Source organism: Mycobacterium sp. E740, assembly GCF_001672895.1.
GTDB lineage: Bacteria > Actinomycetota > Actinomycetes > Mycobacteriales > Mycobacteriaceae > Mycobacterium.
The window spans coordinates 1-47,937 of sequence record NZ_LZKP01000102.1 but is presented as its reverse complement, the minus strand read 5'-3'; the positions used below and the strand labels follow the sequence as shown (position 1 = coordinate 47,937).

Annotated in this window: 43 protein-coding genes and 4 pseudogenes; 40 read left to right on the top strand and 7 right to left on the bottom strand. The window is 67.3% G+C overall.

Annotation, left to right across the window (positions count from 1 at the left end; genetic code table 11):
- Positions 1-39: 39 nt before the first annotated feature.
- Positions 40-189: pseudogene (locus A5663_RS22560) on the bottom strand (hemerythrin domain-containing protein); the annotation flags it as partial.
- A 224-nt stretch (positions 190-413) separates the two neighbouring features.
- Here A5663_RS22560 and sepIVA point away from each other — a divergent pair.
- The 13 genes from sepIVA to A5663_RS09725 all read left to right on the top strand — a co-directional run bounded on the left by sepIVA (position 414) and on the right by A5663_RS09725 (position 16,334).
- Positions 414-1,151, top strand: a complete 738-nt coding sequence (gene sepIVA, locus A5663_RS09785; RefSeq protein ID WP_068147407.1) for a cell division protein SepIVA — start codon at positions 414-416, stop codon at positions 1,149-1,151.
- A gap of 57 nt (positions 1,152-1,208) precedes the next feature.
- Positions 1,209-1,784, top strand: a complete 576-nt coding sequence (locus tag A5663_RS09780) for a DUF177 domain-containing protein (RefSeq protein ID WP_068147403.1) — start codon at positions 1,209-1,211, stop codon at positions 1,782-1,784.
- Positions 1,777-2,478 carry a ribonuclease III gene (rnc, locus tag A5663_RS09775; protein ID WP_068147399.1) on the top strand — a complete coding sequence of 234 codons (702 nt, stop codon included), beginning with the start codon at positions 1,777-1,779 and terminating at the stop codon, positions 2,476-2,478. The genes A5663_RS09780 and rnc overlap by 8 nt, the downstream gene beginning before the upstream one ends.
- Complete coding sequence (mutM, locus tag A5663_RS09770) at positions 2,471-3,328, top strand: DNA-formamidopyrimidine glycosylase (protein ID WP_068147395.1); 858 nt, start codon at positions 2,471-2,473, stop codon at positions 3,326-3,328. Before rnc ends, mutM begins: the two co-directional genes overlap by 8 nt.
- A 195-nt stretch (positions 3,329-3,523) precedes the next feature.
- Positions 3,524-3,940, top strand: a complete 417-nt coding sequence (locus tag A5663_RS09765; protein ID WP_068147392.1) for an OsmC family protein — start codon at positions 3,524-3,526, stop codon at positions 3,938-3,940.
- The gene (locus A5663_RS09760) at positions 3,924-4,208 is read left to right on the top strand and encodes an acylphosphatase (RefSeq protein WP_068147389.1); all 285 of its coding nucleotides are present in this window, start codon (positions 3,924-3,926) and stop codon (positions 4,206-4,208) included. Before A5663_RS09765 ends, A5663_RS09760 begins: the two co-directional genes overlap by 17 nt.
- 26 nt (positions 4,209-4,234) lie before the next feature.
- On the top strand, positions 4,235-7,822 hold the full coding sequence (smc, locus tag A5663_RS09755; RefSeq protein WP_197503356.1) for a chromosome segregation protein SMC: 3,588 nt from the start codon (positions 4,235-4,237) through the stop codon (positions 7,820-7,822).
- Positions 7,823-7,895: 73 nt separating this feature from the next.
- Complete coding sequence (ftsY, locus tag A5663_RS09750) at positions 7,896-9,200, top strand: signal recognition particle-docking protein FtsY (RefSeq protein ID WP_068147381.1); 1,305 nt, start codon at positions 7,896-7,898, stop codon at positions 9,198-9,200.
- Between the two features lie 144 nt (positions 9,201-9,344).
- The gene (locus A5663_RS09745; RefSeq protein ID WP_068147378.1) at positions 9,345-10,709 is read left to right on the top strand and encodes an ammonium transporter; all 1,365 of its coding nucleotides are present in this window, start codon (positions 9,345-9,347) and stop codon (positions 10,707-10,709) included.
- A gap of 33 nt (positions 10,710-10,742) precedes the next feature.
- Positions 10,743-11,081, top strand: a complete 339-nt coding sequence (locus tag A5663_RS09740; RefSeq protein WP_018600748.1) for a P-II family nitrogen regulator — start codon at positions 10,743-10,745, stop codon at positions 11,079-11,081.
- Between the two features lie 50 nt (positions 11,082-11,131).
- Positions 11,132-13,600, top strand: coding sequence for a [protein-PII] uridylyltransferase (locus A5663_RS09735; protein WP_068147373.1), 2,469 nt, complete (start codon positions 11,132-11,134; stop codon positions 13,598-13,600).
- A 66-nt stretch (positions 13,601-13,666) separates the two neighbouring features.
- Positions 13,667-15,235: a signal recognition particle protein gene (gene ffh / locus A5663_RS09730; RefSeq protein WP_068147371.1), complete on the top strand. Its 1,569-nt coding sequence runs from the start codon at positions 13,667-13,669 to the stop codon at positions 15,233-15,235.
- Positions 15,236-15,239: 4 nt separating this feature from the next.
- The gene (locus tag A5663_RS09725) at positions 15,240-16,334 is read left to right on the top strand and encodes an amidohydrolase family protein (protein ID WP_068147368.1); all 1,095 of its coding nucleotides are present in this window, start codon (positions 15,240-15,242) and stop codon (positions 16,332-16,334) included.
- Between the two features lie 9 nt (positions 16,335-16,343).
- On the opposite strand, the gene A5663_RS09720 is transcribed toward A5663_RS09725, so the two are convergent.
- Positions 16,344-17,177 (bottom strand): D-alanyl-D-alanine carboxypeptidase family protein, encoded by an 834-nt coding sequence (locus tag A5663_RS09720; RefSeq protein WP_068147365.1) that lies wholly within the window; start codon positions 17,175-17,177, stop codon positions 16,344-16,346.
- A 73-nt stretch (positions 17,178-17,250) separates the two neighbouring features.
- Positions 17,251-18,129 carry a D-alanyl-D-alanine carboxypeptidase family protein gene (locus tag A5663_RS09715; RefSeq protein ID WP_068147361.1) on the bottom strand — a complete coding sequence of 293 codons (879 nt, stop codon included), beginning with the start codon at positions 18,127-18,129 and terminating at the stop codon, positions 17,251-17,253.
- Between the two features lie 32 nt (positions 18,130-18,161).
- On the opposite strand from A5663_RS09715, the gene A5663_RS09710 reads away from it, so the two are divergent.
- From A5663_RS09710 to trmD, 5 genes are all read left to right on the top strand, one after another.
- Complete coding sequence (locus A5663_RS09710) at positions 18,162-18,590, top strand: nuclear transport factor 2 family protein (RefSeq protein ID WP_068147358.1); 429 nt, start codon at positions 18,162-18,164, stop codon at positions 18,588-18,590.
- 242 nt (positions 18,591-18,832) lie between these two features.
- On the top strand, positions 18,833-19,372 hold the full coding sequence (gene rpsP, locus A5663_RS09705; RefSeq protein ID WP_068147354.1) for a 30S ribosomal protein S16: 540 nt from the start codon (positions 18,833-18,835) through the stop codon (positions 19,370-19,372).
- 8 nt (positions 19,373-19,380) lie between these two features.
- Positions 19,381-19,623: an RNA-binding protein gene (locus tag A5663_RS09700; RefSeq protein ID WP_003928628.1), complete on the top strand. Its 243-nt coding sequence runs from the start codon at positions 19,381-19,383 to the stop codon at positions 19,621-19,623.
- A gap of 6 nt (positions 19,624-19,629) precedes the next feature.
- Positions 19,630-20,145, top strand: coding sequence for a ribosome maturation factor RimM (gene rimM, locus A5663_RS09695; RefSeq protein ID WP_068147351.1), 516 nt, complete (start codon positions 19,630-19,632; stop codon positions 20,143-20,145).
- 2 nt (positions 20,146-20,147) lie between these two features.
- Positions 20,148-20,834 carry a tRNA (guanosine(37)-N1)-methyltransferase TrmD gene (gene trmD / locus A5663_RS09690; RefSeq protein ID WP_068147345.1) on the top strand — a complete coding sequence of 229 codons (687 nt, stop codon included), beginning with the start codon at positions 20,148-20,150 and terminating at the stop codon, positions 20,832-20,834.
- On the opposite strand, the gene A5663_RS09685 is transcribed toward trmD, so the two are convergent.
- Positions 20,831-21,772: a hypothetical protein gene (locus tag A5663_RS09685; protein WP_068147342.1), complete on the bottom strand. Its 942-nt coding sequence runs from the start codon at positions 21,770-21,772 to the stop codon at positions 20,831-20,833. The two genes, trmD and A5663_RS09685, sit on opposite strands and share 4 nt — an antisense overlap.
- Before the next feature lie 352 nt (positions 21,773-22,124).
- Between A5663_RS09685 and rplS the strand changes: the two genes are divergently transcribed.
- The 14 genes from rplS to A5663_RS09615 all read left to right on the top strand — a co-directional run bounded on the left by rplS (position 22,125) and on the right by A5663_RS09615 (position 36,430).
- Positions 22,125-22,466, top strand: coding sequence for a 50S ribosomal protein L19 (rplS, locus tag A5663_RS09680; protein ID WP_068147339.1), 342 nt, complete (start codon positions 22,125-22,127; stop codon positions 22,464-22,466).
- 86 nt (positions 22,467-22,552) lie between these two features.
- Positions 22,553-23,377, top strand: coding sequence for a signal peptidase I (lepB, locus tag A5663_RS09675; protein WP_068147336.1), 825 nt, complete (start codon positions 22,553-22,555; stop codon positions 23,375-23,377).
- A gap of 30 nt (positions 23,378-23,407) precedes the next feature.
- A complete protein-coding gene (locus A5663_RS09670; protein WP_068147418.1) occupies positions 23,408-24,130 on the top strand; it encodes a ribonuclease HII in 723 nt (240 codons plus the stop codon).
- 48 nt (positions 24,131-24,178) lie between these two features.
- Positions 24,179-24,484: a DUF2469 domain-containing protein gene (locus A5663_RS09665; protein WP_059099649.1), complete on the top strand. Its 306-nt coding sequence runs from the start codon at positions 24,179-24,181 to the stop codon at positions 24,482-24,484.
- 574 nt (positions 24,485-25,058) lie between these two features.
- Positions 25,059-26,216: an MCE family protein gene (locus A5663_RS09660; protein WP_068147413.1), complete on the top strand. Its 1,158-nt coding sequence runs from the start codon at positions 25,059-25,061 to the stop codon at positions 26,214-26,216.
- Positions 26,213-27,238, top strand: coding sequence for an MCE family protein (locus A5663_RS09655; protein WP_068147332.1), 1,026 nt, complete (start codon positions 26,213-26,215; stop codon positions 27,236-27,238). Before A5663_RS09660 ends, A5663_RS09655 begins: the two co-directional genes overlap by 4 nt.
- Entirely contained in the window at positions 27,238-28,341 is a 1,104-nt protein-coding gene (locus tag A5663_RS09650; RefSeq protein ID WP_068147329.1) for an MCE family protein, read from the top strand. Before A5663_RS09655 ends, A5663_RS09650 begins: the two co-directional genes overlap by 1 nt.
- Positions 28,338-29,759 carry an MCE family protein gene (locus A5663_RS09645; RefSeq protein ID WP_068147416.1) on the top strand — a complete coding sequence of 474 codons (1,422 nt, stop codon included), beginning with the start codon at positions 28,338-28,340 and terminating at the stop codon, positions 29,757-29,759. The genes A5663_RS09650 and A5663_RS09645 overlap by 4 nt, the downstream gene beginning before the upstream one ends.
- Positions 29,756-30,916, top strand: coding sequence for an MCE family protein (locus A5663_RS09640; protein ID WP_068147326.1), 1,161 nt, complete (start codon positions 29,756-29,758; stop codon positions 30,914-30,916). Before A5663_RS09645 ends, A5663_RS09640 begins: the two co-directional genes overlap by 4 nt.
- Positions 30,916-32,502, top strand: coding sequence for an MCE family protein (locus tag A5663_RS09635; RefSeq protein WP_068147323.1), 1,587 nt, complete (start codon positions 30,916-30,918; stop codon positions 32,500-32,502). Before A5663_RS09640 ends, A5663_RS09635 begins: the two co-directional genes overlap by 1 nt.
- On the top strand, positions 32,499-32,981 hold the full coding sequence (locus A5663_RS09630) for a hypothetical protein (protein ID WP_068147320.1): 483 nt from the start codon (positions 32,499-32,501) through the stop codon (positions 32,979-32,981). The genes A5663_RS09635 and A5663_RS09630 overlap by 4 nt, the downstream gene beginning before the upstream one ends.
- A 171-nt stretch (positions 32,982-33,152) precedes the next feature.
- Positions 33,153-34,121, top strand: a complete 969-nt coding sequence (locus A5663_RS09625) for an LLM class flavin-dependent oxidoreductase (RefSeq protein WP_068147412.1) — start codon at positions 33,153-33,155, stop codon at positions 34,119-34,121.
- Between the two features lie 15 nt (positions 34,122-34,136).
- Entirely contained in the window at positions 34,137-35,237 is a 1,101-nt protein-coding gene (locus A5663_RS09620) for a dihydrodipicolinate reductase (RefSeq protein WP_068147316.1), read from the top strand.
- A complete protein-coding gene (locus tag A5663_RS09615) occupies positions 35,234-36,430 on the top strand; it encodes a cytochrome P450 (protein WP_068147313.1) in 1,197 nt (398 codons plus the stop codon). Before A5663_RS09620 ends, A5663_RS09615 begins: the two co-directional genes overlap by 4 nt.
- A gap of 6 nt (positions 36,431-36,436) precedes the next feature.
- On the opposite strand, the gene A5663_RS09610 is transcribed toward A5663_RS09615, so the two are convergent.
- The gene (locus tag A5663_RS09610) at positions 36,437-37,732 is read right to left on the bottom strand and encodes a TetR/AcrR family transcriptional regulator (RefSeq protein WP_068147310.1); all 1,296 of its coding nucleotides are present in this window, start codon (positions 37,730-37,732) and stop codon (positions 36,437-36,439) included.
- 190 nt (positions 37,733-37,922) lie between these two features.
- Positions 37,923-38,165: pseudogene (locus A5663_RS09605) on the bottom strand (short-chain dehydrogenase); the annotation flags it as partial.
- A gap of 86 nt (positions 38,166-38,251) precedes the next feature.
- Between A5663_RS09605 and A5663_RS09600 the strand changes: the two are divergent.
- From A5663_RS09600 to A5663_RS09565, 8 genes and pseudogenes are all read left to right on the top strand, one after another.
- Positions 38,252-39,931, top strand: a complete 1,680-nt coding sequence (locus tag A5663_RS09600; protein ID WP_231976743.1) for a VWA domain-containing protein — start codon at positions 38,252-38,254, stop codon at positions 39,929-39,931.
- A gap of 76 nt (positions 39,932-40,007) precedes the next feature.
- Positions 40,008-40,826: a CbbQ/NirQ/NorQ/GpvN family protein gene (locus A5663_RS09595; protein WP_068147303.1), complete on the top strand. Its 819-nt coding sequence runs from the start codon at positions 40,008-40,010 to the stop codon at positions 40,824-40,826.
- 89 nt (positions 40,827-40,915) lie between these two features.
- A complete protein-coding gene (locus A5663_RS09590; protein ID WP_068147298.1) occupies positions 40,916-42,028 on the top strand; it encodes an ABC transporter substrate-binding protein in 1,113 nt (370 codons plus the stop codon).
- 5 nt (positions 42,029-42,033) lie between these two features.
- Entirely contained in the window at positions 42,034-43,164 is a 1,131-nt protein-coding gene (locus tag A5663_RS09585) for a spirocyclase AveC family protein (RefSeq protein ID WP_068147293.1), read from the top strand.
- A complete protein-coding gene (locus A5663_RS09580; RefSeq protein ID WP_068147288.1) occupies positions 43,157-44,047 on the top strand; it encodes an SDR family oxidoreductase in 891 nt (296 codons plus the stop codon). Before A5663_RS09585 ends, A5663_RS09580 begins: the two co-directional genes overlap by 8 nt.
- Before the next feature lie 19 nt (positions 44,048-44,066).
- Positions 44,067-45,518, top strand: a complete 1,452-nt coding sequence (locus A5663_RS09575; RefSeq protein WP_156744409.1) for an aldehyde dehydrogenase family protein — start codon at positions 44,067-44,069, stop codon at positions 45,516-45,518.
- Between the two features lie 10 nt (positions 45,519-45,528).
- Positions 45,529-46,752 carry a cytochrome P450 gene (locus A5663_RS09570; RefSeq protein WP_068147282.1) on the top strand — a complete coding sequence of 408 codons (1,224 nt, stop codon included), beginning with the start codon at positions 45,529-45,531 and terminating at the stop codon, positions 46,750-46,752.
- Positions 46,749-47,702, top strand: a pseudogene (locus A5663_RS09565) (cytochrome P450); the annotation flags it as partial. The gene A5663_RS09570 and the pseudogene A5663_RS09565, both read left to right, overlap by 4 nt.
- 95 nt (positions 47,703-47,797) lie before the next feature.
- Here the strand turns inward: A5663_RS09565 and A5663_RS23790 are convergent.
- Positions 47,798-47,917 (bottom strand): annotated as a pseudogene (locus A5663_RS23790) (hypothetical protein); the annotation flags it as partial.
- Positions 47,918-47,937: the final 20 nt, after the last annotated feature.

The window sequence follows — 47,937 nt, the reverse complement described above, 5'->3', positions numbered from 1 at the left end:
CGGCCGGGGCCAGGGCGAGCCTCCGTCGAACGAGCCGGCCTACTTCAGCGCGGCGCCGATCAGGTCACGGGCGCGGTCCAGCATCGAGGCGAACGGTCCGACCGCGAAGTTGGCCTTGGCCGACTCGACTCCGGCGTGCGGACGGGTCGGCGCGATCGCCTCGGCGGCCCGCACCGCGCCCGTGACCTGATCGGCGCCGCGCTGAAGTAGGCCGGCTCGTTCGACGGAGGCTCGCCCTGGCGACGGCCGCTACGCGCTTGACATAATGCAGCGCGGAGCAATTCAGCCGGCAGTTGCGGCCTGGAACGCCGGTGAACAGCAAAGTCCGCGGCGACACACCGAGTCGGAAGCGCAGTCACACCGGTAACACCAGGCACACTGGTAACTGTCAACTACGCCTGGAAGGTGTTGCCGTGTATCGAGTTTTCGAGGCGCTCGACGAACTGAGCGCGATTGTGGAAGAAGCCCGCGGTGTGCCGATGACGGCAGGCTGCGTGGTGCCGCGCGGCGATGTCCTCGAGCTGCTCGACGACATCAAGGACGCGATTCCCGGCGAGCTCGACGACGCCCAGGATGTCCTCGACGCCCGCGACGGGATGCTGCGCGAGGCCAAGGAGCACTCCGACTCCATGGTGTCGACGGCCACCGCGGAGGCCGATTCCGTGCTGAACCACTCTCGCGCGGAGGCAGATCGGCTGCTGGCCGACGCGAAGGCGCAGGCTGACCGCATGGTGGCTGAGGCCCGTCAGCACAGCGAGCGCATGGTCGGCGAGGCCCGGGACGAGGCCAACCGCATCGCCGCCACCGCGAAACGCGAGTACGAGGCGAGCACCGGGCGCGCCAAGACGGAAGCCGACCGGCTCATCGAGAGCGGCAACCTCGCCTACGAGAAGGCTGTCCAGGAGGGCATCAAGGAGCAGCAGCGGCTCGTGTCGCAGACGGAGATCGTGCAGACCGCGACGGCGGAGGCCACCCGGCTCATCGATTCGGCGCACGCCGAAGCGGACCGGTTGCGCGGGGAATGCGACATCTACGTCGACAGCAAGCTCGCGGAGTTCGAGGACTTCCTCAACGGCACCCTGCGCTCGGTCGGCCGTGGCCGGCACCAACTGCGCACCGCCGCGGGCACGCACGACTACGCGGCGCGTTAACGCGCGAGGGCCGAGCGCCGAGGGCCGCCAATAATCCTCGCCGTAAACTCGGTCTCTATGGCGACGCATGCCAGAGCGGCGGCGCATCATGCGTCGCGCTCGCCGCTCGTGATCAACATCGCCCGGCTCGGAAGACGGCCCGGATCGATGATGGCTGTCCACCAGACGGTGCCCGCCCCGTCGCGGATCGGGCTCGACCTGGTCGGAATCGCCGAAGGCGCCCCGCTGGCGCTCGACCTGCGGGTCGAATCGGTGTCGGAAGGCGTGCTGGTCACCGGGACGGTGTCCGCGCCGACGGCCGGTGAGTGCGCACGGTGTCTGACCCCGGTCACCGGCGACGTCGAGATCGACCTCACCGAGCTGTTCGCCTACCCCGACAGTGCCACCGATGAGACGACCGAAGCCGACGAAGTTGGTCGCGTGGTGAACGACACCGTCGACCTCGAGCAGCCGATCATCGACGCCGTCGGGCTGGCGCTGCCGTTCGCTCCGCTGTGCACGGCGGACTGCGCCGGTCTGTGCCCGGACTGCGGGGTGGCCCTGGCGACTGCGGAGGCCGGTCATCACCATGAGCGGATCGACCCGCGCTGGGCCAAACTTGCGGGCATGCTGGACGAGGACCCGCGTGACTGACCGCGCGGCGCTGTTGGCCGCGCTCGGCGTCGGGCTGCCCGACGAGCTGCTCACCATGGCGCTCACCCATCGCAGTTACTCCTACGAAAACGGCGGCGTGCCGACCAACGAGCGACTGGAGTTCCTCGGCGACGCGGTGCTGGGGCTGACCATCACCGAAGAGCTCTACCACCGCCACCCCGACCGGTCAGAGGGTGATCTGGCCAAGCTCAGAGCCAGCATCGTCAACACCCAGGCGCTCGCCGACGTGGGTCGCCATCTGTCCGACGCCGGGCTCGGCGCGTACCTGTTGCTCGGCAAAGGCGAAGAGAACTCGGGCGGCGCGGGCAAGGCGAGCATTCTCGCCGACGGTGTCGAATCTCTGCTGGGCGCAATCTATTTGGAGCACGGGATCACGACCGCCCGCGAGGTCATCATGCGGCTGTTCGGGGAGCTCCTCGACACTGCGCCCACCTTGGGCGCCGGTCTGGACTGGAAGAGCAGCCTGCAGGAGCTGACCGCCTCGCGTGGGCTGGGGGCACCGGCGTACCTCGTCACCTCGACCGGCCCGGACCACGACAAGGAGTTCACCGCGACGGTCGTCGTCAGCGACACCGAATACGGCCGAGGTGTCGGGCGCACCAAGAAGGAGGCCGAACTCAAGGCGGCCGCGGCGGCGTGGAACACGCTGACCGACGCCGAGGTAGATGCCTGAACTTCCCGAGGTCGAGGTCGTCCGGCGTGGATTGGGCGCGCACGTCGTCGACAAGACGATCACGGCGGTGCGTGTGCACCATCCCCGCGCCGTGCGCCGACACGAAGCCGGGCCCGCCGATCTGACTGCGCGACTGCTGGATTCGCGCATCGTCGGCACCGGTAGGCGCGGGAAGTACCTGTGGCTGACGCTGGACGACGGCTCGGCGCTGGTGGTGCATCTGGGGATGAGCGGTCAGATGCTGCTGGGCGAAATCCCGAATGCGAACCACCTGCGGATCGCCGCGCTGCTCGACGACGGCACCACGCTCAGCTTCGTCGACCAGCGCACGTTCGGCGGCTGGATGCTCACCGACATGGTGACCGTGGACGGCACCGAGGTACCGGTGCCCGTCGCGCACCTCGCACGTGACCCGCTCGATCCGCTCTTCGACCGGGACGGCGTGGTTGCGGTGTTGCGGCACAAGAACTCTGAGATCAAACGTCAGCTGCTCGATCAGACCGTGGTGTCGGGTATCGGCAACATCTACGCCGACGAGGCGCTGTGGCGCGCCAAGATCAACGGCGCCCGGCCGGCGTCGTCGCTCAGCCGGCCGAAGTTGGCCCAGCTGCTCGACGCCGCCGCCGACGTGATGCGCGAGGCGCTCGAGCAGGGCGGCACATCCTTCGATTCGCTGTATGTCAACGTCAACGGCGAGTCGGGTTACTTCGACCGGTCGCTGGACGCCTACGGCCGCGAGGGTGAGCCGTGCCGGCGCTGCGGCGCGGTGATGCGGCGGGAGAAGTTCATGAACCGCTCGTCGTTCTACTGCCCGAAATGCCAACCGCGCCCGCGGGTGCGGCGCGACTAGGGGCGCCGCTCGTGACTCGCTGAGTCACACGCGTCGTACCCGCTGAGTCAGGGGTGCACCGGCCATCCCGGCAGGCGAGTCACACCGTCGCACGTTTCGTCGCGCGCTTCTCGTACTTCGGCCGCCAAACGTTGATCGATGTGACCGCAGTGGTCGCAGGTAATTCAGTTTCGCGGCATCTTGTACAAATAGGCCATGACCGAACTGTGGGTTGAGCGGACGGGAGAGCGCCGCTACACCGGGCGCAGCTCGCGCGGAGCCGAGGTGCTCGTCGGCAGCGAGGACGTCGTAGGCGTGTTCACGCCGGGCGAGCTGATGAAGATCGCGTTGGCGGCATGCAGCGGCATGGCCAGTGACGCGCCGCTGCGACGCAGGCTCGGTGACGACTACCGCACGACGATCCGCGTGACCGGGCCGGCCGACCGCGAACAGGAGCGCTATCCGCTGCTCGAGGAGCGCATGGAACTCGACCTGTCCGGGTTGTCGCAGGACGAGCGCGAGCGGGTGATCACCGTCGTCGAGCGGGCGATCGATCAGGTCTGCACCGTCGGCCGCACCCTGAAGTCCGGGACTGAAGTGACCTTTGAGGTTGGTGATGCAGGAGTTAGCTGAGGTACGCCTGACCGCATGGGTGCACGGGCGCGTGCAGGGCGTCGGCTTCCGGTGGTGGACCCGGTCGCGCGCCCTCGAACTGGGCTTGACCGGGTTCGCGGCGAACAAGCCCGACGGGCGTGTCCAAGTGGTCGCCCAAGGCTCCCGGGAAGCCTGCCAGCGACTACTTGACCTGCTGCAAAGCGGTGGCACGCCGGGGCGCGTCGACAACGTCGTCGCCGACTTCACCGAACCTCGCGACTCGCTACAAGGGTTCACCGAGCGATAGCCCGCGCGGCGGTAGTGTGGCACGTCGTGCACCTCAAGAGTCTGACCCTGAAGGGCTTCAAGTCGTTTGCTTCGCCGACGACTTTGCGCTTCGAGCCAGGCATCACGTGCGTCGTCGGCCCCAATGGTTCGGGCAAGTCGAATGTCGTCGACGCGCTCACCTGGGTGATGGGTGAGCAGGGCGCAAAGACACTGCGCGGCGGCAAGATGGAAGACGTCATTTTTGCGGGCACGTCGTCGCGGCCGCCGCTGGGCCGCGCCGAGGTCACCGTCACGATCGACAACTCCGACAACTCCCTGCCGATCGAGTACTCGGAGGTCTCGATCACCCGGCGGATGTTCCGCGACGGCGGCAGCGAGTACGAGATCAACGGCAGTAGCTGCCGGTTGATGGACGTGCAGGAACTGCTGTCCGACTCCGGGATCGGCCGCGAGATGCACGTGATCGTGGGACAGGGCAAGCTCTCGGAGATCCTCGAATCGCGGCCCGAGGACCGCCGCGCGTTCATCGAGGAGGCCGCCGGCGTCCTCAAGCACCGCAAGCGCAAGGAAAAAGCGGTCCGCAAGCTCGACGCGATGTCGGCGAACCTGAACCGGCTGACCGACCTGACCACGGAACTGCGCCGCCAGCTCAAGCCGCTCGGGCGCCAGGCCGAGATGGCGCGGCGCGCTCAGACGATCCAGGCCGATCTGCGCGACGCCCGCCTCCGGCTGGCCGCCGACGATCTCGTCACGCGTCGGGCCGAGTTCGAGAACACCAACCAGGCCGAGACCACGCTGCGGCGTGAGCACGACGAGATCGCCGCGCTGTTGGAAGCCAAGACCGCCGAGCTGACCTCGCATGAAACGGCGGTCAGCAGCCTCAGCGAACGTGCCGACGCCGCGCAGCAGACGTGGTTCTCGCTTTCGGCGCTGGCCGAACGCGTCAGCGCGACGGTGCGTATCGCCAGCGAGCGCGCCCAGCATCTCGACGCCGAGCCCGAGGCGTCGACCGGGCCCGACCCCGACGCACTCGAGGCTCAGGCCGAGGAGGTCGCGGAGCAGGAGCGCCAACTGCTCGACGCGCTGACCGAATCGCGCGACAAGCTGCAAAGCGCCCGCGCCGAACTGGCCGAGCGCGAGCGCATCGCCGCAGAGGCCGAGCGCGCGCACATGGCCGCGGCCCGCGCCGAGGCCGACCGGCGCGAGGGCCTGGCCCGGCTGGCCGGCCAGGTCGACACCATGCGCACCCGCGTCGAGTCCATCGACGAAACCGTCGCCCGGCTCACCGGCAACATCGACGACGCCGCCGCGCGGGCGCAGCAGACCCAGGCCGAGTTCGAAACCGTGCAGAGCCGCGTCGGTGAACTCGACGCCGGTGAGGTCGGACTCGACGAACACCACGATCGCACCGTCGCTGCGTTGCGGCTGGCCGACGAGCGTGTCGCCGAACTGCAGGCCGCCGAGCGCGGGGCCGAACGCCAGGTGGCTTCACTGCGCGCTCGCATCGAAGCGCTCTCGGTCGGTCTCGACCGCAAGGACGGCGCGGCCTGGCTGCAGAAGAACCGCAGCGGCGCAGGGCTTTTGGGCTCGGTCGCGAACTTGTTGAAAGTGCGCGACGGTTACGAGGCGGCGATCGCGACGGTGCTCGGCGCAGCTGCCGACGCGGTCGCTGCCGAAAGCCCCGGCGCCGCGCGCGCCGCGGTCGCGGCGCTCAAGGAGTCCGACGGCGGCCGGGCGGCGATCGTGCTCGGCGACTGGCCCGATCATGCAGCGCCGCAAGTGGATTCACTACCCAACGGTGTGGTGTGGGCAGTGGAGTTGGTCGAAGCGCCGCCGCGACTGCAGGGTGCGATCCGCGCGATGCTGGCCGATGTCGTGGTGGTGTCGGATCTCGCTGCCGCACTTGACCTGGTCGCCTCACGCCCGAAGTTGCGGGCCGCCACCACCGAGGGTGATCTGGTGGGGGCGGGCTGGGTCAGCGGTGGGTCCGATCGCAAGCCCAGCACGCTCGAGATCGCCTCGGAAGTCGAGAAGGCCCGTGCGGAACTGGCCCGAGCCGAGAACCAGGTCGGCGAGTTGACGGCGGCCCTGTCCGGAGCGCTGGCCGAGCAGGCGAGCCGTCAGGATGCCGCCGAGCAGGCCCTGGCCGCGCTCAACGAGTCCGACGCGGCGATCTCGGCGATCTACGAGCAGTTGGGTCGCCTCGGTCAGGACGCCCGTGCCGCGGACGACGAGTGGCAGCGCCTCATCCAGCAACGAAACGAGTTGGAGGCCAGCCGATCCCGCACCGTCGAGGAACTCGCCAGCCTTGAGCAGCGGCTGCACAACGCACAGCAGGAGCCGACGTTCGAAGCCGAGCCGGTGAACCGTCAGGAGACGATGGCAGCCGCGGAGGCGGCGCGCAGCGCCGAGGTGGAGGCCCGGCTGTCGCTGCGGACCGCGGAGGAGCGCGCGAATGCCGTTCGCGGCAGGGCGGATTCGCTGCGCCGGGCGGCCGCGGCGGAGCGGGAAGCCAGGCTGCGCGCACAACGTGCTCGCGAATCCCGTCAGCATGCAGCGGCGGTCGCCGCTGCGGTCGCGGAGTCCGGACGCCTTGTCGCACAGCGGTTGAGCGCCGTGGTGGCGGTGGCCTCCCGCGCTCGCGACGAGGTCGCCGCCGAGCGCCAGCACCGCACCGCGGCTTTGGCCCGGGCGCGTGACGAGGTCAACGAGCTCACCGCCAGAATCAACGGCCTGACCGACGCCCTGCACAAGGACGAAGTCGCCAAAGCGCAAGCGGCGATGCGGATCGAGCAGCTCGAGGAACAGGTCCTCGAACAGTTCGGAATGGCGACCGAAGATCTCGTGGCCGAGTACGGCCCCGATGTGCCCCTCCCGCCGACGGAGCTGGAGATGGCCGAGTTCGAACAGGCGCGTGAGCGCGGCGAGCAGGTCACCGCGCCGGCGCCGATGCCGTTCGACCGGGCGACGCAGGAACGGCGCGCCAAGAAGGCCGAACGCGAGCTCAACGAGCTCGGCCGGGTCAACCCACTGGCCCTCGAGGAGTTCGCCGCGCTCGAGGAGCGCTACAACTTCTTGTCCACCCAACTGGAGGACGTCAAGGGCGCGCGCAAGGACCTGCTCGACGTGATCGACGACGTCGACGCCCGAATCCTGCAGGTGTTCACCGAGGCCTACGCCGACGTGGAGCGTGAGTTCCGTCAGGTCTTCTCCACGCTGTTCCCCGGCGGCGAGGGCAGGCTCCTGCTGACCGATCCCAACGACATGCTCACCACGGGCATCGAGGTCGAGGCGCGTCCGCCGGGAAAGAAGATCAAGCGTCTGTCGCTGCTGTCGGGCGGTGAGAAGTCGCTCACCGCGGTCGCGATGCTCGTCGCGATCTTCCGCGCCAGGCCGTCGCCGTTCTATGTGATGGACGAGGTCGAGGCCGCGCTCGACGACGTGAACCTGCGCCGGCTCATCAGCCTGTTCGAGCAGCTGCGGGAGCGCTCACAGCTGATCGTGATCACGCACCAGAAGCCGACGATGGAAGTCGCCGACGCTCTCTACGGGGTGACGATGCGCGACGACGGCATCACCGCGGTGATCAGCCAGCGGATGCGCGGCCAGGAACTGGTCGCGGCCACCAACTAGGCGAGCCCGGGGGCGCGGCGACGGCGTCGCCGAGTCACCTTGAGACAATGGCGCGGTGACAGAAACCGCCTGGATGGGCTTGTGGATCGCGATAGCGGTCATCGCCATACTGCTGGTAGCCGCGCTGATCGTCGGTCTGGTTCGCTATCGGCGCCGACGGATCAGCCTGTCGAAGAGCGATACGGCCACCGAGATCGACCGCTCCGGGGGCTATAGGGCCTCTTCGGGGATCACGTTCACGCAGTCCGCACCGTCCAGGCCCGTCGAGCGGATCGACACCAGCGGACTGCCCGCGGTCGGCGATGACGCCACGATCCCGCGGGACGCACCGAAGCGCCCGATCGCTGATGTGCAACTGCCCGAGGCGCCGGTGGAGAAGCCCGCCCCGCCCGCGCCCGTGGAGCCGGCCGAACCGCAACCAGAACCGGAACAGCGTGCGGTCGTCCTCGACGAGATCGCACCGCCGGAAGGCCGGCTGGAACGGCTGCGCGGCCGGCTTGCCAAGTCGCAGAACACGTTCGGCCGCGGCATGCTCGGTCTGCTCGGCGGCGGTGACCTCGACGAGGCGTCGTGGGAGGAGGTCGAGGACACGCTGCTGATCGCCGACCTCGGCCCGGTCGTCACCGAGTCGGTGGTGTCGTCGCTGCGCGCCAGGATGGCCAGCAGCAACGTGCGCACCGAGGCGGACGCCCGCGCGGTGCTGCGCGAAGTCCTGATCGAAGAGCTGCGTCCCGAACTGGACCGGTCGATCAGAGCGCTGCCGCACGCCGACAAGCCGTCGGTGTTGCTCGTCGTCGGGGTCAACGGCACCGGAAAGACCACAACGGTCGGCAAGTTGGCCCGCGTGCTGGTGGCCGACGGGCGGCGAGTGGTGCTCGGCGCGGCCGACACCTTCCGCGCCGCCGCGGCCGATCAGCTGCAGTCGTGGGCGTCGCGGGTCGGGGCGCATGTGGTGCGCGGTGCAGAAGGCGCCGACCCGGCGTCGGTCGCGTTCGACGCTGTCGACAAGGGCATCGAGGACGGCGCCGACGTCATCGTGATCGACACCGCCGGGCGGCTGCACACCAAGACCGGGCTGATGGACGAACTGGGCAAGGTCAAACGCGTCGTCAGTCGCCGGGCCGAGGTCGACGAGGTGCTGCTCGTGCTCGACGCGACGATCGGTCAGAACGGTCTTCCGCAAGCCAGGGTGTTCGCCGAGGTCGTCGACATCACCGGTGTCGTGCTCACGAAACTCGACGGCACCGCCAAAGGCGGAATCGTGTTTCGGGTGCAGCAGGAACTCGGTGTGCCGGTCAAGCTCGTCGGCCTCGGCGAAGGCGCTGACGATCTCGCACCGTTCGAGCCGGCGGCGTTCGTCGACGCGCTGCTCGGGTAGCGCGCCGGCCGAAACACGAGCGTAACGCTTCGGGCGAACCCGTTCACTTGCCCGAAACCGAACAGAATCACACGGGAAACGCGAGCAAAAGAGTCTTCTCGGGAGGCCGATCGGATCGGCGTACTTCCCAAGGAGGTTCACACAGTGGTTTCAGCCTTACCCCTGGCTCTACCCGATGATGCGTTCGCGCCGTTCGGCCCAGACGGGTTGAGCTCAGGCGACACCGCATGGGTCCTCACCGCCGCGGCCCTCGTCCTGTTCATGACGCCCGGTCTGGCGTTCTTCTACGGTGGGCTCTCCCGGCAGAAGTCCGTCCTCAACATGATGATGATGTCGTTCGGCACGCTCGGCGTCGTGAGCGTCATCTACGTGCTGTGGGGGTACTCGATGTCGTTCGCGTCGAGCCACACCGGCGGCAGCGACATCCTCGGCATCTTCGACGACCCGTTCGCGCTGTTCGGGCTGAGCCCCCTGCTGGAGATCAAGGAGGTCGGCGCAGACAAGCTCTACGTACTCGGCGGCTTCGGCACGGTCCCGGCCATCGTCTGGGTCGGCTTCCAGCTCACCTTCGCGGTGATCACCGTCGCGCTGATCAGTGGCGCGGTGGCCGAGCGGATGAAGTTCGGGACGTGGCTGGTGTTCGGCGGGATCTGGGTGACCCTGGTGTATTTCCCTCTGGCCCATATGGTTTGGGGCGGCGGGTTGATGTCGGCGTCGGGCACCGGCATCGCGGCCAAGCTGTTCGGCGTGAACGGCGAGAACAAGGCGAACGTCCCTCCGATCGACTTCGCCGGCGGTACCGTCGTCCACATCAACGCCGGTATGGCCGCACTGGTGCTCGCGCTGCTGCTGGGCAAGCGGACCGGATTCGGCAGGGTCCCGTACCGCCCGCACAACATTCCGTTCGTGATGCTCGGCGCCGCCATCCTGTGGTTCGGCTGGTTCGGCTTCAACGTGGGCTCCGAAGGGGCGGCCGACATGGTTGCCGGCCAGGTGTGGGTGAATACGACCGCAGCGACGGCAGCGGCGATGCTCGGCTGGTTGCTGGTGGAGCGGATCCGCGACGGGCATGCGACCAGCGTCGGCGCGGCCTCGGGAATCGTCGCGGGGCTGGTGGCGATCACCCCGGCGTGCGGGGCGCTGTCGCCGATCGGTTCGCTGGTCCTCGGCGTCATCGCCGGTGCGCTGTCTGCCCTCGCGGTGGGCCTGAAGTACAGGTTCGGCTATGACGACTCGCTCGATGTGGTCGGCGTGCACCTGGTGGCAGGGCTGTGGGGGACAGTCGGCATCGGGTTCCTGTCCACCAAGACCGGCCTGTTCTACGCCGGTGGCGCCGAGCAGTTGGTCGTGCAGTTGGTGATCGCTTCGGTGGCGGTGATCTTCACCGGCATCATGACGGTGATAATCGCTTTCGTCGTCAAGCCGTTGGGTTGGCGCGTGACCGCGGAGGACGAGGACACCGGCATCGATGAGACCGAACACGCCGAAACCGCTTACGAACTCGTCTGATCGGCAACAATTTCCTCGGAAGGGACCGACTACATGAAGCTGATTACTGCGATTGTCAAGCCGTTCACACTCGAAGACGTCAAGACCGGACTCGAGCAGACGGGCATCCTGGGGATGACCGTGAGCGAGGTTCAGGGGTACGGCCGTCAGAAGGGGCACACCGAGGTTTACCGAGGGGCGGAGTATTCCGTGGACTTCGTGCCGAAGGTGCGTGTCGAGGTTGTCGTGGAGGACTCCGCCGTCGACAAGGTGGTCGACGTCATCGTCCAGGCCGCCCGGACCGGCAAGATCGGCGACGGCAAGGTGTGGGTGAGCCCCGTCGACACGGTGGTGCGCGTGCGCACCGGCGAGCGCGGAGCCGACGCCCTCTGAGCCGGTAGCGAACTGAGATCTCGGCTCCGCACCGATCACGCCGTGAACAGATGACTGAGCAGAAGCGCGATCCCGCCTCCGGTCGCACCCGATGGGTGGCGCCGGAGACGGGCTCGCCCCGGCCCGCGACCGACCTCGCCGCGGCGAGCGCGCAGCTGCTGAGCGACGGTGCGCGCCAACTCGATTCGGCAGCGCTGCGGCGCGCGCTGGAGGATCTCTACGAGTTCTGGCTCACGACGAAGGCCGTCGAAGTCGGCATCACGCCCACCAGCGGGTTCGCCATCGTCGCGACCGGAGGTCTGGGGCGCGGCGAATTCGTGCCGTACTCCGACCTGGACCTGACCCTGCTGCACGACAACATGCCGCCCGAGGTGGTCGGGCAGGTGGCCGAGCTGTTGTGGTATCCCTTGTGGGACGCCAACATTCGTCTTGACCACAGCGTGCGGACGGTACCCGAGGCGCTGCAGGTCGCCGGCGAGGACATCTCAGCGGGGTTGGCGATGCTCGAAGCGCGCCACATCGCCGGTGACGAGGATCTGTCGACATTGCTCATCGGAGGGGCCCGACGGCAGTGGCGCACCGGCATCGCCCCGCGGTTCGAGGAACTCGTCGAACACACCAGGGCACGCTGGCAGCGCAGCGGGCAGATCGCACACCGGGCCGAGCCGGATCTCAAGTGCGGCAGGGGCGGTCTGCGCGACGTACAACTGCTCAACGCGCTGGCGATCGCGCAACTGACCGACGTCTATCCCAACCGGACGTCGGCCTCACCGTTGGGAACGCTGGGGGAGGCGCATCTGGCGTTGCTCAACGTGCGCACCGAACTGCACCGCGTCGCCGGGCGCGGCCGCGACCTGTTGCTGGCACAACACGCCGACGAGATCGGCGCGGCGCTGCACATCGGTGACCGGTTCGACTTGGCGCGCATGCTGTCCGATGCCGCGCGCACGATCAGCTTCTACGTCGACGCCGGCATCCGCACCGCGTCGAATGCACTCCCGCGGCGCGGGTTCGCCTCGTTGCGCCGGCCTGCCCGCCGCCCCCTCGACGAGGGTGTGATCGAGTTCGCGGGCGAGGTGATCCTCGCGCGCGACGCGCGTCCCGAACGCGACCCCGGCCTGATCCTGCGGGTGGCAGCCGCGTCGGCCACCACCGGCCTGCCGATGGCCGCGTCGACGCTGGCCCGACTGGTCGAGGCCGCCCCCGAACTGCGCACGCCTTGGCCGCGCCAGGCCCTCAACGACCTGCTCGTCCTGCTTGCCGCCGGCCCCCCTGCCGTCGCAACGATCGAGGCGCTCGACCGCACCGGCCTGTGGGGACGGCTGTTCCCCGAGTGGGGCGCGGTCCGCGACCTTCCGCCACGAGACATCGTCCACATCTGGACCGTCGACCGGCATCTCGTCGAAACAGTCTCCCGCGCAAGCGCTTTCACCACCCGCGTGTCACGTCCGGACCTGTTGATGCTCGGTGCGCTGTGCCATGACATCGGCAAGGGCCGCGGCGGTGACCACAGCGTGCTCGGCGCCGAACTGGCCACTCAGATCGGCACCCGGCTGGGCCTGTGGCCGTCGGACGTCGAGGTGCTGTCGAAGATCGTGCGTCACCATCTCCTGCTGCCGCACACCGCGACACGACGCGACCTGCAGGATCCCAACACTATCGCGGCGGTGGTCGACGCTCTCGACAGCGACCCGGTGCTGCTGGAACTGCTGCACGTGCTGGCGGAAGCCGATTCGCTGGCGACCGGTCCCGGCGTCTGGGGTGACTGGAAGGCGTCCCTGCTCGGAGACCTCGTCCGCCGGTGCCGGATGGTGATGGCGGGCGACGCGCTGCCCGAGCCGGATCCCATTGACCCCCGGTATCTTTCGTTGGCCGCGCAGGTCGGCGTGCACGTCGAGCTGACACCCGCGGAGAGTGCCCACATCTACAACGTCACTGTCATCGCGCCGGACCGGCGGGGTCTGTTGTCGAAGGCTGCCGGTGTGCTCGCGCTGAATTCGCTGCGGGTGCACTCGGCGTCGGTCAACGGCCACGAAGGCTCGGCGATCAACACATTCGTCGTCTCACCGCATTTCGGCTCGCCACCCGCGGCCGAGCTGTTGCGCCAGCAGTTCATCCTCGCGCTCGACGGCGAACTCGACGTGCTCGAGTCGCTGGACCGCCGCGAACGCGACGCCGCTCAACACGGCACCTCGCGTGCCGGTGAGGTGCCGGCCGCGGTGCCGATCAACCACGTCATCGCCCCGCCGCGCATCCTGTGGTCCGAGGGCGCCAAACCGGGCGAACTGGTCGTGCAGATCCGCAGCGCCGACCGCACCGGGCTGCTGGCCAGGCTCACCGCGGTGTTCGAGCGCGACGGCGTCGACATCGCCTGGGCGAAGGTGACCACGCTGGGTTCGTCGGTCGTCGACCTGTTCGGCATCAGTGCCGGCCCGCCCGCTCGTGAGGACCTCGAGCGTGACCTGTACGCCGTGCTGCCCGCCCCGCCGCCCGCCAAGGCGGTCTCGGAGGCCAGCTGAGCGCGCCGGTGCCGCCGACACGCCCGCCGGGGTGGCCACCGGCCGGCCCCCATTAGGCTGGACGCCGTGTTTGAATCCCTGTCCGACCGGTTGACCGGCGCCCTGCAGGGGCTGCGCGGCAAGGGGCGGCTGACCGACGCCGACATCGATGCAACCACCCGGGAGATCCGGCTCGCGTTGCTGGAAGCCGACGTGTCGTTGCCCGTCGTGCGCGCGTTCGTCAACCGCATCAAGGAGCGCGCCCGCGGCGCCGAGGTGTCCGGTGCGCTGAACCCGGCTCAGCAGGTCGTCAAGATCGTCAACGAGGAACTGATCGACATCCTCGGTGGGCAGACCCGCACGCTGGCGTTCGCCAAGACGCCGCCGACAGTGATCATGCTGGCCGGCCTGCAAGGCTCGGGTAAGACGACGCTCGCCGGCAAGCTCGCGAAATGGCTACGCGGACAAGGCCATACGCCCCTTCTCGTGGCCTGCGACCTGCAGCGGCCAGGTGCGGTCAACCAGTTGCAGATCGTCGGCCAGCGTGCTGACGTCGCGGTGTTCGCGCCGCATCCCGGCGTTTCGGCCGAAGGTTCGGCGGATGCGGCCCCCGGCGATCCGGTCGCTGTCGCCGCAGCCGGTCTCGCCGAGGCCAAGGCCAAGCATTTCGACGTGGTCATCGTGGACACCGCGGGCCGGCTCGGTATCGACGACGAGCTGATGGGTCAGGCCGCCGCGATCAAGCAGGCCGTCGAACCGGACGAAGTGATCTTCGTGCTGGACGCGATGATCGGCCAGGACGCCGTCACCACCGCCGAGGCGTTCCGCGAGGGCGTCGGGTTCACCGGCGTGGTGCTGACCAAGCTCGACGGTGACGCCCGCGGCGGCGCCGCGCTCTCGGTGCGCGAGATCACGGGCGTGCCGATCCTGTTCGCCTCCAGCGGAGAGAAGCTCGAGGACTTCGACGTCTTCCACCCCGACCGGATGGCCAGCCGCATCCTGGGGATGGGCGACGTGTTGTCGCTGATCGAACAGGCCGAGCAGGTCTTCGACGCACAGCAGGCCGAAGAGGCGGCCGCCAAGATCGGCAGCGGCGAGCTGACCCTCGAGGACTTCCTCGAGCAGATGCTGGCGATCCGCAAGATGGGCCCGATCGGCAACCTGCTGGGCATGCTGCCCGGCGCCGGCCAGATGAAGGATGCGCTGGCCGCCGTCGACGACAAGCAACTCGATCGTCTGCAGGCGATCATCCGCGGCATGACGCCCGAGGAACGCGCCGACCCCAAGATCATCAACGGCTCGCGGCGGCTTCGGATCGCCAACGGGTCAGGCGTGACGGTCGGCGAGGTCAACCAGCTTGTCGAGCGGTTCTTCGAAGCGCGCAAGATGATGTCGAGCATGGCCGGCCAGATGGGACTCCCGTTCGGCCGCAAGCCTTCCAATCGCAAGGGCGGGAAGAAGGGCAAGAAGGGCGCCAAGGGCAAGAAGGGCGGTCGGGGGCCGACGCCGCCGAAGGTCCGCAATCCGCTCGGCGCCGCGATGCCGGGTTTGCCCGGCGGGTTCCCGGACCTGTCGGACATGCCCAAGGGTCTCGACGAGCTCCCACCGGGGCTCGCCGACATCGACCTGTCCAAGCTGAAGTTCCCGAAGAACTGACCGGATGAGCCGTCCCCCTCTTCACGTGCGCGGCCGGGGACTGCCCGATGAGCAGCCGGTGGAGTGGTGGGTGGTCGACGGCCTGCTGAGCGCCGAACCGGTCCGCGGCGCGCAGACGGTGTTCGGGGCTGATGGGTACGGCGGCTGGATCCTTCCCGGCCTGGTCGACGCGCACTGCCACGTCGGCCTGGGTGACCACGGCCCGCTCGACAACCTCGACGACTGCATCGCCCAGGCTGAGGTGGAGCGCGACGCCGGTGCGCTGCTGCTGCGCGACGCCGGTTCGCCGATCGACACCCGAAGCCTCGCCGAGCACGACGACCTGCCCGAGATCATCCGGGCCGGTCGCCATCTCGCCCGCCCGAAGCGGTACCAGCGCGACTTCGCGATCGAGTTGGAAGACGAGTCCGCGCTACCCGCGGCGGTGGCCGAGCAGGCGCGGTTCGGTGACGGCTGGGTGAAGCTCGTCGGCGACTGGATCGACCGCGAGGTCGGCGACCTGGCGCCGCTGTGGTCCGACGACGTGCTCAAAGCCGCGATCGACGCGGCCCACGCCAACGGTGCCCGGGTGACCGCCCATGTGTTCAGCGGGGACGCCCTGCCCGGGCTGATCAAGTCGGGTATCGACTGCATCGAGCACGGCACCGGGCTCACCGACGACACCATCGACCTGATGGTCGAATACGGCACTGCGCTGGTGCCGACACTGATCAACATCGCGAACTTCCCCGGTATCGCCGACGGGGCGTCGAAGTATCCGAAGTACGCCCGGCACATGCGTGACCTGCACAAGAAGTGCTATCCGCGGATCGCCGCGGCGCGTGAGGCCGGCGTGCCGATCTACGCGGGGACCGACGCGGGCAGCATGGTCGCGCACGGCCGGATCGCCGACGAGATCGAGGCGCTCACCGGCATCGGGATGACGCCGTCCGAGGCGCTCGGTGCGGGGTCTTGGAGCGCCCGCGAGTGGCTGGGGCGCCCGGGTCTGGAGCACGGCGCGCCCGCCGACCTCGTCTGCTACGCCGACGACCCGCGGCTCGGCGCCGCGGTCCTCAACCGCCCGGACGTGGTGATCCTGCGCGGTCGCACGTTCCCGTGAGGTGCGAACCTAGGCCTGCGCGAAACCCCAGTCGAACAGGTTGATCGCCTGACCGTAGAGATCACCGTTTCCGTACAGCTCCGCGACCACCAGGCGGCGACCGCCGCGCTCTGCGGCCGCGACGAACGTCTCTCGCGCGAGGTCGGTGAAGCCGGTCTTGCCGACAAGCGTGCCCGGATACCGCTTGAGCAACTGGTTCTGATTGGCGATCGTCTTCGGACCGCTGTCGGTCGGGAACAACGACGACGGCTGGCGCACGATCGCCGCGAACGCCGGATACCGCAGCGCCTGGCGATAGATCATTGCGAGGTCGTTGGCGGTCGTGATCGACTCCATCCCGGGACCGTCCAGTCCCGACGGAGAGGATGCCCGCGTGCTGCGCGCACCCAGCGCCGCGGCTTTGGCGTTCATCTTCGCGACCGCGACGCGATAGCCGCCGAGACCGTCGGCCAACACATTGGCGGCGTCATTGCCGGAGACCAGCATCAGCCCGTCGAGCAGTTGGCGCACGGTGTAGGAGCGTCCCGCTTTCACTCCCGCGCAAGAGCATTCGACATCGGCGGCCGCCGGACTGGCGGTGATCACACCGTTCAGCGGAAGCTGGTCGAGTACGACCATGGCGAGCAGCGCCTTGATCGTGCTCGCGGGTGCGTGCGGCTCAAGAGGGTTGCGGGAAGCCAGGATTCGGCCGGAGTCCAGGTCGGCGAGCAACCACGATTGTGCCGGTCCGTCCGGCAGCGCGACGGCGCCTGAGGGCTCACCGCCCGGCTGGGCGGATGCGGGAGCAGCGACGCCGAAGGCCAGAGTCAGCGCGAAAACCAAGGCCGCCAGCATGCTTCGCATGGCCGCCGAGCGTATCGGTCGCGCCGTCCGTCGCGGTCTCGGAAGCGTTGCGATTGCGCAACTCAGGCGGCGCTCACAGCGAGCCGATACCGGCGCCCGGGCTGAGCGCGAACCCCCAGTCGAACAAGTTGGCGGCCTGGTCCCAGTAGGTCGGCTGGCCCGGCTTGTTCATGCCGTACATCAACGCGACGACCAGTCGGCGTCCGTCGCGCTGCGCGGCGCCGACGAACGTCTTCTGGGCACGGTCGGTGTAGCCGGTCTTCCCGCCGAGCGTGCCCGGGTACCGCTTGAGCAGTTCGTCCTGGTTGACGAGGACGTCGTCGCCGGTCTCGGTGGGGAACACGGCGGTCGGCTGGGCGGTGATCGAAGCGAACACGGGGTTGGCCAACGCGGCGCGGAAGATCACCGCGAGGTCGTGCGGCGACGACCACATGTCGATGCCGGGTCCGTCGAGGCCGGACGGCGTCGCCGCGTTGGTGTCGTACGCGCCGAGCGAGGCGGCCTTCGCGTTCATCTTGGTCACCGCCGCCGGTTGCCCGCCGAGCATGGTGGCCAGGGTGTTGGCCGCGTCGTTGCCCGACACCAGCAGCAGGCCCTCGAGCAGCTGGCGGGTGGTGTACGTCTTGCCGGCCGCGACGCCCGCGCAGTTGCACTCCACGTCGGTGTCCGCCGCGTTCGCGACCACGGTGGCGTCGAGCGGCAACTCGTCGAGCACCGTCAGCGCCAGCAGCACCTTGATCGTGCTGGCCGGCGCGTAATGCCCGTGCTCGTCGCGCGCGGCGAGCACCGCGCCGGTGTCCATGTCGGCGAGCACCCACGCCTGGGCGGGGCCGTCGGGGATCGGAACCGAACCCGACGGCTGGCTCACCCCGATGGGTGCGGCGGCCGCGACGGCGGTCGTCCCGACGGCCAGACTCAGCACGCTCACTAGGCAGATCAACAGCTTCCGCATGGGCACGCAGCCTAGTCGTGTTCAATCGACGCATGTTGAGCCTGGAGGAGATTTCGGACCGCCTCGAAATTCAGCAACTGCTGATCGACTACTCCACGGCGATCGACCAGAAGCGATTCGACGACCTCGACCGGGTGTTCACCGCAGACGCCTACATCGACTACCGCGTCACCGGCGGTATCGACGGGCGCTTCGCGGAGGTGAAGGCGTGGCTGAAGGAGGTGCTGCCGAACTTCCCGGCGTACTACCACATGCTCGGCAACGTCGACGTGCGCATCTCCGGCGATCACGCATCGTCGCGGGCCATCTGCTTCAACCCGATGGTGATGGGCGGCTCGAACCCCGGCGAGAGCCCGATCTACTTCGTCGGGATCTGGTACGTCGACGAGTTCGTCCGGACCGCCGACGGCTGGCGGATGAGCCGCCGCGTCGAGGAGAAGTGCTTCGACAAGCTGCTCTGAGCCGGCAGGCGGGTTCCTTAGCTGGTTGATTGCCCTCACGTGGTGCGTGCGATCAACCACTCAACGCCGCGAGCGCGAGCGGCTGGGATTTTTGCCGGTCCGGGCTGCTCTGGCACAATGGGCGACTGTCTGGCCCGCGACTACGGCTGCGGGCGGTCACACACGTAGGGCAAAACCGGATCGTGGCGCCCCGCCGCGATCGCTGAATTGCAGCGTGGCAACCACAGGAGAAACGCTCGACCATGGCTGTCAAGATCAAGCTCACCCGGCTTGGCAAAATCCGCAATCCCCAGTACCGCATCGCCGTCGCCGATGCGCGCACCCGCCGGCAGGGTCGCGCCATCGAGATCATCGGCCGGTACCACCCGAAGGAAGATCCGAGCCTCATCGAGATCGACTCGGAGCGCGCCCAGTACTGGCTCGGCGTCGGCGCCCAGCCCACCGAACCGGTGCTCGCACTGTTGAAGATCACCGGCGACTGGCAGAAGTTCAAGGGGCTGCCGGGCGCGGAGGGCACGCTGAAGGTCAAGGAGCCCAAGCCCAGCAAGCTGGAGCTGTTCAACGCGGCGCTGGCCGAGGCCGAGGGCGGCCCGAGCACCGAGGCCACCCAGCCCAAGAAGAAGAAGGCACCGGCCAAGAAGGCGTCCGAGAAGGCGTCGGCCGAGTCCGACCAGAGCGCCGTCGAAGCTGAGGCGACCGCCGACCCGTCGGGCGCCAAGGACAAGTCCGAGCCCGCCGCCGAGGGCGTGGACGCCACCGTCGACGGCGCCACTGAAAGCTGAGCGCCGACGTGAGCTCTGTCGTCGTCGACGCCGTCGAGCACCTGGTCCGCGGGATCGTCGACAACCCTGACGATGTCCGCGTCGACATGGTCACCAACCGCCGCGGCCGCACGGTCGAGGTGCACGTGCATCCCGACGACCTCGGCAAGGTGATCGGCCGGGGCGGACGCACCGCAACCGCGCTGCGCACGCTGGTCGCGGGCATCGGCGGTCGCGGTATCCGCGTCGACGTGGTGGACACCGACCAGTAACAGGCCATGGACCTCGTTGTCGGGCGAGTCGTCAAAGCGCACGGCATCGCCGGCGAGGTGGTGGTGGACGTCCGCACCGACGACCCCGACGCGCGGTTCGCCCCCGGCACGTCGTTGCGGGGTCGCCGCCCCAGAGAAGACGCCGAGCGCCGCTACGTCGTCGAGTCGGTGCGTGCGCATGGCGGACGGCTGTTGGTCCGGCTGGCGGGCGTGTCGGATCGCACTGCCGCAGATGCCTTGCGGGGCACGCTGTTTCTCGTCGACTCCGCGGGACTTCCGCCCATCGAGGATCCCGACGAGTACTACGACCACGAACTCGAGGGCCTGCAGGTGCGTACCGCTGCCGGCGCGGACGTCGGCACCGTCGCGGAAGTGCTGCACACCGCGGCCGGTGAGCTGCTCGCGGTGCGCACGGCCGGAGGCGAGGTGCTGATCCCGTTCGTCAGCGCGATCGTGACATCGGTTTCGCTGAGCGATCGGCTCGTCGAGATCGACCCGCCCGAGGGTCTGCTGGAGATCTGAACATGCGCATCGATGTGGTGACGATCTTCCCGGGTTATCTGGAGCCGCTGCGACAGTCGTTGCCGGGCAAGGCGATCGAGACAGGCATCGTGCAGCTGGCCGTACACGATCTGCGGCGCTGGACGCACGATGTGCACCGTTCGGTTGACGACGCGCCGTACGGTGGCGGCCCCGGGATGGTGATGAAGGCCCCGGTGTGGGGCGATGCGCTCGACGAGATCTGTTCGGCGGAAACACTTCTCGTGGTGCCGACGCCGGCGGGTCGAGTCTTTCGGCAGGCCGACGCACAGGCGTGGGCCGGTGAGAGCCATCTCGTGTTCGCGTGCGGCCGGTACGAGGGCATCGACCAACGGGTCGTCGAGGACGCGGCGCGCCGGATGCGCGTCGCGGAAGTCTCGATCGGTGACTACGTGCTGCCCGGGGGAGAATCAGCCGCCTTGGTGATGATCGAGGCGGTGGTACGGCTTCTGCCCGGCGTGCTCGGCAATCCCGTTTCGCATCAAGATGATTCGCACTCGCAAGGATTTCTGGAGGCGCCAAGTTACACCAGGCCGCCGAATTGGCGCGGGTTGGACGTACCGGACATCCTGCTGTCGGGCGACCACGCGAAGGTGGCGGCGTGGCGACGCGAACAAGGGCTGCAGCGCACGCGGGAACGCCGGCCGGATCTGCTCGGGCCCACCGACTAGATGTGCCCTCCGGGAAACATCGTCTTGACCGTCTGGGTGATGGTGTCGCGCGCGGCTTCCGCGTCGGCCGTCTGCAGGGAACCGACCGCTACGACATACCGGTGGTCCGCTCCGATCAGCCCAGTCGACATGTGCATCCAGTTGCCGCCGTTCCAGCAGCACATCCAGCCCTGCTTGACCGCCACCCGCTCGGCGTAGAGGGCATCCGGGATGCCGAACCGCTGCGGGTAGGTGCCGCCGGGTTGGGTGCCGTCGATCGCCATGGGAGTCGACGCCGCCAGGTTCGACACGATGAGCTTGGCCTGGTCCGGCGGCAGCCCGCCGCCGCCCGACAACAGCATCTCGTAGTACCGGACCAGGTCACCGGTGGTGCTCAGGGTGTTGTACCACCGGCCGTCGTACGGCGTGCTGGTCGCACCCAGGCCATACCGCTCGGCCACCCGCGCCACGATCTCGCTGCCGCCACTGCGGTTCCAGAAGATCTCGGCTGCGCTGTCATCTGAGGACCGCAACATCGCTTCGAACGCCCGGCGGTCCTCGGGCGTCAGGCGCGCCTGTCCCCGCGACTCCTGCAGCAGCAGGTCGTCGGCGATGAACAGCTTGACCACCGAGGCGATGGGCATCGCCTCGGTGTTTCCGTTCGAGATGAGCTGACCGGTGTCGCGGTCCAGCACGGTGATCGCGACGTCAGCGTCGGCCTCGGCGGCCTCGAGAGTCGCCTGCTGCGTGCGCGCCTGCAGTCCAGTGAAGGATGCCGCCGGTTCGTCGGGCGGCAGCTCGGGCAGCGGCGCCTTGGTGCCCTGTGGCACGACGACGGTCAGGTGCGGCGCCCGTTCGGGCGGCGTCCCGTACACCTTGGCCTCACAACCCGCGACGATCGGCACCGCGACGACTATCGCTGCGGTCGCGCTCACCAGCCTCGACGGCCGACGTCGCATGGTCCTCCTCACGGCGCATGGGGCATGAAACGAGGGTCAGCCGGGTCTCGTCCTGGAGAAGGCCCTGATCACTGCCCCTGAAGCAAGCCTAACCGCTCCGGGTGCCCGCGGCCTGATTAGGTGTGCTCAGTGTTTGGCCGGACGAGCGAAGTGGTGACGTCGGCCGATTTCTGGGATTCGGCCCGATCTGGCACAATTGAGCAGTTGTCTGTGCAGGACCCGGGAACGGCCAGTTCCGCCCGCTGCGAGATACCACCCCGATACGCCCGAACAGCTCGGCTCGGCAGTGTCATGCCACGGCGTCGACCGTGACAGCTTTGCCCGCCGGCCGCCAACCGCAAGGAAGTGTCCGATGAACACGCTGGACTTCGTCGATCAGACATCGCTGCGCGACGACATCCCGGACTTCGGTCCCGGCGACACGGTCAACGTGCACGTCAAGGTGATCGAGGGCTCCAAGGAGCGCATCCAGGTCTTCAAGGGCGTGGTGCTGCGTCGCCAGGGTGGCGGTGTCCGGGCGACCTTCACAGTGCGTAAGGAGAGCTACGGCGTCGGCGTGGAGCGCACCTTCCCGGTGCACTCGCCCAACATCGATCACATCGACGTGGTGACCCGCGGCGACGTGCGCCGCGCCAAGCTGTACTACCTGCGCGAACTGCGCGGCAAGAAGGCGAAGATCAAGGAAAAGCGCTGACGTCCCGGTCGGCTGCCGGCGTCGGGGTCTGATCCTTGCAGCGCAAGCAGCGCGGGGCGGAAAACCGCGCTGGCTACCCTGATGCGGTGACCGGTTCCCCAGAGTCCGACGAGTCATCAGCTGAGGCCACCGCCGAGGACACCGCTCCGGAAGGCGATGCGGTCGAGCCGGAGCAGCCAGCGAAGAAGGGCGGCGCGCTGCGCGAGTTCGCGGTTCTCATCGCGATCGCGTTGGTGCTGTACTACGTGATGCTGACGTTCGTCGCGCGGCCCTACCTGATCCCGTCGGAGTCGATGGAACCCACGCTGCACGGATGCACGGGCTGCACCGGTGACCGGATCATGGTGGACAAGCTCAGCTACCGGTTCTCCTCGCCCGAGCCCGGTGACGTGGTCGTCTTCAAGGGTCCGCCGAACTGGAACATCAACTACCGGTCGATCCGCTCGGACAACACCGCCGTGCGGTGGGTGCAGAACGCGCTTTCGTTCGTGGGCTTCGTCCCGCCCGACGAGAACGACCTCGTCAAGCGAGTCATCGCGGTGGGCGGGCAGACGGTCGAATGCCGCGCCGCGACCGGGCTGACCGTCGATGGCAAGCGGCTCGAGGAGCCCTACCTGGATCCCGACACGATGCGGGCGGACCCCGCGGTCTACCCGTGCCTGGGAAACGAGTTCGGTCCGGTGACGGTGCCCGAGAACCGGTTGTGGGTGATGGGCGACAACCGCACCCATTCGGCCGATTCCCGCGCGCACTGCTCGAACCTGCCGGCCGACGCCCAGAACGGCCTACTGTGCACGGGCGACCCGGTGGCGGGCACGGTCCCGGTGGACAATGTGATCGGGAAGGCGCGGTTCATCGCCTGGCCGCCGTCGCGTTGGGGCGGTGTGGGCAGCGTGGACCCGCAGACGTAAACCGTCGGGACGCAACAGGAGAGGGTGTTCTTGCCGGCGACATGGCCTCCGCGCACTGTGATCCGGAAATCCTCGGGCCTGCGCACTCTGGAATCGGCGTTGTATCGCAGCGGCCTGGGGCCGGTTGCCGGCGTCGACGAGGTGGGCCGCGGCGCCTGCGCCGGCCCGCTCGTGGTGGCCGCGTGCGTCCTGGGGCCGAACCGGTTGGAGAGCCTGGCGGCGCTCGACGACTCCAAGAGGCTCAACGAGAAGGAGCGCGAGCGGCTGTACCCGTTGATCCGGCGCTACGCGCTGGCGTATCACGTGGTGTTCATCCCGTCGGTGGAGGTGGACCGGCGCGGTGTGCACGTCGCCAACATCGAGGGCATGCGCCGCGCGGTTGCCGGCCTGTCGGTGCGGCCCGGGTATGTGCTGTCCGACGGGTTCCGGGTGCCGGGGCTGGCTGTGCCGTCGCTGCCCGTGGTGGGTGGCGACGCCGCGGCGGCGTGCATCGCGGCGGCCAGTGTGCTGGCGAAGGTGAGCCGGGACCGGTTGATGGTCAAGATGGAGGACGAGCATCCGGGGTACGGATTCGCCGAGCACAAGGGGTACAGCACCCCGGCGCACAGCGCGGCGCTCGCCGAGCGAGGGCCGTGCGCCCAGCACCGGTACTCGTTCATCAACGTGCGACGGGTCGCCACGGCCGGCGGTGTCAGGGTGATCACCGAACTCGTCGACGACTGCGCGCCGCATCAGCGTGATGAAGTGGGGTAGGAGACAATGGGGAGCAGGCAGTGACCGACATGAAGGACAGCTGAGCTGATGAGTGCCGAAGATCTCGAGAAGTACGAAACCGAGATGGAGCTCTCGCTCTACCGTGAATACAAGGACATCGTCGGGCAGTTCAGCTACGTGGTGGAAACCGAGCGGCGGTTCTACCTCGCCAACAGCGTCGAGGTGGTGCCGCGCAACTCGGAGGGCGAGGTCTACTTCGAACTGCGGCTGGCTGATGCCTGGGTCTGGGACATGTACCGGCCCGCCCGCTTCGTAAAGCAGGTGCGTGTGATCACCTTCAAGGACGTCAACATCGAAGAGGTCGAGAAGCCGGAGCTGCGGCTGCCGGAGTAGCGGCACCGCCGAGTCTTGCGGCTGCACACCGTTTTTGACGTGCGCGACAACGTCGGTGCCGCGCACGGCGTTTCCGATACTGGCCGTCTCTCTTCTCGCGTTTGCCGATGTTCTGCTTTCGCGCGCGGGATGATTCTTTGCGGCGTGCGGGATCGAGCTCTGGAGCTGTTGTCCGACAATCGTGGGGCGGCCGAGCCGAATCCTTGTTCCGCTATGCTTGCGTCTGCGTGCGTGCGTGACGTGCGCCGGACGGCCGTTCCATGGATGAGACAGAAAACGTCGTGATGTCCCGTAATTGCCTCTTGAACAGGGCGGGAGGGTGTGACATCCTTGCTCAGCAAACGAAAATTCCGGCTGTTGGCCGACTGGAGGGGGCGATGATGGTTTGGCCTGCAGCCCTCGTGCGAAGGGGCTTCTGACCCAAAGATATGTTCCGGCGAAGAGTGCTGCACCGTCCTCGGATGCACGCTGGGGGGGAAACGGGCACATCGCGCCGACCGGCGAAATGCGGGTCGGCTCCCCGACGCGGGGTTGACCGGTGAGACAGTATCTGCTGCGTCCACTGGTCGGGTTGGTGTCCGTTATCGCGGTCGTGGCGGTGTTCGCGTTGGCGGCGAACCTGTTTCGCGGCGGCTTCTCCGACGCCATTCCGGTCACCGTCCTGTCTCAGCGCGCCGGTCTGGTGATGAACCCCGACGCCAAGGTTCAGGTCCGCGGTGTACAGGTCGGCCGGGTCGCATCGATCGAGGCACTGCCCAACGGCCAGGCGGCCATCCACCTCGCGATCGACCCGTCCCGGCTCGACGCGATCCCGGCCAACGCGGGAGTGGACATCGCGTCGCCGACGGTTTTCGGGGCCAAGCAGGTGCAATTCGTCTATCCGGACGATCCGTCGCCGCAGTCGCTGCACGCCGGCCAGGTGATCGAGGCGCAACACGTCATGGTCGAGATGAACACGGTGTTCGAGCAGTTGACCTCGGTGCTGTCGGCGATCGAACCGGCGAAGCTCAACGCGACGCTGGGCGCGATCGCCGCGGCCACGTCCGGGCGCGGCGAGAAATTCGGCAAGATGCTTTCGGATCTCGATTCCTACCTCGCGAAGCTCGAGCCGAGCCTGCCGGCGCTGAGCCGCGATCTCGAACTCGCCCCGGGTGTGGCGGGCGCATATGCCGATGCGGCAACGGATTTCGTGACAGTAGCCGACAACGCGGCTCGCATCAGCGACACCGTCGTCGACCAACAGCAGAACCTCGACGCGGCGCTGGTCAGCCTGATCGGGCTGGCCGACATCGGCAACGAGGTGATCGGCCCGAATCGCCAGCCGCTGACCGAGGTCCTTCATCTGCTGGTGCCGACCACCGACCTGACCAACCAGTACAACCAAGCGCTGTGGTGCGCCCTGGCGGGCATGGTCGAGCTCTCCCATCGGCCGCCGTTCAAGGCGCCCGGCGTCGAGGTGTTGGCCGGATTCCTGTGGGCGCAGGAGCGTTACCGCTATCCGATGGATCTCCCGAAGGCCGGCGCCACAGGTGGTCCGCAGTGCACCGGGCTGCCGAAAATGCCGTTCGAAGGCGTCGCACCGTACGTGGTCGCCGACACCGGAACCAATCCGTGGCGTCGCACCTATCCGGGCATCGTCCTGAACGCCGACATCATCAAGCGGATCATGTTCCCCGACACCGAAACTGCCGGGCCGCCCCGCAACACCGCGCAGATCGGTCAACCGGGATGAGGCGCTCGTTGCGTTCCACTCTGGTGAAGTTCGGGATCTTCGCGTTGGTGATGGCGCTGCTGACCGCATCGTTGTTCTTCATCTTCGGTCAGTACCAAACCGGCAGCACCAAGGGGTATTCCGCGGTGTTCGCCGACGCGTCACGGCTCGAGGCCGGACAGTCGGTGCGCGTCGCGGGAATGCGGGTGGGAACGGTCGACAGCGTCAAACTGCAGCCCGACAAGACAGTGCTGGTGACCTTCGACGCCGATCCGAACGTGCGGATGACGACGGGCACGCGGGCCGCCGTGCGCTACCTGAACCTCGTCGGTGACCGGTACCTGGAGCTGATCGAGGGTCCGGCGGGGTCACCGATGCCACCCGACTCGCAGATCCCGCTGGAGCGCACCCAGTCGGCGCTCGACCTCGACCTGCTGCTCGGAGGCCTCAAACCCGTTATCCGCGGGCTGAATCCGCAAGATGTGAACACGCTGTCCGCCTCGCTGATCCAGATCTTCCAGGGTCAGGGCGGCACACTTCAGTCGCTGCTGACCAACACGTCGGGCTTCACGGCCGCGTTGTCCGAACACAACCAGACCATCCAGGCGCTGATCGACAACCTGCGGACCCTGCTGAAGACGCTCAATCGGGAGGGCGACAAGTTCTCGGGCACGATCGATCGTCTCGAGCGGCTCGTGACTGAGCTTGCCGCAGAACGTGACCCGATCGGCACGGCGATCGATTCGCTCGACAAGGGCACGGCGTCGATCGCCGACCTCCTCAGTGACGCCAGGGCCCCGCTGGCCGGAACGGTGGACCAACTCGCTCGCGCCGCCACGAACCTCGACTTCCAGAAGGACCGGGTCGACACCGGCCTGCAGAAAGCGCCGGAGAACTACCGCAAACTGGTCCGCACCGGGTCGTACGGAAGCTTTTTCAACTACTACATCTGCGAGCTCAAGTGGCGCGTGACTGACCTGCAGGGCCGCACGGCGGTTTTCCCGTGGATCAAACAGGAGACCGGAAGGTGCGCTGAGCCCTGATGCTGAAATACCGTGGCAACCACCTGATCCGGGCCGGTCTCATCGGCGTGGTCCTGGTCCTGCTCGTCATCGCGGTCGGCCTGGCCCCCGAGCGGTTGGCGTCGTGGGCGACGGCGGTGCGCTACCAGGCTCAGTTCGCCGATGCCGGTGGGGTGACCGCAGGCAACGACGTGACCATCTCGGGGATCAAGGTCGGCAGCGTGTCCGATGTCGCGCTGCAGGGCCGCAACGCGGTGGTGACGTTCACGATCGACGGGTCGGTACCGCTGGGCTCCGATACGACAGCACACGTCCGCACCGGAACGCTGCTGGGTGAGCGTGTGCTGACCCTGGAATCCAGGGGCGCGGGATCGCTGCACCCGATGGACGTGATTCCGTTGTCGCGCACCGCGTCCCCGTATTCTCTGACGGAGGCGGTGAGCGATCTAACGACCAACACCGCGGGCACCGACACGGCATCGTTGAACCAGTCGCTGGACACTCTGTCGGGCACCCTGGATCAGGTCGCGCCGCAACTCGGCCCGACGTTCGACGGGCTGTCCCGGCTGTCGCGGGCGATCAACGACCGTGACGGCACCCTCGGCGAGTTGCTCGCCAACGGCGCCGACGTCAGCAAGATCCTTTCCGACCGCAGCCAACAGGTGAACACGCTGATCCTCAACGCCAATGACCTCGTCGGGGTGTTGTCGGCACGGCGCTACGCCATCGTCGAGTTGCTCGCGCACACCTCGGCGATGGCCAAGCAGTTGTCCGGTCTGATCGCCGACAACGAGGAGCAGCTCGCCCCCACGCTGGAAAAGCTCAACCGGGTCACCGCGGTTTTGGAGAAGAACCGCGACAACATCGCCAAAGCGCTTCCCGGACTGGCGAAGTTCCAGACCACGCTGGGCGAGACGATCGGCAACGGACCCTATTACCAGGCCTACATACCCAACATCTTCTTCGGCGAGTTGTTGCAACCGTTCCTCGATTACGCGTTCGGCTTCCGGCGCGGCGTCAACGCGGGTCAGCCACCGGCCAACGCCGGGCCGCGCGCCGAATTACCGTTCCCGTACAACGGAATTCCGCAACCCAACGAGCAGTGGGGGGCGCCGCCGCGATGAGCAGATTCCTCAGACGCGCCCTTGTGCTCGCGTTGGTGGCCGTCCTCGCCGGCGGGATAGTCGTCGTGATCCGGCAGACGGCGTTCGGGCCCACCAGGGTCACCGCCTACTTCACCACCGCCACCGCGATCTATCCCGGCGACGAGGTGCGCATCGCGGGGGTCAAGGTCGGCACGATCGAGTCGATCAACCCGGTCGGCACCCAGGCGGAGATGAAACTGTCGGTCCGCCATGGCATCCGGCTTCCCGCCGATGCCAAGGCGGTGATCGTCGCCCAGAACCTCGTCTCGGCTCGGTACGTCCAACTCACCCCCGCATACGAGTCGGGACCCGCGATGGCCGACGGGGCGGTGATCCCGGTCGAGCGCACTGCCGTGCCGGTCGAGTGGAACGAGGTCAAAGAGCAACTGATGCGGTTGGCCACAGATCTCGGCCCCACAGGAGGATCTTCGACCGGTTCGGTGGGCCGGTTCATCGACAGTGCCGCCACGGCGCTGAACGGCAACGGAGACAAGCTGCGTCAGACGCTGGCGCAGCTGTCGGGCGTCGGCCGAATTCTGGCCGACGGTAGCGGCAACATCGTGGATACGATCGCCCGCCTGCAGACGTTCGTCACAGCGCTGCGGGACAGCAATGAGCAGATCGTGCAGTTCCAGGACAGGTTCGCAACGCTGACAAGCGTTGTCGACGACAGCCGATCGGATCTCGACGGCGCGCTGAGGAACCTGTCCGACGTGGTAGGCGACGCCACCCGGTTCATCCGGGGTTCGCGCGACCAGACCGCCGAGCAGATCCAACGGCTCGCCAACGTCACGCAGAACCTCGCCGACAATCGCATGGCGCTGGAGAACGTCCTGCACATCGCGCCGCACTCGATCGCCAACGTGGTGAACATGTTCGATCCGCGAACGGGTGCCGCCAGCGGCGTGTTCGTCCTGAACAACCTGTCGAATCCGGTGTGGTTCTTCTGCGGGATGATCGGAGCGCTCGGAAACGTCACCGCACCGACGACGGCGAAGTTGTGCTCGCAGTATCTCGGGCCGGGCTTGAGAACCGTCAACTTCAACAACCTGCCGTTCCCCTTCAGCCTGTTCCTGTCCTCGAACCCGCCGCCCTACATGCTGCGCTACACCGAGCCGAGTCTGATGCCCGGCGCGGGCGGCGCAGAGGCGGCTCAGCCGGAGGCGCCGCCCGCGGTCTCGGCTTACACAGGAGCCGGTGACGTGGCGCCGCCACCCGGCTACGCGCCGCCGCCTGGATCTCCGCCGGCCGGCACGCCTGCGCCGCCGCCCGGATCTGCGCCTGCGCAGCCCGGTCCGCCGACCCTGCGGGACATGCTGCTGCCCGCCGAGCGGCCGGGCGCGCCCGCTACACCGGCCGCAGTGGCGCCGGTCCCGAACGAGGGAACGCCACCGTGACCGCGCGCGGGCTGCTCGCGACCGGGCTCAGCATCGTGCTGGTGATCACCGGGTGCTCGTTTCAGGGCGTGAACTCGCTCCCGCTCCCTGGCGCGGTGGGTCGGGGACCCGGTGCGACCGTATACCACGCCGAACTGGCGAATATCGGTACGCTGGAATCGAATTCGCCGGTGATGATCGACGACGTCGTGGTCGGCAGTGTCGGCAAGATGACCTTGCACGGCTGGCACATCGACCTCGAGCTGTCGGTGCAGCCGGACGTGGCCGTGCCCGCGAACGCGGTCGCCACGGTCGGGCAGACCAGCCTGTTGGGTTCCATGCATGTGGCGCTCGACCCGCCGCCGGGCGTGGCGCCGGCCGGGCGGCTGGCACCCGGGGCGACGATCGCGCTCGACCAGACGTCGACCTATCCATCCACCGAGAAGACGCTGTCGTCCGTCGCGGCAGTCGTCAATGGTGGCGGCCTGGGTCAGATCGGCGACATCATCGCCAACTTCGACACTGCGCTGTCGGGCCGCCAGAGCGCCGTGCGCGACCTCATCACCCGCCTGGACACCTTCGTCGGAACTCTTTACCAGCAGCGCGACAACATCATTGCGACGATCGACGAGCTCAACCGGTTCGCTCAGCGGCTGGGAGACCAGCAGGAGGTTCTGACGCGGGCGTTGAGGAAAGTCCCGCCGGCGCTCGACGTACTGCTGCAGGAGCGGCCCAGGTTCACCACCGCGCTGGAGCGCTTGGGCCAGTTCAGCGACACGGTCTCCGGCTTGATCAACGACACGCAGGCCGACCTGGTGAAGAACCTGCAGAACCTCGAGCCGACGCTGCGGGCACTCGCCGATGTGGGGCCCGAGATCGACACCGCGCTGGCCTGGCTACCGACGTTCCCGTTGACGCAGAACATCATCGACCGTGGCGTCCGCGGAGATTACGTGAACCTCTTCGTGACCGTCGATTGGACCAATGCCCGGATCAAGCGAGGGCTGCTGCTGGGGACCAAGCTCGGGCAGGACCGGGCCTCCCTGGTCCCCGCTCCCGGCGATCCGGGCTATGACGCGTACTACACGAAGTTCCCGATGGGCGTCGGCACTTCGCCGCCGTTCGGGCCGATTCCGAACGCGGCGCCCGCCCCCTGGGAACCGGGAGGTGGCGGCTGATGTTGCCACGGATGGTCCGAATCCAACTGGTGCTCTTCACGATCGCATCGATCATCGGTGTGGTGGCGATGGTGTTCGCCTACATGCAGGTCCCCACTCTGCTCGGCATCGGGAAGATCACCGTCACTTTGCAGCTGCCCGCCTCGGGCGGGTTGTACCGCTTCGCCAACGTCACCTACCGCGGCGTGCAGGTCGGCAAGGTGACCGAGATGGATGTGTCCCGCACGTCCGCCACCGCGACATTGCGGCTCGGCACTTCGCCCAAGATTCCCGCGGATCTGAAAGCCGAGGTGCGCAGCGTCTCGGCGGTCGGCGAACAGTACGTCGAACTGCTGCCCCGGACTGACTCACCGCCGTACCTGCAGGACGGTTCGGTGATCGCGATGGCCGACACCAGCATTCCCCAGCCGGTCAGCCCGATGCTGGATCGTGCGAATGCCTTGATCGCGAGTATTCCCAAGGGGCAGCTGAACACGTTGATCGACGAATCCTTCGACGCGTTCGGCGGCGCCGGCTATGACATGGGGTCGCTGATCGATTCGTCGGCGAAGTTCTCGGCGGCCCTGAACGGCGATGCCGACCGCTCGCCGCGGCTGATCGAAGACGCTGTGCCCCTTCTCGATTCACAAGCCCGGACAACCGACGCGCTGCGCCTGTGGACGCACAGCCTTGCGGGGGTGACCCATCACGTCGTGGTCAACGACGAGCAGGTGCGAACGCTGCTGACCGAGGGGCCGCCCGCGGCGAATGAGGCGGCCCGACTGCTCGAGCAGATAAGGCCGACCCTGCCGGTGCTGCTCGCCAATCTGACGACCTTCGGTCAGGTTGCGGTGACCTATCGACCCTCGCTCGAACAGGTGCTCGTGTTGCTGCCGCCGTTTGTGGCGAACGCGCAATCCTCGGCTCCCCAGAACAATCCGACCGGTATTGCGCTCGGCGACTTCCGGATCCAGATCACGGACCCGAACCCGTGCACCGTCGGATTCCTGCCCCCGTCGGAGTGGCGCAGTCCTGCCGACCTGACCACTGTCGACACACCGGACGGCATCTACTGCAAGCTGCCGCAGGACTCGCCGATCCTGGTACGCGGTGCGCGCAATGCGCCCTGCATGGGTGTGCCCGGCAAACGAGCGCCCACCGTCGAGCAGTGTTACAGCGACAAGCCTTTCGAGCCGCTCGCGATGCGCCAGCACACGCTCGGTCCCTATCCGATCGATCCCAACCTCATCGCGCAAGGAGTGCTGCCCGACGACAGGGTGAGGGCGGACGAGAACTTGTTCGCGCCGGTCGAGGGCACTGCGCTTCCGCCGGGCGCCGTCCCGCGGGGACCGATGCCGTCTGCGGTGACTGCACCGCTGCCCGGGGCCGTGATGCCGAAGTTGCCGCCGGCAGCGATTCCGCCACTGTCGTCAGAGGCGGCGATCCAGCCGGGGCCGCCGGGCGGCGGCCCTTCCGTGGCGATCGCCCACTATGACCCCCAGACCGGGCAGTATTCGACGCCGGACGGGACCGTGGGCCGCCAGACCGACCTCGTCGAAGGGCCGAAGTCGTGGAAGGACATGATCTACGAGGCGGGGCCGCGATGAATCGGGTGACGGTGATTGCGGCAGCTGTCATCGCGTTCGTGTGCGTCGCGCCTCCAGCCCACGCGCAGCACGATGACGTGGCGGTCAACGGCGTGTTCACTGCGTTCTCCGACGGGCGCTGGGCGAAGACGAACGACTCGCGTCACGATGAGCTGAGCGTCACGCAGACGTGGACGATCACCTCGACGTGCACCACGTACCAGGATTGCACCGGCAAGGTGGTCAGCGATCAGGGGTGGAGTTCTGACCTGGTTTACATGAGCGGCCGCTGGAAGGTCAGTCGGACCGTGGAGAACTGGGAGCCCTGCATCGACGGCACGGCCGCTCCGGGTAAGCAGTCGTTCACGTTCTGGCTCGGTTATCCGCAGGACCGCAATCGGTACGAGGGCTGGGACAGAACCGAAGGACCCAGCGGCGCCTGCGGTTTCAATAAGGTCCTCGACATCGAGATGCCGTTCACGCTCACCCGCGTGGATTGAGTGCGTACCGCGGGACGGTCGACGGACCGTCCGGCTTCAGTCATAGGTCCGGCGCTTCGGGGGATTGTGCCACGATGTCGAGTGAGAATAGCATTCACTATTACCGAGAGCCAGAACAAAAATTAGGTTAGAGTCGTTCGGCGTGAGCCCTTCGGCCTTGGCGTGGAGCTGATGTTCACCCTTCGATTCGACATGCGCGCGCCGATAGCCGGTGCGCCTACGACTGAGTTGTACGGGGCCGCGATCAGCATGTGCGAGTGGGCGGAGACGCGTGGCGCGGTCGTCGCTGTGCTCTCCGAACACCACGGCGCGCAAGACGGCCACCTGCCGGCCCCGCTCATCCTCGCCTCGGCGATCGCTGCGCGCACGGACCGACTGGCGATCCTGCTGGCCGCTGTCCCGATCACCTTCTGCGACCCCGTCAGGCTCGCCGAAGAAATGGCCGTCCTCGACATCATCAGCAACGGCCGCGTGTCGTACGCCTTCGGAATCGGGCATCGCGCCGAGGAGTACGAGCACTTCGGTGTGGACATGCGACGACGTGGCGCACTCGCCGATGACTCGCTGGCGCTGCTCCGGCGGCTGCTGAGCGGAACGCCGATCGACGTCGACGGCCGGCGCGTCCACGTGACCCCGCCGCCCGCGACCCCGGCAGGACCGGCCATGCTGATCGCGGGCGGCAGTAGAGCCGCCGCGCGGCGTGCCGCCCGCCACGGGCTCGGATTCATCTCCCAGGTCGCATCCGAGGAGTTGCGGCAGTACTACGAAAACCAGTGCCGTGACAACGGATTCGAGCCCGGCCTGATGCAGTTTCCTGATGAGGACGCGCCGACGGCAGTCTTCGTCACCGACGATGTGGATGCCGCGTGGCGGGAATTGGGACCGCATCTGCTGCACGACGCGGTGACGGCCGCGTCCTACCGGCACGGCGACGAATCCGTAGCCAGCATCTCGAGAGCCGCCAGTGTTACCGAGTTACGCGTGGCCGACGGCCCCTACCGGGTCTTCACCGTCGAGCAGGCCGTCGCGTACATCCGAACCGGCCGACCGCTGCCGCTGCTTCCGCTCTGCGGCGGACTGCCGCCGGACGTCGCGTGGCCCTATCTCGAGCGAGCAGCGATGGCGTCCGGGCATGCCTGAGGATCGGGAGGATTCGTGACATCACCGCTGAGAACGGTGGTCTGGTCGACGGGTGGGGTCGGATCGATCGCCATCGACGCGATCCGGGGCAGGCCCGATCTCGAACTGGTCGGGGTGTGGGTGCATTCCGAGGACAAGGTCGGCAAGGACGCCGGGGAGCTGGCCGGCGGAGAGCCGATCGGAGTGGCGGCGACCAATGATGCCGACGCCCTCATCGCACTGCAGCCGGACTGCGTCGTATACGCCGCGAGCGGACCGGAACGCGACGCCGGGGCGGTTCCCGACTACCTGAGGCTGCTCGCGGCAGGCGTCAACGTGGTATCGACATCATCGACCAGCCTGATCTATCCGCCTGCCTACTACTCACCCGAGTGGCGCGAGCAGATGGAGGAAGCCGCGAAGGCGGGGAGCGCGTCGTTCTACGCATCCGGCATCTTTCCCGGCTTCGGCTCCGATCAGCTGGCCTTGCTGCTCGCGACACAATCGAAGCAAATCCGTTGTCTGACAGTCACGGAGGTGGCGCTCAACGACCACTACCCGGTGGCCGACGTGATGATGAACGGCATGGGCTTCGGCCATCCACTGGAATTCGAGCCGCTGCTGAAGACGCCGGGATTCATCGAAATGGCATGGCGTGCACCGATCTACCTGATCGCCGCAGCGCTCGGCGTCGAGGTCGACGAAGTTCGCGGCACCCTCGACCGTCGCCTGACGGACCGGGAGATTCAGGTGGCGTTCGGCACAATCGGCGCAGGCACCTGCGGCGCTGTCCGCACTCGCGCCGCGGGCGTGGTCAACGGCCGAGAAGCCATCGTCGTCGAGCACATAATCCGGATGGCGCGCGATGTGGCGCCGGACTGGCCGGCATCGGAGTTCGACGCCACGTACCGGGTCGACATCGACGGTGATCCGGACATCCACTGTGCGATGAACCTCGGGGCGGCCGAGGGCCACGCAGCGGGACATGCGGCGATGAGCGCAACCGCCATGCGGGTGGTCAACGCGATCCCCTACGTGGTGGCGGCTCCCGCCGGCCTACTGAGCTCACTCGATCTGCCGAACACGCTGCCCCGCCATGTTTTCGGACCGACGACCCGACCACAGGAGCAACGATGACCGAAGCCGGAACCGTCGACCTCTACTACGACCCATTCGACTTCGACATCGACGACGACCCGTATCCGATCTGGCGCCGGATGCGCGAAGAGGCTCCCCTGTACCACAACGAGAAATACAACTTCTATGCGCTGAGCCGCTACGACGACGTGGCGCGCGAACTGCACAACTGGGACACCTACCGGTCGGGCAAGGGCACGACGATGGACGTCATCATGAGCGGTGTCGACGTACCGCCGGGGGTGATCCTGTTCGAAGACCCCCCGCTGCACGATCTCCATCGCCGGGTGCTGTCCAAGGTGTTCACCCCGCGCCGGATGGAGGCCATCGAGCCGTTGACGCGTCGATTCTGTGTGCGTGCCCTCGATTCTCTCGCCGGCGCTTCCCGGTTCGACGTCATCGCCGACTTCGGCGCACTGATCCCGATGCGGACCATCGGCTACCTGCTGGGCATCCCCGAAGAGGGCCAACAGCAGATCCGCGACAACACCGATGCGGCGATCGGCCTGAAAGACGGGAGCTTTCGCTCCGTGTCGGCGGCAACGTTCGAGAACGCCTACCAGCTGTTCGCCGACTACATCGAATGGCGGGCCGACCATCCGTCCGACGACCTGATGACACAGTTGCTCAACGCCGAGGTCGAAGAGGACGGCGAGCTTCGGCCGTTGACCCGGATCGAGGTGCTGACCTACACAAGCATGATCGCCGGGGCCGGAAACGAGACGACGACCCGACTGATCGGCTTCATCGCACAACTGCTCGCTGAGCACCCCGATCAGCGGCGCGAACTCGTCGGCGACTTCTCGCTGATCCCGCGGGCGATCGAGGAGGTGCTGCGCTACCACGCACCCTCGCCGGTGCAGGCCCGCTACGTCGCCCGCGACACCGAATGTCACGGGCAGGCGATCGCGGAAGGTTCGGTGATGTTGTTGCTCAACGGTTCTGCGAATCGCGATGAGCGGCACTTCCCGAACGGCGAGAGTTTCGACATCCATCGCACTGGACCACACCTGTCGTTCGGGCAGGGGCTGCACTTCTGCCTCGGTTCGTCGCTGGCACGGATGCAGGCAAGGGTCGCCCTCGAGGAGATGCTTCGCCGCTGGCCGGAGTGGGACGTCGACTACGCCGAGGCCGCCATGGCGCACACGTCGAGCGTGCGGGGATGGGGCAAACTGCCCGTCACCGTGGGCTGACGTACGTCAGGCCGAGCGCGTCGTGACCCCGCGCAACAACGTGTCCCGGACGTGGATCTGCGAAGCGCGGGTGCCCAGATCGCGCAGAATGTTCTCGGGAACCCACCCGACGCCGATCACCGCGCGGGCGAGCATTTCGTTCGACGGGCTGTCGATCTCGATGTCGCCCGAGCGAATGCCTTCGGCCAGAAGCGATTTCATCTGCTTCACGCGGGTGGCGAACAGCCAGCCGGGATTAGGGGTGTCCGGGGGAGACTGCCGCATCCACGCCAGCTGGATACGGAACTCGTCACCGAAGCGGTCCAAGACGTTGGTGTTGACCCAGGACAGCGCGTCGATCTTCTCGATCGGCGAGGAGTCGGAACGCAGCACACTGGTCCACCCCTGGGCCACCCTCTCACCGAAGGACCGCATGATCGAGGCCAACAGCTGATCCTTTGACCCGATCAGCCGGTACACCGTTCCGGTGCCCATGCCCGCGGCCGAGGCGATGTCCCTGATCGTGGTGACCTCGTAACCCTTGCGCCCGAACTCTGCGCGCGCCACCGCCCTGATGTGCGCGCCCTTGTCGTCGGGGTCTTCGATCGAGTCCCATGACCGCACCACTTCGTCGGCCGCGACGAACGCGGGGGAGGCGTCCAACCGGTCGTCGGGCAGCGGGGATACGGCCAACCCCTCCAGCAGGATTCGGCACAGTAGCGTCGCGACCTTGTCGGCGCCCGCGTTGTGCCGTATCACGTCGAGGCCGACCTGCAGCATCGTTTGGACGATGCGGTCGGCGAGCACCTGCAGATCGACCTCGGGCCGGACGTACCCGCTCCACCGCGCGGCCCGCAGAGTCTGCACCATCGCCTGCAGTATCGCCGTTGGGCGCTGCTGAGCCAGGGCAGTGAGTTCGGGGTTGGACGACGGGCCCTCGTAGAAGGTCATCTGCAACGCCGCACGATGGGTCACCGCGCATTGAGCGATCGCCGATCCGAGGTCGACCAGGCGCTCGAATGCCGACAGCGAGGTCGGGTCGTCCAGGCGGCTCTGCGCTTGCTCGGCGATCCGGTCCAGATCGGCGTGGTAGCGGCGAAGCAGTTCGACGAGAATCGCTTCTTTGGAGTCGAAGTGGTGATAGAGGCTGCCGGGGAGAATGCCGGCCGCGTCAGCGATCTCCTGCAACGAGGTGCGCAGGCCGGAGGTGGCGATCAGCGACGCCGCTGTCTGCAGGATTTCGGTGCGCCGGGTGCCGTCGTCGTACGAGTGGCCGGCGTTCTCGGCGAGGGCACCTTGTGAAGTCAGGCGAGGACGCCCCACGACACCTCCAACTGCGCTCCCGTCGGTCTGACTCTGCTGAACAGATATTTGGTAGACGCTACCAGAAGGGTGTACGCGCGAAGGAGTGCGAAGAGTGGCTTTCAGCCAGTGACACCCAACCGCTCGGTCACCGCGAACACCTCGTCATAGATCGAGGCCGAGACCGTGAACGGCTCGGTTGCACTCACCTCGCCTCACCGCCTTCGGGGCTGTCCACCGAATGATGTGACGCCACCGCCGAGCCGCCCGATGCGCTGATCTGCGCGACGACCTGATCCGCGATCGAGACGTCCGAGCCCTCACCGCCCATGGAGCCGCCGAGATCGTTGACGACCACCGACGCACCGCGCCTTGCCAATTCGAGGGCATACAGCCGGCCGAGACCACGGCCTGCCCCGGTGACCACGACAGCCTGCCCGGTGAAGTCGATCAAGGTCCCTCCGGTTGTTGACGGGCGGTGGCGCGCACTTTACGTTGGAACAGATATTTGGTCAATCATGCGGGGTGGTGAGGCACAGCGTGACGAGCGGGAACGGCGAAGCCCCGCATCGGCTCAGCCTGCTGGCGTCCGCACTGGCCGGTCGGGCGGTCGCCGTGGTCGACGGCGAGCACGGCGAACCGGCGTGGACCGACAGCCTGACGATCTTCATCGACCGCGGTGCGAGCGCACCCGATCAGCTGGCCTCGGTCGTGGTGCAGGCGTCGCTGCTCGCGAGCGACAGCCTCATCCCGGACGTGGTGCGCAAGCTCATCCGGCGACCGGCGTTGGCCAGACGATACTTGGCGATCGAAGGCCAGCGGGCGTTGGCGTCGAACGAAGACCTGCTGCCGTTGCGGGTGCGATCGCTGATCGATCTCAAAGTCGTGATGTGGTCGAAGTCGCCGACCGAGTCGCTGACTGTCGCATCTGGACGCCCTGGGATCGCCGATCCACCGCCGAGTTTCGGGGTCATCAAGCCCCGCCGGCTGCTTGCGGCCCGTGACGCCGTGGAATGCGCCGACACGCGCAGCGGGCACGTGCCGCGCGGAGGCGCCCGAAAGGAATTGGCCGAACTCGACGAAGAGGATGGCGACGGCGAGGATGTGATGGATCCGTTCTCCAGCCCGGTCGGAGGTGGGGGAGCGGCGGGAAAGCTCTTGCAGCGCATGATGAGTCGGGTCCGTCAACTCAGTGGCGGCGGCACCCCCGGCGCGGATACTCCGACACACAGAACCGCCAAGGGCATTCGTGGCTCGGCCGCTGTGTCGTCGGTGACGTCGGTGTCCTCCGACTCGGCCGACGTCGGTGACGATGCGAGCAGCGGGTGGAAGTATCCCGAATGGGACGCGCGCCGCAGGCGCTACCGCCCCGATTGGTGCACGGTGCACGAGATCGACGTCCCGGTCGACGGGGACAACCGTCTGCCGCGTCCGGACGTGCATTCGCTGCGACGACCGCTGACGCGGTTGGGGATTGGGCTGGACCGCTGCCACCGGCAGGCGCAAGGAGACGACATCGACGTCGACGCCGCGGTCGAGGCCCGCGTCGAGCTGCTGGCCGGCTCGGCACCGGACGAGGCCGTCTACGTCGACAGCTTGCGCCGACGCCGCGACCTGGCGGTGATGGTGCTGCTCGACGTGTCGGGTTCGGCCGCCGAGGCGGGCACGTTCGGCGAGATCGTCCACGAACAGCAGCGCGCGGCCGCTGCCGCGCTCACCACCGCGCTGCACGAACTCGGTGACCGGGTCGCGCTGTACGCGTTTCAGTCCCAGGGGCGTTCGTCTGTGAACCTGATGCCGGTCAAACGGTTCGGTGAGGCCATGGACGCGCCGGTGATGAAGCGGCTGGCGGGTCTGCGCCCGGGTGCGTACTCCCGGCTGGGTGCCGCGATTCGTCACGGCACCTCCGTGATCGCCGAGCAAGCCGGTACCAAGCGCCGGCTTCTGGTCGTGCTGTCCGACGGACTCGCCTACGACCACGGATATGAACGGGTTCACGGCGCCGCCGACGCGCGCCGCGCGCTTGCCGAAGCACGACGGCAGGGCATCGGCTGCCTGTGTCTGACCATCGGCGCCGCGACCGACACGGGCGAGTTGCAGAAGGTGTTCGGCAGCGCCGCGCACGCATCGATCCCGAAACCGCGCCAGCTCGCCGATGTCATCGGGCCGCTGTTCCGCGCCGCACTGCACACCGCCGATCTTCGTCGCCGGGTGTCGTGATGAACTACGAGTCCTTGAACCAAACTTCTGCTCCGCGCTACCCTGCTGCCGAAGCGTTTCGCGACGAAGGGAAACGATGCCCGTGAATCCGTCAGTGGATCCGACGAGGCCGTACTACGTACCCGTTGCCAATGAGGAACAGGTGTTTCGGGCCGCATATCGGCAGGGGCTGTCCATAGTCCTCAAGGGTCCGACCGGGTGCGGCAAGACGCGGTTCGTCGAAGCGATGGCCCACGATCTCGATCGACCGCTCGTGACGGTCGCCTGCCACGACGACCTGACCACCGCCGACCTCGTCGGCCGGTTCCTGTTGCGCGGCGGCGAGACGGTGTGGGTCGACGGCCCGCTGACCCGCGCGGTGCGCGAGGGCGCCATCTGTTATCTCGACGAGGTGGTGGAGGCCCGGCAGGACACGACCGTGGTGTTGCACCCGCTGGCCGATCACCGCCGCCAATTGCCGATAGAGCGGCTGGGCGTCACATTGACCGCCGCGCCGGGATTCTGTCTGGTCGTGTCCTACAACCCTGGCTACCAGAGCGTGCTCAAAGACCTCAAAGACTCGACCCGCCAGCGCATGGTCGCCATCGAGTTCGGTTTCCCCGCACCGGATGTGGAGGAGAAGATCCTGGTGACGGAAGCCGGGATAGACCACGACCGGGCGGCCGAGCTGGTGCGGCTCGGGCAGGCCATCCGCCGGCTGGAGACGGGTGGTTTGCGGGAAGTCGCTTCCACCCGGGTGCTGATCGCCGCGGGCCGACTCATCGCCGAAGGGTTGAGCGCGGGCGATGCCGCACGCGCCGCGATCGCTGGACCACTCACCGACGACTCGACCGTGGCACGCGGCCTGCTCGAGATGATCGACGTGTACCTGGGCGAGGCAACCGTCGCGCGGTGATTGACGCTGACTCGCGGTCTCGCTACTGTCAGAACAAATTTTAGGTTTGGCGCCGGCTGAACACGGCCCTGCACGCCAACGGAGGTGGGATGTCTTACGAGAGCAGTGCAGAGCCGATCAAGTTCGGTTACCTGATGGACTTCAAGCTCCCCGATCTCTATCCGCAGGAGATGAGGGAAGACCTGTCCAACCCGTTCGAGCTCATCTTCGCCGATGCCGTCGAAGACGGCGTGATCGATCGCCGGATCGAGATCATCTACAAAGAGGTGGAGGGCCTGCCGAAGGGGTCGGTCAAGGCGGTGATCGACGCGTACGGCGAGCTGGTCGACGAAGGATGCCTCGCAGTGTTCGGCCCGCATATCACCGACAACTGCGTGCCGACCCGCGAGGCGATCGAAGAGCGGTTCAAGGTCCCCGCGCTGAGCGTGACGGGCAGCGACGCGTGGCTCGGAGAATGGACGTTCTCCTTCCCGCAGGGTTCGCTGACAGACGAGCCGATTTTCTGGGCGGACCTCCTGGTCAAGGGCGGCCACACCGAGGTCGGCGTACTGATGGAGCAGTCGCTGGTCGGCGAGACGTATGTGAAGAACTTCCGCAGCGCGTGCCGTCGCAGGGGAATTCGCATCGTCGCCGAAGCGGCGATCGCGCAGACCGCACAGGACGTGTCCGAGGCCGTCCGCTCACTGTATGAGGCCAAGGCCCAGGCAATCGTGCACGCCGGCTTCGGATTCGGGATCGTGTTCGTCAACCCGGCGCTGGAAGCACTCGACTGGGATCCGCCGCGGTTCACGTGCACGGCCTTTCAGAACGCGTGGATCAACCCGATCATGTGGAACGCGTTCGTGGGATGGACCGGTGTCGACCAGTACGACGAGGGCAATCCGGTCGGTCAGCGCTTCCTCGACAGGTACCAGGAGAGGTTCGGGCGTCGTCCCGAATACTGCGTGCCCGTGGTGAACTGCGATGTCGCCTCGGCGTTGTTGCGCGCGTGTGCGGATGCTCATCCGCTGAGCCCGCGAGGCGTCAAGGAAGCGCTCGAACGCGTCAAGATGATGCCCGCCGCCGCCGGCGCACCGGGCACCCGGGTGTCGTTCGGCAACTGGACGCGCCGCGCCTGGATGGGGGCCGGCTACCTCGTCGCCCGCAGGCTCGACACCGACGGTGTCAACTCGCGTCTCGTCGACCGGTTCGGGCAGGAGTAACCGATATGGCCGTTCAGACAACGCCTTCCGCCGACAGCCCGGCACCCGAATCCAAGGGCGGTTCCTGGAAGGCGGCAGTGTGGATCACCGTCGCGCTGGTGCTGCTCGCGCTCATCGCGGTCAACGCCCGCCAAGGTGCGGTGTCGCCCCGCATCCGGAACCCCGACGTGGAGGGCGCGCCGCGTCCGGTCGAGCCGCTGTTCGGTTACGCGCACTGGCTGGAGCTCTTCCAGATCTTCACGATCATCTCGATGTCGATGGTGGTGATCGTCTACGTCATCGCGTGGCGCAGGCTCGGCGCTCACCCGGTGCTGCTGATGGGAATCGTCACGACGCTGATCGTCTGGCAGGACCCGATCATGAACTGGTCGCCGTTCGCGGTTTACAACCCCAAACTGTGGCATTGGCCAGAGGACTGGCCGCTGGTGTCGCTTTCGCCGACCGTCGAGCCGTTCCTGGTCATCGGCTACATCATGTTCTACCTCGGCCCCTACTTTCCTGCCATCGCGATCCTGCGGCGGTTGCAGGCCAAGCGACCGCCCGATTCGTTCGTGTGGCGTCATCCGCTGATCAGTCTCGGGTTGATCATCCTGCCCCTCGGCGTCCTCATCGACGCGATGCTCGAGATCACGCTGGTGCGCACCGGCTTCTACATCTACTCCCAGGTCGTGCCTTTCGGGTCGGTATTCACCGGGGAGACATACCAATTCCCGTTCATTTGGGAAACCGTGATGGTGACGTTCGTGATGGTTCCGGCGGGCGTGCTGCTCTACCGCGACGACACGGGCCGAACGGTCGCCGAGAAGCTGGCGCAGCGGGCGAGGATCTTCGCCAGCCGTCCGGCTCTGGGCATGTTCATCGTGATGTTCGTGATCATCAACCTCGCCTACTTCGCGTACGGCACCGGTTTCGCGATCCTCAAATGGACTCGGATCTCCACGTCGGTGGCCTGCCCGTGGCCCTATCCGGAAGCCAAAGTGTATGACCCGCAGGGGTTCTACGAGGAGAACGGCCACCCGGGGCCATATTCCGTCGGTATCTGGTCGGAGTGGATGAGCATGCAGCCCGACGGTAGACCAGGTGTCGAGCTGGGCGCGAAGAGCGACCGGTGTGCGCCGGAAACCGGTAATGGCTGAACCGCGCAGCGTCGTGATCACCGGCGCATCGCGGGGCCTCGGCCTGGCCTCGGCAACGCACCTGTATCGGCAGGGGTGGCAGGTCGTCGCGGCGATGCGCTCGGTGGACACCGGAATGAAGGCACTACGCGCGACGACCGGTGCGGGCGAAGACGATCCACGACTGATTCCGGTGCCGCTGGACCTCACCGTTCCTGAGTCGGTGAGCGCAGCGGCGAAGGCCATCGGAGAGGCCGTCGCGTCGCCGTACGCGTTGGTGCACAACGCGGGTATCTCGGCCGCGGGAATGGTCGAGGAGACACCGACCGACCTCTGGGAGCGAATGTTCGCGACGAACATCTTCGGGCCGGTGCAGCTGACCAAGGAGCTGCTGCCGTCGATGCGGACGGCCGGGCGGGGACGCATCGTACTGGTGTCGAGTCAGGGCGGCGTCCGCGGAATGCCCGCCACGGCACCGTATTCCGCCGTCAAGGGCGCGCTCGAGCGGTGGGGTGAGTCGATGGCCGGAGAAGTGGCGCCATTCGGCATCGGCGTGACGGTCATCGTCACGGGCACCTACGACACCGAGATCATCACCGACGCGGGCACCACCGATTGCCGTGAGCTCCATGGCCCCTATGCGCGTCATCACCAGACCATGGACAAACGGGGACGTGCCGCGATGCGGATGGCCGCACGGTCACCGGACAAGTTCGCCAGGGGTCTGGCGAAGGCGCTCGACTCGTCGAAGCCGTTCGCCAAGACCGCGGTCGGCCCGGACGCCCGAATGTTGCTGGTGGCCAATCGCTTGCTGCCCTCGGCCGGACTGCACCAGATGACGCGTCTGATGATGGGAATTCCGCGGTTCGGCGCGTTGCGGGCAGGAGGGAGAAATGATGGCTGACGTTCGGTTCGAACCGAAGATGATGATCGACGGCAAGCTCGTGGACGGGGAAGCGGGCACCTTCACCAACATCAATCCGGCGACCGAGGAGGTGCTCGGCGAAGTCGCCGATGCGTCCCATGTCGATATGCACCGTGCCATCGACGCGGCCCGTCGTGCCTTCGATGAAACCGACTGGTCTACCAATCATGCTTTGCGCCAACGGTGTCTGCTGCAGCTGCAGGAGGCGCTGGAGTCGGAGCAGGAGGACCTTCGTGAGGAGCTGATCCTCGAAGTCGGTTGCCCCCGCGCGATCACGCACGGACCGCAACTCGACGCTCCGTTGTCCGACGCGCTGCGGTACCCGGTGCGGCTGATCGACGAATACCCGTGGGAGACCTCGCTGGGCGACGCCATGGTGTCGGTCACCGGTGTGAACACCACCCGCAAAGTCTGGCGTGAGCCGGTCGGCGTGGTCGGCGCGATCGTGCCGTGGAACTTTCCGTTCGAGGTCACCATCCAGAAGCTCGGCCAGGCGTTGGGCACCGGCAACACCGTGGTGCTCAAGCCTGCGCCGAACACTCCGTACAACGCGACCCGACTGGGCCGGTTGATCGCTGAGAACACCGACATCCCAGCGGGTGTCGTGAACGTCGTCACCGCGTCGGACCATTTCGTCGGCGAGGAGCTGACCTTGTCGCCGAAGGTGGACCTGATCTCGTTCACCGGGTCCACGGTGGTCGGTCAACGCATCATGGAGAAGGGCGCGGCAACCATGAAGCGCCTGTTCCTCGAACTCGGCGGCAAGTCGGCGACCATCGTCCTGGAAGATGCGGACTTCGCGCTCGGCTGCATGATGGGCATAGCGCCGTGCATGCACGCCGGCCAGGGCTGCGCCAACCCGACGCGACTGCTGTTGCCGCGGTCCCGCTACGACGAGGGCGTGGAGATCCTGCGGGGCATCTACGACGGCGTCGCGCCCGGCGACCCGCAGGATCCCGCCACCCTGTGCGGCCCGGTGATCTCCGAGCGGCAGCGCGAGCGCATCCGGGGTTACATCCGCAAGGGCGTCGACGAGGGCGCCACGCTGCTCGTCGGCGGTGCTGAGCCACCCGACGGCCTCGACAAGGGATTCTTCGTCAAGCCAACGCTTTTCGTCAATGTCGACAATTCCATGACCATCGCCCAGGAGGAGATTTTCGGGCCCGTCCTTTCGGTGATCCCGTTCGACGACGAGGACGATGCGGTGCGCATCGCCAACGACAGCCCGTACGGGCTCGCCGGCAACGTCATGGCGGGCAGCCTGGAGCACGCCCTCTCGGTGGCCCGCAGGCTGCGGGCCGGCTTCATCGGCCTGAACGGTACCGCCGGCTACGGCGCGGACACGCCGTTCGGCGGATACAAGGCCAGCGGTGTCGGACGGCAGAACGGCGTTGCGGGGTTCGACCAGTACACCGAGATCAAATCCGTCGCATATCCCGCCCTCAGTTAGGAAAAGACCTGTGCAACAGCTTTTTGACGACCTCGAGGACTTCGGCGAGTTCGACGACTTCGTTTCCGGCGATGTGCGCGACCCGTACACCGAACTCGCCCGGTTGCGCCGCGAGGAGCCCGTGCAGAAGATCGAGATCCCCGGCATCCCAGGCCAAGAGGGCAAGCCGATCGTGATGGTGTACCGCTACGAGGAAGCCCAGCAGATGCTGCGGGACAACGAGACCTTCTCGTCGGCGATCATCATCCAGGCTTTCGGAGACGTCTTCGGCAAGCACGTGATCCTGGGCATGGACGAACCGGAGCACGGCAGGCACCGGGCGTTGGTGGCCAAGGCGTTCTCCCAGAAGGCGCTGGCTCGATGGGAATCCGAGCTCGTCACCAGGGTCGGCAGCTCGCTGATCGATCACTTCGTCGACCGCGGAAGTGCCGACCTGGTCAAGGAGTTCAACTTCCCCTATCCCACGCTGATCATCGCCGGGCTCCTGGGGCTGCCGCAGGAGGACTACGCGCAGTTCCAGAAGTGGTCGATCTCGCTGCTGTCGTTCACCGTCAATCCCGAGCGGGGCCGCGAGGCGTCACAGGCGTTGGCGCAGTACTTCGCTCCCATCCTGGCCGCACGTCGTGAGGAGCCGCGCGACGATCTGATCAGCGGACTGGCGGCCGCCGAGATCGACGGCGAAAAGCTCTCGGACGAAGAGATTTTCTCGTTTCTCCGGCTGTTGCTTCCGGCGGGTGTCGAGACCACCTACCGGTCGCTCGGCAACCTGCTGTTCGGGCTGCTGTCCAACCCCGAGCAACTCGACGCTGTGCGCAACGACCGCTCGCTGCTGCCGCAGGCGATAGAGGAAGCCGTGCGGTGGGAGCCGCCGTTGATCATGATCACTCGGGTGGCCACTCGCGACACGGAACTCGGTGGCGTATCGATACCCAAAGGGTCCTCGGTCATGCCGGTGCTCGGCGCGGCGAACCGGCAGGAGGAGCGTTTCCCCGCGCCCGACCAGTTCAACATCTTCCGTGAAGCGAAAGCCAACATCGGCTGGGGCCACGGCGTCCACGTCTGCCTCGGCATGCATCTGGCGCGACTCGAGATGCGGGTAGCGGTGAACTTGCTGCTCGACCGGTTGCCCAACCTCCGGCTCGATACCACCGACGACCCGTACATCCGCGGACAGGCGTTCCGTTCGCCCACCGCGCTGCCAGTTCTCTTCGACTCCGTGCGGAGCGCCTCGTGACCGACTTCGAGACAGTCGATTTCTTCACCGACGAATCGCTGATCCCCGATCCCTACCCCTACTACGACCACCTCCGGTCGAAGTGCCCGGTAGCGCCCGCCACGCCGTTCAACGTGCTGGCCGTGACGGGGTATGACGAGGCGTTGGCGGTGTACCGCGACCCGGCATTCTCCTCGTGCGTCTCGGTCGCAGGGCCGTTCTCCGGCATGCCTTTCGGACCGGGGGACACCGATGACGTCTCCGAGCTGATCGAGCAGCACCGCGGCGCCGTCCCGATGGCCGAACACATCACGTCGCAGGATCCGCCACTGCACACCCGCACCCGAGGCCTGTTGAACAAGCTGATCACTCCGAAGCGCCTGAAGGAGAACGAGGACTTCATGTGGCGGCTGGCCGACCAGCAGCTCGACACGTTCCTCGACAAGGGCAGCTGCGAGTTCCTGGCCGCGTACGCCAAGCCGTTCTCGCTGCTGGTCATCGCCGATCTCCTCGGCGTCCCGCTCGAAGACCACGAGGAGTTCAAGGCGGTGTTCACCCTCGAGACGGTCGGAGAGTTGGGCAAGGAGGCGCCGACATCGCACAACCCACTGCAGTGGCTCAACGAAAAGTTCTACTCCTATATCGAGGACCGCAGGCGCAGGCCGCGCGACGACGTGCTGACCGAACTGGCGCAAGCCAAGCACGAGGACGGGTCGACCCCGGACATCGAGGACGTCATGAACCTGTCGACGTTCCTGTTCGCGGCCGGCACCGAGACGACGACAAAGCTGGTCAGCTCGGCGGTTCGGTTCATCGGCGACAACCCGGAATTCGAGCAGGCGCTTCGCGAGGACCGCAGCAAGATACCGGCGTTCCTGGAGGAGACGCTGCGAATGGAGAGCCCGGTCAAGTCCCACTTCCGCATGGCGCGCACGACGACGAAGGTCGGCGACGTCGAGGTGCCCGCCGGCCCGTGATGCTCGGTGCAGATCGTGATGTCGCGCATCCGGTCGAGAATCCTGTTCAACGAGATCCGGCCTTCCGCTCGTGCGAGCGGGGCGCCGGGGCACGAGTGGACACCGCGGATGAACGCGATCTGCTCGCGAACGTTTGCCCGGTCAGGCCGGAATGTGTTGGCATCGGCGAACTTCCGTTCGTCGCGGTTGCAGGCACCGGGAAGCAGCATCACCGTCGTGCCGGCGGGCA

Excerpts from the sequence above, each read along its gene's own strand:
- A5663_RS09590 (WP_068147298.1), top strand. The coding sequence starts at position 40,916 with ATGTCTTACGAGAGCAGTGCAGAGCCGATCAAGTTCGGTTACCTGATG.
- A5663_RS09625 (WP_068147412.1), top strand. The coding sequence starts at position 33,153 with ATGTTCACCCTTCGATTCGACATGCGCGCGCCGATAGCCGGTGCGCCT.
- rpsP (WP_068147354.1), top strand. The coding sequence starts at position 18,833 with ATGGCTGTCAAGATCAAGCTCACCCGGCTTGGCAAAATCCGCAATCCC.
- A5663_RS09760 (WP_068147389.1), top strand. The coding sequence starts at position 3,924 with ATGCAGGAGTTAGCTGAGGTACGCCTGACCGCATGGGTGCACGGGCGC.
- A5663_RS09780 (WP_068147403.1), top strand. The coding sequence starts at position 1,209 with ATGGCGACGCATGCCAGAGCGGCGGCGCATCATGCGTCGCGCTCGCCG.
- rimM (WP_068147351.1), top strand. The coding sequence starts at position 19,630 with ATGGACCTCGTTGTCGGGCGAGTCGTCAAAGCGCACGGCATCGCCGGC.
- A5663_RS09725 (WP_068147368.1), top strand. The coding sequence starts at position 15,240 with ATGAGCCGTCCCCCTCTTCACGTGCGCGGCCGGGGACTGCCCGATGAG.
- A5663_RS09650 (WP_068147329.1), top strand. The coding sequence starts at position 27,238 with ATGCTGAAATACCGTGGCAACCACCTGATCCGGGCCGGTCTCATCGGC.
- A5663_RS09765 (WP_068147392.1), top strand. The coding sequence starts at position 3,524 with ATGACCGAACTGTGGGTTGAGCGGACGGGAGAGCGCCGCTACACCGGG.
- A5663_RS09615 (WP_068147313.1), top strand. The coding sequence starts at position 35,234 with ATGACCGAAGCCGGAACCGTCGACCTCTACTACGACCCATTCGACTTC.
- A5663_RS09735 (WP_068147373.1), top strand. The coding sequence starts at position 11,132 with ATGACTGAGCAGAAGCGCGATCCCGCCTCCGGTCGCACCCGATGGGTG.
- A5663_RS09665 (WP_059099649.1), top strand. The coding sequence starts at position 24,179 with ATGAGTGCCGAAGATCTCGAGAAGTACGAAACCGAGATGGAGCTCTCG.
- A5663_RS09595 (WP_068147303.1), top strand. The coding sequence starts at position 40,008 with ATGCCCGTGAATCCGTCAGTGGATCCGACGAGGCCGTACTACGTACCC.
- A5663_RS09685 (WP_068147342.1), bottom strand. The coding sequence starts at position 21,772 with ATGCGACGTCGGCCGTCGAGGCTGGTGAGCGCGACCGCAGCGATAGTC.
- A5663_RS09720 (WP_068147365.1), bottom strand. The coding sequence starts at position 17,177 with ATGCGAAGCATGCTGGCGGCCTTGGTTTTCGCGCTGACTCTGGCCTTC.
- A5663_RS09580 (WP_068147288.1), top strand. The coding sequence starts at position 43,157 with ATGGCTGAACCGCGCAGCGTCGTGATCACCGGCGCATCGCGGGGCCTC.
- ftsY (WP_068147381.1), top strand. The coding sequence starts at position 7,896 with ATGGGCTTGTGGATCGCGATAGCGGTCATCGCCATACTGCTGGTAGCC.
- A5663_RS09630 (WP_068147320.1), top strand. The coding sequence starts at position 32,499 with ATGAATCGGGTGACGGTGATTGCGGCAGCTGTCATCGCGTTCGTGTGC.
- A5663_RS09585 (WP_068147293.1), top strand. The coding sequence starts at position 42,034 with ATGGCCGTTCAGACAACGCCTTCCGCCGACAGCCCGGCACCCGAATCC.
- A5663_RS09740 (WP_018600748.1), top strand. The coding sequence starts at position 10,743 with ATGAAGCTGATTACTGCGATTGTCAAGCCGTTCACACTCGAAGACGTC.
- A5663_RS09575 (WP_156744409.1), top strand. The coding sequence starts at position 44,067 with ATGATGATCGACGGCAAGCTCGTGGACGGGGAAGCGGGCACCTTCACC.
- rplS (WP_068147339.1), top strand. The coding sequence starts at position 22,125 with ATGAACACGCTGGACTTCGTCGATCAGACATCGCTGCGCGACGACATC.
- A5663_RS09655 (WP_068147332.1), top strand. The coding sequence starts at position 26,213 with ATGAGGCGCTCGTTGCGTTCCACTCTGGTGAAGTTCGGGATCTTCGCG.
- A5663_RS09715 (WP_068147361.1), bottom strand. The coding sequence starts at position 18,129 with ATGCGGAAGCTGTTGATCTGCCTAGTGAGCGTGCTGAGTCTGGCCGTC.
- trmD (WP_068147345.1), top strand. The coding sequence starts at position 20,148 with ATGCGCATCGATGTGGTGACGATCTTCCCGGGTTATCTGGAGCCGCTG.
- A5663_RS09645 (WP_068147416.1), top strand. The coding sequence starts at position 28,338 with ATGAGCAGATTCCTCAGACGCGCCCTTGTGCTCGCGTTGGTGGCCGTC.
- A5663_RS09710 (WP_068147358.1), top strand. The coding sequence starts at position 18,162 with ATGTTGAGCCTGGAGGAGATTTCGGACCGCCTCGAAATTCAGCAACTG.
- A5663_RS09635 (WP_068147323.1), top strand. The coding sequence starts at position 30,916 with ATGTTGCCACGGATGGTCCGAATCCAACTGGTGCTCTTCACGATCGCA.
- mutM (WP_068147395.1), top strand. The coding sequence starts at position 2,471 with ATGCCTGAACTTCCCGAGGTCGAGGTCGTCCGGCGTGGATTGGGCGCG.